At 59.8% G+C, this 55,513-nt stretch carries 56 protein-coding genes and 3 pseudogenes; 23 read left to right on the top strand and 36 right to left on the bottom strand.

The window, feature by feature from the left end; genetic code table 11:
• The 7 genes from FFS64_RS27205 to FFS64_RS27175 form a co-directional block, all read right to left on the bottom strand.
• Positions 1 to 1,679: ImcF-related family protein (locus FFS64_RS27205; protein WP_372242190.1), on the bottom strand; the 1,679-nt coding region annotated here is incomplete at its 3' end.
• A 107-nt stretch (positions 1,680 to 1,786) separates the two neighbouring features.
• A complete protein-coding gene (locus FFS64_RS27200; protein WP_256660553.1) occupies positions 1,787 to 2,944 on the bottom strand; it encodes a hypothetical protein in 1,158 nt (385 codons plus the stop codon).
• 3 nt (positions 2,945 to 2,947) lie between these two features.
• Positions 2,948 to 3,214 (bottom strand): PAAR domain-containing protein, encoded by a 267-nt coding sequence (locus tag FFS64_RS27195; RefSeq protein WP_137807879.1) that lies wholly within the window; start codon positions 3,212 to 3,214, stop codon positions 2,948 to 2,950.
• Between the two features lie 125 nt (positions 3,215 to 3,339).
• Positions 3,340 to 4,371, bottom strand: coding sequence for a hypothetical protein (locus tag FFS64_RS27190; RefSeq protein WP_256660551.1), 1,032 nt, complete (start codon positions 4,369 to 4,371; stop codon positions 3,340 to 3,342).
• A gap of 28 nt (positions 4,372 to 4,399) precedes the next feature.
• On the bottom strand, positions 4,400 to 6,442 hold the full coding sequence (locus tag FFS64_RS27185) for a lipase family protein (RefSeq protein WP_137807878.1): 2,043 nt from the start codon (positions 6,440 to 6,442) through the stop codon (positions 4,400 to 4,402).
• A 60-nt stretch (positions 6,443 to 6,502) separates the two neighbouring features.
• Entirely contained in the window at positions 6,503 to 7,042 is a 540-nt protein-coding gene (locus FFS64_RS27180; RefSeq protein WP_137807877.1) for a hypothetical protein, read from the bottom strand.
• A gap of 11 nt (positions 7,043 to 7,053) precedes the next feature.
• Positions 7,054 to 10,401 (bottom strand): type VI secretion system Vgr family protein, encoded by a 3,348-nt coding sequence (locus tag FFS64_RS27175; RefSeq protein WP_137807876.1) that lies wholly within the window; start codon positions 10,399 to 10,401, stop codon positions 7,054 to 7,056.
• A gap of 281 nt (positions 10,402 to 10,682) precedes the next feature.
• Here FFS64_RS27175 and FFS64_RS27170 point away from each other — a divergent pair, with 281 nt between their 5' ends.
• From FFS64_RS27170 to FFS64_RS27165, 3 genes are all read left to right on the top strand, one after another.
• Complete coding sequence (locus FFS64_RS27170) at positions 10,683 to 10,925, top strand: hypothetical protein (RefSeq protein ID WP_137807875.1); 243 nt, start codon at positions 10,683 to 10,685, stop codon at positions 10,923 to 10,925.
• A gap of 11 nt (positions 10,926 to 10,936) precedes the next feature.
• Positions 10,937 to 11,104, top strand: coding sequence for a hypothetical protein (locus tag FFS64_RS31355; RefSeq protein WP_171017140.1), 168 nt, complete (start codon positions 10,937 to 10,939; stop codon positions 11,102 to 11,104).
• An 86-nt stretch (positions 11,105 to 11,190) separates the two neighbouring features.
• The gene (locus tag FFS64_RS27165; protein WP_137807874.1) at positions 11,191 to 11,775 is read left to right on the top strand and encodes a hypothetical protein; all 585 of its coding nucleotides are present in this window, start codon (positions 11,191 to 11,193) and stop codon (positions 11,773 to 11,775) included.
• Between the two features lie 399 nt (positions 11,776 to 12,174).
• Here FFS64_RS27165 and FFS64_RS27160 read toward each other — a convergent pair whose 3' ends face one another.
• Positions 12,175 to 12,696, bottom strand: a complete 522-nt coding sequence (locus FFS64_RS27160) for an Hcp family type VI secretion system effector (protein ID WP_095193470.1) — start codon at positions 12,694 to 12,696, stop codon at positions 12,175 to 12,177.
• Positions 12,697 to 13,022: 326 nt separating this feature from the next.
• Here FFS64_RS27160 and FFS64_RS27155 point away from each other — a divergent pair, with 326 nt between their 5' ends.
• Entirely contained in the window at positions 13,023 to 13,700 is a 678-nt protein-coding gene (locus FFS64_RS27155; RefSeq protein ID WP_095193471.1) for a type 1 glutamine amidotransferase domain-containing protein, read from the top strand.
• 118 nt (positions 13,701 to 13,818) lie between these two features.
• Here the strand turns inward: FFS64_RS27155 and FFS64_RS27150 are convergent, their stop codons facing one another.
• From FFS64_RS27150 to FFS64_RS27115, 6 genes are all read right to left on the bottom strand, one after another.
• Positions 13,819 to 15,198 (bottom strand): VOC family protein, encoded by a 1,380-nt coding sequence (locus FFS64_RS27150; RefSeq protein ID WP_137807873.1) that lies wholly within the window; start codon positions 15,196 to 15,198, stop codon positions 13,819 to 13,821.
• A 111-nt stretch (positions 15,199 to 15,309) separates the two neighbouring features.
• Positions 15,310 to 16,266 (bottom strand): alpha/beta fold hydrolase, encoded by a 957-nt coding sequence (locus tag FFS64_RS27145; protein WP_137807872.1) that lies wholly within the window; start codon positions 16,264 to 16,266, stop codon positions 15,310 to 15,312.
• A gap of 22 nt (positions 16,267 to 16,288) precedes the next feature.
• Positions 16,289 to 17,740: an NAD(P)/FAD-dependent oxidoreductase gene (locus FFS64_RS27140; RefSeq protein WP_137807871.1), complete on the bottom strand. Its 1,452-nt coding sequence runs from the start codon at positions 17,738 to 17,740 to the stop codon at positions 16,289 to 16,291.
• 568 nt (positions 17,741 to 18,308) lie between these two features.
• Positions 18,309 to 19,178: an oxaloacetate decarboxylase gene (locus FFS64_RS27130; RefSeq protein ID WP_137807870.1), complete on the bottom strand. Its 870-nt coding sequence runs from the start codon at positions 19,176 to 19,178 to the stop codon at positions 18,309 to 18,311.
• Between the two features lie 136 nt (positions 19,179 to 19,314).
• Complete coding sequence (gene astA, locus FFS64_RS27120; RefSeq protein WP_137807868.1) at positions 19,315 to 20,349, bottom strand: arginine N-succinyltransferase; 1,035 nt, start codon at positions 20,347 to 20,349, stop codon at positions 19,315 to 19,317.
• Between the two features lie 61 nt (positions 20,350 to 20,410).
• The gene (locus tag FFS64_RS27115) at positions 20,411 to 21,427 is read right to left on the bottom strand and encodes an arginine N-succinyltransferase (RefSeq protein ID WP_137807867.1); all 1,017 of its coding nucleotides are present in this window, start codon (positions 21,425 to 21,427) and stop codon (positions 20,411 to 20,413) included.
• Positions 21,428 to 22,001: 574 nt separating this feature from the next.
• Here FFS64_RS27115 and FFS64_RS27110 point away from each other — a divergent pair.
• Positions 22,002 to 22,574, top strand: coding sequence for a histidine phosphatase family protein (locus tag FFS64_RS27110; RefSeq protein WP_137807866.1), 573 nt, complete (start codon positions 22,002 to 22,004; stop codon positions 22,572 to 22,574).
• A complete protein-coding gene (gene cobF, locus FFS64_RS27105; RefSeq protein ID WP_137807865.1) occupies positions 22,574 to 23,329 on the top strand; it encodes a precorrin-6A synthase (deacetylating) in 756 nt (251 codons plus the stop codon). Before FFS64_RS27110 ends, cobF begins: the two co-directional genes overlap by 1 nt.
• A gap of 26 nt (positions 23,330 to 23,355) precedes the next feature.
• Here the strand turns inward: cobF and ftrA are convergent, their stop codons facing one another.
• Positions 23,356 to 24,330: a transcriptional regulator FtrA gene (gene ftrA / locus FFS64_RS27100; protein ID WP_137807864.1), complete on the bottom strand. Its 975-nt coding sequence runs from the start codon at positions 24,328 to 24,330 to the stop codon at positions 23,356 to 23,358.
• 101 nt (positions 24,331 to 24,431) lie between these two features.
• On the opposite strand from ftrA, the gene FFS64_RS27095 reads away from it, so the two are divergent.
• On the top strand, positions 24,432 to 24,866 hold the full coding sequence (locus FFS64_RS27095; protein WP_137807863.1) for a rhodanese-like domain-containing protein: 435 nt from the start codon (positions 24,432 to 24,434) through the stop codon (positions 24,864 to 24,866).
• 47 nt (positions 24,867 to 24,913) lie between these two features.
• Here the strand turns inward: FFS64_RS27095 and FFS64_RS27090 are convergent, their stop codons facing one another.
• Complete coding sequence (locus FFS64_RS27090) at positions 24,914 to 25,555, bottom strand: type 1 glutamine amidotransferase (RefSeq protein ID WP_137807862.1); 642 nt, start codon at positions 25,553 to 25,555, stop codon at positions 24,914 to 24,916.
• Positions 25,556 to 25,769: 214 nt separating this feature from the next.
• Here FFS64_RS27090 and FFS64_RS27085 point away from each other — a divergent pair, with 214 nt between their 5' ends.
• The 3 genes from FFS64_RS27085 to FFS64_RS27075 all read left to right on the top strand — a co-directional run bounded on the left by FFS64_RS27085 (position 25,770) and on the right by FFS64_RS27075 (position 28,690).
• Positions 25,770 to 26,549 carry an ABC transporter substrate-binding protein gene (locus tag FFS64_RS27085; RefSeq protein WP_095193484.1) on the top strand — a complete coding sequence of 260 codons (780 nt, stop codon included), beginning with the start codon at positions 25,770 to 25,772 and terminating at the stop codon, positions 26,547 to 26,549.
• A 130-nt stretch (positions 26,550 to 26,679) separates the two neighbouring features.
• Complete coding sequence (locus tag FFS64_RS27080; protein ID WP_137807861.1) at positions 26,680 to 27,792, top strand: succinylglutamate desuccinylase/aspartoacylase family protein; 1,113 nt, start codon at positions 26,680 to 26,682, stop codon at positions 27,790 to 27,792.
• Positions 27,793 to 27,973: 181 nt separating this feature from the next.
• Positions 27,974 to 28,690: an alpha/beta hydrolase gene (locus tag FFS64_RS27075; protein ID WP_137807860.1), complete on the top strand. Its 717-nt coding sequence runs from the start codon at positions 27,974 to 27,976 to the stop codon at positions 28,688 to 28,690.
• A 3-nt stretch (positions 28,691 to 28,693) separates the two neighbouring features.
• Here FFS64_RS27075 and FFS64_RS27070 read toward each other — a convergent pair whose 3' ends face one another.
• The 5 genes from FFS64_RS27070 to FFS64_RS27050 all read right to left on the bottom strand — a co-directional run bounded on the left by FFS64_RS27070 (position 28,694) and on the right by FFS64_RS27050 (position 31,831).
• Positions 28,694 to 29,266, bottom strand: coding sequence for a hypothetical protein (locus tag FFS64_RS27070; RefSeq protein WP_137807859.1), 573 nt, complete (start codon positions 29,264 to 29,266; stop codon positions 28,694 to 28,696).
• 75 nt (positions 29,267 to 29,341) lie between these two features.
• Positions 29,342 to 29,641 carry a type II toxin-antitoxin system RelE/ParE family toxin gene (locus FFS64_RS27065; protein ID WP_137807858.1) on the bottom strand — a complete coding sequence of 100 codons (300 nt, stop codon included), beginning with the start codon at positions 29,639 to 29,641 and terminating at the stop codon, positions 29,342 to 29,344.
• Entirely contained in the window at positions 29,628 to 29,822 is a 195-nt protein-coding gene (locus FFS64_RS27060) for a stability determinant (RefSeq protein WP_137807857.1), read from the bottom strand. The genes FFS64_RS27065 and FFS64_RS27060 overlap by 14 nt, the downstream gene beginning before the upstream one ends.
• A gap of 237 nt (positions 29,823 to 30,059) precedes the next feature.
• Positions 30,060 to 30,977, bottom strand: coding sequence for a DMT family transporter (locus FFS64_RS27055; protein ID WP_137807856.1), 918 nt, complete (start codon positions 30,975 to 30,977; stop codon positions 30,060 to 30,062).
• A gap of 56 nt (positions 30,978 to 31,033) precedes the next feature.
• Complete coding sequence (locus FFS64_RS27050; RefSeq protein WP_137807880.1) at positions 31,034 to 31,831, bottom strand: hypothetical protein; 798 nt, start codon at positions 31,829 to 31,831, stop codon at positions 31,034 to 31,036.
• Positions 31,832 to 31,991: 160 nt separating this feature from the next.
• Between FFS64_RS27050 and FFS64_RS27045 the strand changes: the two are divergent.
• Together FFS64_RS27045 and FFS64_RS27040 are read left to right on the top strand one after the other, a co-directional pair.
• Positions 31,992 to 32,366: pseudogene (locus FFS64_RS27045) on the top strand (divalent metal cation transporter); the annotation flags it as partial.
• Positions 32,354 to 32,577 (top strand): annotated as a pseudogene (locus FFS64_RS27040) (transposase); the annotation flags it as partial. The pseudogenes FFS64_RS27045 and FFS64_RS27040, both read left to right, overlap by 13 nt.
• 80 nt (positions 32,578 to 32,657) lie before the next feature.
• Here the strand turns inward: FFS64_RS27040 and FFS64_RS27035 are convergent.
• Positions 32,658 to 33,560, bottom strand: a complete 903-nt coding sequence (locus FFS64_RS27035) for a LysR family transcriptional regulator (protein ID WP_137807855.1) — start codon at positions 33,558 to 33,560, stop codon at positions 32,658 to 32,660.
• Between the two features lie 112 nt (positions 33,561 to 33,672).
• On the opposite strand from FFS64_RS27035, the gene FFS64_RS27030 reads away from it, so the two are divergent.
• Complete coding sequence (locus tag FFS64_RS27030) at positions 33,673 to 34,422, top strand: SDR family NAD(P)-dependent oxidoreductase (protein WP_137807854.1); 750 nt, start codon at positions 33,673 to 33,675, stop codon at positions 34,420 to 34,422.
• A 90-nt stretch (positions 34,423 to 34,512) separates the two neighbouring features.
• Here FFS64_RS27030 and FFS64_RS27025 read toward each other — a convergent pair whose 3' ends face one another.
• The 3 genes from FFS64_RS27025 to FFS64_RS27015 are packed head-to-tail and all read right to left on the bottom strand — an operon-like array spanning position 34,513 to position 37,106.
• Positions 34,513 to 35,694 carry an acetyl-CoA C-acetyltransferase gene (locus FFS64_RS27025; RefSeq protein WP_137807853.1) on the bottom strand — a complete coding sequence of 394 codons (1,182 nt, stop codon included), beginning with the start codon at positions 35,692 to 35,694 and terminating at the stop codon, positions 34,513 to 34,515.
• 11 nt (positions 35,695 to 35,705) lie between these two features.
• A complete protein-coding gene (locus FFS64_RS27020; RefSeq protein WP_057399619.1) occupies positions 35,706 to 36,371 on the bottom strand; it encodes a CoA transferase subunit B in 666 nt (221 codons plus the stop codon).
• A gap of 36 nt (positions 36,372 to 36,407) precedes the next feature.
• Positions 36,408 to 37,106: a CoA transferase subunit A gene (locus FFS64_RS27015; RefSeq protein ID WP_095193495.1), complete on the bottom strand. Its 699-nt coding sequence runs from the start codon at positions 37,104 to 37,106 to the stop codon at positions 36,408 to 36,410.
• Positions 37,107 to 37,282: 176 nt separating this feature from the next.
• On the opposite strand from FFS64_RS27015, the gene FFS64_RS27010 reads away from it, so the two are divergent.
• Positions 37,283 to 38,185, top strand: a complete 903-nt coding sequence (locus tag FFS64_RS27010) for a LysR family transcriptional regulator (RefSeq protein WP_137807852.1) — start codon at positions 37,283 to 37,285, stop codon at positions 38,183 to 38,185.
• 27 nt (positions 38,186 to 38,212) lie between these two features.
• Here FFS64_RS27010 and FFS64_RS27005 read toward each other — a convergent pair whose 3' ends face one another.
• A complete protein-coding gene (locus FFS64_RS27005) occupies positions 38,213 to 39,055 on the bottom strand; it encodes an NAD-dependent protein deacetylase (RefSeq protein WP_137807851.1) in 843 nt (280 codons plus the stop codon).
• 171 nt (positions 39,056 to 39,226) lie between these two features.
• Positions 39,227 to 40,273, bottom strand: a complete 1,047-nt coding sequence (locus FFS64_RS27000) for a class I SAM-dependent methyltransferase (protein ID WP_137807850.1) — start codon at positions 40,271 to 40,273, stop codon at positions 39,227 to 39,229.
• 491 nt (positions 40,274 to 40,764) lie between these two features.
• Here FFS64_RS27000 and FFS64_RS26995 point away from each other — a divergent pair, with 491 nt between their 5' ends.
• From FFS64_RS26995 to FFS64_RS26985, 3 genes are all read left to right on the top strand, one after another.
• Positions 40,765 to 42,099, top strand: coding sequence for an acetamidase/formamidase family protein (locus tag FFS64_RS26995; protein WP_137807849.1), 1,335 nt, complete (start codon positions 40,765 to 40,767; stop codon positions 42,097 to 42,099).
• Positions 42,100 to 42,256: 157 nt separating this feature from the next.
• A complete protein-coding gene (locus FFS64_RS26990) occupies positions 42,257 to 43,096 on the top strand; it encodes a DUF692 domain-containing protein (RefSeq protein ID WP_137807848.1) in 840 nt (279 codons plus the stop codon).
• Positions 43,089 to 43,847, top strand: coding sequence for a DUF2063 domain-containing protein (locus FFS64_RS26985; RefSeq protein ID WP_137807847.1), 759 nt, complete (start codon positions 43,089 to 43,091; stop codon positions 43,845 to 43,847). Before FFS64_RS26990 ends, FFS64_RS26985 begins: the two co-directional genes overlap by 8 nt.
• Before the next feature lie 66 nt (positions 43,848 to 43,913).
• Here FFS64_RS26985 and FFS64_RS26980 read toward each other — a convergent pair whose 3' ends face one another.
• From FFS64_RS26980 to FFS64_RS26960, 5 genes are all read right to left on the bottom strand, one after another.
• Positions 43,914 to 44,858 carry a phosphatidate cytidylyltransferase gene (locus tag FFS64_RS26980; protein WP_137807846.1) on the bottom strand — a complete coding sequence of 315 codons (945 nt, stop codon included), beginning with the start codon at positions 44,856 to 44,858 and terminating at the stop codon, positions 43,914 to 43,916.
• Positions 44,855 to 45,454, bottom strand: coding sequence for a 1-acyl-sn-glycerol-3-phosphate acyltransferase (locus FFS64_RS26975; protein ID WP_137807845.1), 600 nt, complete (start codon positions 45,452 to 45,454; stop codon positions 44,855 to 44,857). Before FFS64_RS26975 ends, FFS64_RS26980 begins: the two co-directional genes overlap by 4 nt.
• Positions 45,441 to 46,073, bottom strand: a complete 633-nt coding sequence (locus tag FFS64_RS26970; protein WP_137807844.1) for a CDP-alcohol phosphatidyltransferase family protein — start codon at positions 46,071 to 46,073, stop codon at positions 45,441 to 45,443. Before FFS64_RS26970 ends, FFS64_RS26975 begins: the two co-directional genes overlap by 14 nt.
• A gap of 204 nt (positions 46,074 to 46,277) precedes the next feature.
• Positions 46,278 to 47,588, bottom strand: a complete 1,311-nt coding sequence (locus FFS64_RS26965) for an ATP-binding protein (RefSeq protein ID WP_137807843.1) — start codon at positions 47,586 to 47,588, stop codon at positions 46,278 to 46,280.
• A complete protein-coding gene (locus FFS64_RS26960; RefSeq protein ID WP_137807842.1) occupies positions 47,585 to 48,325 on the bottom strand; it encodes a response regulator in 741 nt (246 codons plus the stop codon). Before FFS64_RS26960 ends, FFS64_RS26965 begins: the two co-directional genes overlap by 4 nt.
• 307 nt (positions 48,326 to 48,632) lie before the next feature.
• On the opposite strand from FFS64_RS26960, the gene FFS64_RS26955 reads away from it, so the two are divergent.
• The 3 genes from FFS64_RS26955 to FFS64_RS26945 all read left to right on the top strand — a co-directional run bounded on the left by FFS64_RS26955 (position 48,633) and on the right by FFS64_RS26945 (position 50,446).
• Positions 48,633 to 48,896, top strand: coding sequence for a DUF2790 domain-containing protein (locus tag FFS64_RS26955; RefSeq protein WP_137807841.1), 264 nt, complete (start codon positions 48,633 to 48,635; stop codon positions 48,894 to 48,896).
• A gap of 48 nt (positions 48,897 to 48,944) precedes the next feature.
• Positions 48,945 to 49,157, top strand: a complete 213-nt coding sequence (locus tag FFS64_RS26950) for a hypothetical protein (protein ID WP_137807840.1) — start codon at positions 48,945 to 48,947, stop codon at positions 49,155 to 49,157.
• Between the two features lie 62 nt (positions 49,158 to 49,219).
• Positions 49,220 to 50,446 carry a cytochrome c biogenesis protein DipZ gene (locus tag FFS64_RS26945; protein ID WP_137807839.1) on the top strand — a complete coding sequence of 409 codons (1,227 nt, stop codon included), beginning with the start codon at positions 49,220 to 49,222 and terminating at the stop codon, positions 50,444 to 50,446.
• Positions 50,447 to 50,559: 113 nt separating this feature from the next.
• Here the strand turns inward: FFS64_RS26945 and FFS64_RS26940 are convergent, their stop codons facing one another.
• Complete coding sequence (locus FFS64_RS26940) at positions 50,560 to 51,525, bottom strand: AraC family transcriptional regulator (protein ID WP_137807838.1); 966 nt, start codon at positions 51,523 to 51,525, stop codon at positions 50,560 to 50,562.
• A 196-nt stretch (positions 51,526 to 51,721) separates the two neighbouring features.
• On the opposite strand from FFS64_RS26940, the gene FFS64_RS26935 reads away from it, so the two are divergent.
• Together FFS64_RS26935 and FFS64_RS26930 are read left to right on the top strand one after the other, a co-directional pair.
• Entirely contained in the window at positions 51,722 to 51,991 is a 270-nt protein-coding gene (locus FFS64_RS26935) for a DUF4242 domain-containing protein (RefSeq protein WP_095193511.1), read from the top strand.
• Between the two features lie 37 nt (positions 51,992 to 52,028).
• Complete coding sequence (locus tag FFS64_RS26930; RefSeq protein WP_137807837.1) at positions 52,029 to 52,841, top strand: class I SAM-dependent methyltransferase; 813 nt, start codon at positions 52,029 to 52,031, stop codon at positions 52,839 to 52,841.
• 75 nt (positions 52,842 to 52,916) lie between these two features.
• On the opposite strand, the gene FFS64_RS26925 is transcribed toward FFS64_RS26930, so the two are convergent.
• The 3 genes from FFS64_RS26925 to pcsA form a co-directional block, all read right to left on the bottom strand.
• Entirely contained in the window at positions 52,917 to 53,843 is a 927-nt protein-coding gene (locus FFS64_RS26925; RefSeq protein WP_137807836.1) for a universal stress protein, read from the bottom strand.
• 106 nt (positions 53,844 to 53,949) lie between these two features.
• A complete protein-coding gene (locus FFS64_RS26920; protein WP_137807835.1) occupies positions 53,950 to 54,336 on the bottom strand; it encodes a DUF488 domain-containing protein in 387 nt (128 codons plus the stop codon).
• A 4-nt stretch (positions 54,337 to 54,340) separates the two neighbouring features.
• Complete coding sequence (gene pcsA / locus FFS64_RS26915) at positions 54,341 to 55,063, bottom strand: phosphatidylcholine synthase (protein ID WP_137807834.1); 723 nt, start codon at positions 55,061 to 55,063, stop codon at positions 54,341 to 54,343.
• Positions 55,064 to 55,325: 262 nt separating this feature from the next.
• Between pcsA and FFS64_RS26910 the strand changes: the two are divergent.
• Positions 55,326 to 55,513: pseudogene (locus tag FFS64_RS26910) on the top strand (DUF533 domain-containing protein); the annotation flags it as partial.

The raw sequence follows: 55,513 nt of genomic DNA, 5'->3' as shown, positions 1-55,513 counted from the left end.
CCGACCAGCTGTTGCAGGCCCAGCGCCGGATAATGATGGGCGGTGTCATCGAGGACTTTTTGATAGAGGCTGGCCTGCGCGTTGCGCTGGCCCAACTGGCCGAGCAGCACCTGCCGGACTTGCGCCACTAGTCTTTTGTCGGACTCGATGCGCCAGTCGGGATGCGCTGCCAGTTGCTCGGCGTAGAACTGCCAGAGGTTCGGCGACAGGGCTTGCCAGAGACCGGGCGAAAGACCGGCGCGTTGCGGTTGCGCCTCGCCGAGGGTCCGCGCGAGGAAGGTGGCGTCGGTTTTTTCCGGGTGAGCCAGCATCAGGTAGGCCTTGAGCTGCGCGTAGGCCGACTGGGCGCGTTCGCTGCGCTCCGGGCTGGCCGGCGGCAGCTTGATCAACGCTTCGAGTTGCTGTTGCAGATGGGCCGCCACCGGGTCGCGCAGCAGGCGCTGGTTGGCCTCGACGTAACGCGGCCAGAGGCTGGCCAGTAGCTCGTCGTTGCGGTTCAGGCCAAAGCGCTGGTACCAGGGCGCGCCGTGTTCGGCGCGATAGTGCAGGCGGCCCAGTTCACGGGCGACCTCGTTCAGAGCGAGCAATTGTTCGTCGCCCGATTGCGCTTGTTGCATGACGGTGACGGCCGTTTGTACCTCGGCGATGTGCACGCGCTGGGTGGCGAACGATAGCAACATCCCGGCGCCCCACAGCGCCGCGACACTCAGCGCCACGGCGTAACCGACGCGCACGGCGCCCCAGCCCAGGCGCTGACGCTCAACGGCCTTGTCACCGAGCACGCCTTCCCACGGCGGGGTGACATGCCACAGACGTCCGGCATCCGGCGTCCCGCCCGGCAACGGCAGGCTGAACCACAGCCCGCGCAACGGCACGCCCCGGGCGAAAATGCGAAACATCGGCGCCAGCGCCTGACGCCAACGGGCAATGCCCTCGACCTGCAGATCGCGGGCCAGGCGCAGCAGAAAATCGTTATCCACCGAGTCGTGCATCTGCAACCAGCCGGCGTTGCGCAACGGCATCACCAGACTGTCCAGCGCGGTGTCCACATCCAGCGCCGTGGCGGCTGACGGCAACCGGCAACCGACCGGCTGGGTCGGGCGCCGGTCTTGCTTCCATTGACTGTCGCAGACCTGCCACAGGTGCAGCGGTAACTGCCAGCGCAGCTTAAGCGCCAGTTCTTGCAGGTGGCGCACGCCGACGTCCATGGCGGCGGCGTCGCTGCTTTGTTGTTTGCTGAGCGCCCAGACCACGCCGTCCAGTGGACGCAAACGGGTCAGACCGTGCCAATGCGCATGCCAGGTTTCATCCAGTGGGTTCTGCACGCTACCGCCCCAGAGCAGGAGGGTGTCATGGCCGGCGAGCCACTTTTTTGTGACCAGGCCAGGTGCGACGGCTTCAATTTGGTCGGGTTCGCCGACAACCAACAGCAGCCGGATCTTGTAACGCCAGAAGAAGCTGTGGTTTTCACGCAGGTACTCCAACATTTTGGGGAGCGAAAAACTCGATTCTTTGGGCAGTACTGGATTCGCATCCGCATGCGGATAAACCTTATTTGCCAGCCCCTGCTCACGGTGATGTTGCCGTTTGAGATACATCAACAGACTCGGGTTCAGGTAACCCAACATGACAATGGCAATGATCAGTAAAAAAGCCAGCAGCTTGTGGTGGCTCTCCACCAGACCTAACCGGCTGCCATACGCCCAAACCGCCCATCCCAAAGCCGCCCAAAACGCAACAATCCAAACCGTCGCACCAGCGCGTCGCCACCTGTTACTCCAATTTTTCATACCAACTCCCTTTTGGTCACGGTGCTGATCCAGTGCTGTGATTTCTCTTTGGTCAGCAGCAAAAGAGGCTGATGCCGATGCCGAACCATCTCCATACCCAGTGCCGTCGCGAGCCAATGGTTCAATGGCCCGGCGACCCCGCACAGGGTTTCCTGCACCCACTGTTGATCCACCTTCAACGAGGAGCCTTGGGCGTTGCCGTTAGCGAAAATCTCGCCGATCACCGGTTGCCAGTCGTCGCGATCAGCCAATAAGCCTGACGCAAGACGGGCATTTGTCTGGGTTTGGAAAAACAGCAGCAGCTCGTTATGCAGGTTGGTGATGTCCAACGACATGGGACGTAACAACGCTCCCAGCACCGGTAGATCGCAGGTGCTGGAAACATTGTCCGGACACAACAGCAACGCCGCCAGCCCTTCGGAATAAGAGGCCTTGGCGTTGACTTGCAATACCAGAAGCACCTCAAAAGCCGTACTTCCAGCCTTCAGCACTTCGTCGACCCACTGGAAGGACAATTCATGCGAGAGTGTCACCGCGGTCAGTTGCGGGCAGTTTTCGCTGGCCCATATCTGCTTCAAGGTGTCACGCAATGCGTCGTATTCGTCGGGCATGGCATCACTCAACAGCGTGACCCGCAATTCCTGTTTTGCCGGCAATGCCTGAAGGGTTGTCGCTAATGCCGTGACCAACAATCGCAATCCTGCCGCTGCACGATCCTTGCCCGACGGCAAAGCCAAAATACGTCGAGCCTGTCCTGTACGAAGTGGCAGGTTGGCAGCCCCTTGCATGAGTGCGCTGGCGGACACTTGCTCTGGCAGCAGCACACAACTGGCATGTACCGCGAGATAACGCTGCGCCCATTCTTGCCAAGCCTCCTGCGCATACTGAGCCTCATCCTCGAGGAACTGGTGATGATCCAGTGCCGAACCGTAGCCATAGGCACGGGCACTGAACGTCAATAGCCAAACAAGCAGCGGCGCGCCGGCCAACACCCAGATGTTCAGTGCCTGCAACGGGGGCACACGTTCGGCGGCGTGCAACAGGAACAACAGCACACTGACCAGTAACGCAATCACAGCGGCCAGTACCCATCGGCTCAGGACAATGGGCGCCGGTGCTTTCATCACAGGGGCTGCCTGACGATCCCAGCCCATGACTCAACCCACCACGCAATCAAGAGCGCTGGAGATCATTTGGCAACCGCATTGACTGCGACAGCCATTGACCACCATTGCACGTCCGTTCTCGGACCAGTCTTGGCAGCCTTCCGTAATGGCATTGTCCCCATGCCCTGGTATCGGACACCGGACTATATCGCCCACCAGGGCAACGGGTTTGCCGCGCACGATAGTCGTCGATGAGGCTGAAATGACTTTTCCGCCGTGGGTTGTGCTGTCGCCCAGTAATACAAATCCTTGGGACATGTGATCGAACTCCTTGTGTCATGCACCCGTACGCGTAATGCACTCAAATTGTTTATTGGAAAGTTGAATCGGAATACGTCTTCATCATCGGGCTTCCGGGTGCCGAATTTGCATGCGGTATATCATCACGGCTTCTTGGGGAATTCGGCTTTGCGCACCGGGTGCGCACCCTTCGGCAATGGCTTCGTGCGCCCGTTGCGTTCACTCAATCCCTGAAATACCTGGCCGTCTTCGCCGACCAGTCGATAGAAGTACGACGGCAATGTATTGCCCCATTCGTCCGCAACGACGTAGCGCCCGTATCCAGGTTTGCCGGGTTCGGGCAGCCAATCGGGTAATAGTTGTGGGCGGCGGTCGGGGCAGGTGGCGTAGCGCCAAACGCTGAAGCAATCGGCGGGGCGTCCGGTGCGGATGGTTTGTAGCCGTAAGAAATCAGGGTGCCATTTTCCATCTGCAACGGTGGTGCCGTCGGGATAGGTGAATGAGGTGTAGTTGCCCTTTTTCTTTACTTTCGGGCCGGCTGAATAAAGAACGAAGTCTGAATGTAAAACAGGCTCGAAATAAACTTTGCGCGCCGTTAAGGCTTGATAGCTGAGATAGATATCGCCTTCGCCAGCCAGGCTGATCCGTTTACGGTAGCCCCCTATAAAGTTCTCTTTGACCCAAGGGTAATATTCTTTTTTGAGTATCAAGTCCCCATCTACTTCTCTACCTACCCCCCCTCTTGGCGAATTGTTGTGATCGAATATCACTACAACTCCCCCGCCCCCCCCAGAAGTCACGTTCTGACCAAAATGCGCGGGATTGGCATAAGCAACACCAAAGGTCACGTTGCTCAAACGCCATTGACAGGTTCCACCTCCATCCACCGGCAGCTTGGCTTCGTAAAGATCGCTTTGGCCCTGGCGCAGTGGTTGTATGTCGAGACTCTGGTAGCCGTCACGCTGGTACGGTCGACCACCGGCGGTATGATCAGTGAACGTGCACTGGGTCGAGCGATACTTCACTTGCATGGTTTGCGCTACAAGTTCTTTAGGCACTTTCACGGTCACGGTGATCTGCTCGCTGTCCGCAGGCGGCGCCAGGCCGTAATCCTTGGCGCAACCGCTCAGGCTGAAAAGCAGGGTGAGTAACGCGATGGACATCTTTGCGATCATGGTCTCGTCCTTGGCTGTGATACCGAGTTCATTCGTAGGTTTTCGGGTAATAGGTGTCGGGATCGGCCACGGCGTCGAAGCGCCGTAGTGACTCGACGCCACCCTCAATCTGCTGTGTAACGCGCAGGGCGGTGCCCACCTGGCCATGCAACTCAAGGAAGAGTCGGTTACGGAATAACTCGTCCTCTGGAATCCTCCCGTAATGGGTTTTCATCTGCTCTTCGAATTTGCGTCTTTCCCTTTGCAACTTCAGCAGGGGCTCACGCTCGGAAGTGATCGACTCCAGCAACTGGCTGTACATGAACGGTTGGTATTTCGACATGAAGTGATGACCAAGGCCGACTACGCGCCCCTCCTTCGGATTGCCGTGGGGCGGGAAGAATCTGGCCCGACTCTCGGCATTTAACGATTTGAACAGACGTTCATGCGCCTGCTCGGCTTGCTGGTCGTGCTCCGGATCCAGATGGGGCACCAGGTACAACTTGGCCTTTTCCTGCAATCGGTAGGCGATGGTGCTGTGATAGGGCGCGCCTAGCCCCTCTTTGTTGCGATAGGCAGGGTAATCCGAGCCGCGTTGATTAACGTGCTGCTCAGCCTTGAAAAACATGGCGATTTCGCCGTGATGGCAGAATGGATCGCCGTGTTTGAATAGAGAGCTGGCCGTCAACTGAACGAGCGACCAGGTAAATCCCAAGGTAGTGCCTAACGGGCCATACAAGTCGTACAGATAGTTGTCCAGCGCCGCTTCGGGCGGAACGCTGGGGATGAGATCCGTATCATTGACATGGCGGAAATGCTGGAACCCGCTCAAGGACTTCACGGCCTTGAGGGTAAAGGTCCGTGGCATGCCGTAGGTGTAGAGCAGTGGATTAAGTTCTTTCAGTGAAGCCGCATGAACGAGACCTAGGGCGCCACCGAGGCTGTGGCCGCAAATGTATAGGTCTCTGTCGATTGCCCCCTCGGGAATCGTCTCGCCTAAATCTATCGCATATATTCTCCTGGCCACTTCGAACGCATCGCGAAAGCCCAGATGTACGCTGCCCTCCGGAACCAGATCATCACAGGGCACTTTGGGTTCACAAACCGCCGTCACCTCGGGTTTCACCGGGCGAAAGGTCGCATCGGTACTCAGGTCGGCCAGACCGTCCATTTCGGTACCACGCCACGCCACCAGCACTTGGGATACGCTGATGGCGTAAAATAACTGAGTATGTCCTTCTGGTGGCTTGGCCTTGGCGGTGTCCAACAGTTCGACACTCTCGTAGCGATCTCTGAAGGGCACATCGATAACCAAACAGAGCCAATTTTGCCCGTCGTCCCAAATACGTGGTGTACGCGACAGGTCGAGGCATTGCTGTTGGAAAAACTCCAGAACCGATCCATGTTCTTTTTCGGACCGAGTGCTGTAAGCCAGAATACTCATCAACCCCAAGTTATAGGCATTAGCCAGGCTGTACTCCGCCTGATGATGCAAGACCAACGACCAGGCGCGGAACGGGCAAACCTCGAGCACGTGACGTCGGTTCAACTGTTCATTGCTAACGGTGAAACCACCGAAATCCGGATCCGGAAAATGAAAAGCCGGGAGCTGATCCGGATTCTCCCAAGCAGGCGTGAATGTTGGTCGTCTATCGCACAACTGACCGATGCGCAGGTAGTGGTAGCCATGACCTTCCGCCAGCGCCTGTTTTTCAATCGGCGAAAACCCCGAACGCTGCGGCCCATACAACGGTGTGCGATCACCAAGACCGGGGCGGCGCGGTTCGGCTCGTTCGGCACGCAACCGACGAGTCTGCAGTTGCTCGGCCAGCGGGTCAGCTTCAATTTTCAGGGTAATAGGTATCGGATACAGGCCATCAAGGCGGATTACGCCTTGGGCATCACTCATACCCACGTATTCGTCGGAGAGGCCCTCCCGAGTGGCCTCATTTGTTGCGCGATAAGGCAAATTCGCCAGGGGATTCCCTTGTTCGTCCAGCAACTGAAACTCGATCCAGTGCCGTGTCTGTTTATCCCCGATGACAATCTTGAATGGGTTGAGCGTATCCGTGCGGTGAGAAGTGTCGTTCATATCGATCCTTGAATTTTTGTATGCTGTTAGTGATGAAGAAACAACTCGATCGATAACTTTCTACTTGCCTGTTTCAACAGGGGTCTCTATGGCTTCACTGCTTGGAGAGCCACACACAGGCATTACGTGAACTTCATTGATCACACGAGCATATTGGTGATGCTCAACCCCTTCCTTCACATAGCTGTTGGTGCAAAATACGGCCGTATAAGTATCTCGTTTTTCGTATGCCCCATTCAGGCGAAATACATAGGCTTTATTGCTTTCAAGCTTCAAAGGCTTGGTTTTTATTTTGTAATCATCCAACTCATATCCGTTTGGAATCTCGCCAAAAACGATGCACTCTCCCGGCTTCAGCATTAATGGGCTCTGACCGTCCTTGAGTGAAAGCCCCCAGGAATCTGGGTCTCGCACATAACTTTCCGTTAACGAAATCCAGCCCACCGGAAATTTTTCTTTTGCATTAATCGGCAAGCAAATCGCCGGCTTATTATCAACGTTTTTAATGTCGGCGTCCGCCATAAGCCCGAATGATGTCGCGTGGACAACGCTCTCGATGGTTCCAAAAACAAAAAAAATTACCAGAGCTAAATACGTCATGTTTTTCCCGCTCAGAATGGTAAATTATGCTTGCTGCCAGGGTTGCTCAAAAAGCTTTCGAGGGTTGATGCAAGCAGTTTCGGGCTTTTGCGATAATTATTCATATTCCAGACGGCGCGAGCGTCACCCACAATACAGATGATGTAGTAATCAGAGATTATCTCACCTTGCTGCTCCATGTTATAACTGGAAAGTTTGCTCTGTTCACTCAATGTATATTCATATGCCGCAGCGCCGCGACTGGATACTGTTAGACCAGCCTTCTTGATCGGATAGCCAAGTTGATATTGCCATACATGCGTCATCTCATGCATGAACAAAGCTTTATGTCTATTGTCTCCAGTGTTGGAAAAGTCATCTTTGTAGTAATGGGTGCTTTCCGGAAAGTACATCTCCCCATTAGGCGTAACAGCCGTATTCTGAAAGCCAAAAAACAACCACCATCCGCCGTGATGTATTTTGACCTTGCTGTAATCCACGGAATTTTTGAACACGGTTTTGGCCATGGCTATTTCGCCATATGTCAGCCTGCGTTTTTTCCCTTCAGGTAGAGGGACGTTCTGGGTTGAACTGCCCAAATCCGTATCATTGGTGGTGACGTTTTCTGATGTCAGATCAATCACCAGCGGCGCCGAAGTGTTCTGTGCCGCGCAGCAAACCGGCTTCATGTCGTCCGACGGGAATAGTGTCAGTTGAGTGATCCGTGCCGGCTTTTGCGTTACGAAGCGCTGCGTATATCCCTGCGCATCCGTCTCCCCTTCAAATTTGCTGCCATCTGCCAGCGTGGCCGAGTACCGGCAGTTACTTGCCAGCTCACCGTTTGGACCGACCATGCGAAGTTGTTCGTCATAGAGCGTCGTATCTAGAAGCTCGATCTTCAGTTCACCGGGCAACAAGGTATGCACACTCATCGTCTTCCCATCCTTATCGGTCACTCCGTTAAACACGTCCCCTTGTTGAGTGGTGATCCGGTAACGGGTGAACGGCATCGCCGCCTGTGCTTCATCGTGCAGGATATAGCCAGCGGAATAACCCGAAGGGAGCGCTGTGGCCGGATTGTCTACGCTGGTCCCGCCCAGCTTTTGTACATGGATGGCCCTGAGGAAAATGCTGTCGACAGGAGCGGCCAGCTCGGCCCTGGTATCCTTGAGGGACAGATACGTAGAGCCACATCTGAGCAGCACCTCGTCCCGGGCAGTGATTTCCACGCGACCGTCGACACTTTCGATCTTGACATCGGCCTTGGCCAAGGCATGCAAAAGACCTTTCAACGCGTGCAGTTCGACCATGCCGTAGGCCGACTTGAGCTGCAAGTCCTTCTGTTGCGCAAACAGGCTGACGCCGCCCTCGGCGGTGCCGGTGATGTCGTGCCCCGCGCTGAGGTCTACGTTGTGCGCTGCCATGACACCTACGCTCTCAGTGCCTGAAGCAACGCAGACCGTTTTCGGACTGAGCACGCCGACTCCCGCCGGGGCATGCAGCAGCACGCCGGGTTCTGCCAACCCCTTGAGCGCCTCATTCAGACGTTTCTGACTCTCGGTGTCACCTGGCGTCACTTCGCTGTTACGGGCGGCCTGCGCCAGGGAGCGAGCCAACGACAGTGCGGCTTCCAGCTGAACGATGGCAGCGCTCATATCGAGTTGTTCACCCTGCGCCTTGATCTGTTCATCCGCACTGATGAACAGACCCTTGCCCGCGCGCAGCGCGCCCCAATCATCCGTCCTCAGCTCAAAGCCTTCCCCGCGTTTCTTCTTTTCGGCATCCACCAGATGCCCCAGATTCAACTGGCTCTTGCCGCCATACTCGGTGCTGAGTTTGACGTGTTCCTGCCCGCGCCAATCTTCCATGCGCAGTTTGTTGTTGGCCGGGGTGCGCAGCACGTTGCGGGTGTAGTCGCGCTTGGCCAGGGTGACGTGGTCCGGGTGTTCGCTGTCGTGCAGGGCGTGGGCGATGTAGGGGCGGTCGGGGTCGCCGTGTTCGAAGGCGATGGCCACTTCGGTGCCGCAGATCAGCGGCAGGTGCAGACCAAAGGTGTCGCCGGCGTAGGGCCGGGCCAGGCGCAGCCACAGGCTTTCTTCGCCGAGCTTCCAGTCGTCGCGGTCGAACAGGAAGTTGACCTTGTAGCGGCCCTCCTTATCGATCTCGGCGTATTTATCGTGGGCCTGGCCGCTGGTGACCCGGGCCGGGACGGTGCCGGCCATGTTCGGCTTGGGCAGCAACGGCGGGCGAAAGCAGATGGTTTCGGCGTAGGGAATAGCCTCGAAGCTGCATTCAAAGCTGGCATCGCGGGCGGCGCGGGTGGTGATGTGGGTGATCACCGCGCGGGGGGCGAAGGCCTGGGGCGCACCGCCGGTGATGCTCAGGACCTGGCCCGGTGCGAGGGTGGCGCTGCTGCTGGTGCCGCTCAGCAGGGTCTGGGCGTTGAGGTAACGCTCGTGACGCAGGCGGGCGTAGAAATAGCCGCTTTCGCTTTGCAGGTCCTCGTCCTGCAGATAGCGATCGCCGAGCACGGTGTAGGGTTCGGCGTAGTGGTAGGCCTCGCCGTAGGTGGTTTTCGCGCCACGGGTCTGATCGACGTCGCTCTGCAACCAGGCGTTGGCGTTACGCGGGTCGTAGGCGCGCAGGTGCAGGTTTTTTTCCACGACCCGATGGCTCGATTGCAGTTGCCAGACGCCGTCTTCGCCGCTGCTCAGTCCGGCGGGCGGACGGTACGGCAGCTCGATATCGAACTGGTAGCCACGCTGGTCGTCGCAGAATTCCACGACATCGATGTTCAGCCGTTCGTGGCGGGTGAAGCGGTACCAGATGCCGACCTCGGCCAGCAGCCGGGCGATGAACGCCAGGTCGCTTTCGCCGTATTGCATCACCTGTTCGCGCTTGGGGTAGTCGCGCACCAGCCGGAACAGGAAGTCCTGGTATTCGAATTCGTGGCGGCTGCGCAGGATGTGCTCGACGATCTGCGGCACCGACTGATGCTGGTAGATGCGAAATTGCCGACCGCGCCCGAGCAAGGCCAGACGCGGTTGCAGGGTGAGTTCGTAGCGGGCTTCGTCGAGGGAGGCGGACAGGCGTTTGAAGGCGGTGATCACGCCGTTCAGGGTGCGCAGCGGTTTGACCTCCGGTGTTTCCCAAGGCATAACCGGTTTGGGGAGGGCGTACAGGCTGAAACGGGCGGACTTGCCGAGCAGGTGTTCGGCGGCGATGTCCTGTTCGGTGCTGGTGAATTCGATGTGGTAGCTGAACGGTTGGCTGAGGCGTTCCTGGCCGTGGAAGGCGAGGACGTCGAGGGGGGCTTGGAGGTCGCTGACCCAGAGTTTGTGGCGGCTGTGGTCGAAGAAGACCGGTAGTGTGGTGTTCACATTCAAACCTCCTGGAGTATTCGAGGAGGCGTCATTTCCACCCTCGTTCAAGCGCGTGTCAGCTTCCAGAAGCTGAGGCAGGTTGAAAATCGGACGCTTCTGATATGCGCGTAGGAGGCGTTCGGGGAGTTACGTATGTCGGGTCTGTAGGACTTTTTTGCGGTGCTGTTGAATACAATTTCTGACAGTCTCCAGGCAGCGCCTGCGGGAGAAATGCAATCCGCCGGAACTCCAACAGCGGCGCACCCCTCTACCGTACGAATACCCCGTTGGAGCCTGCCATGCGTGAAGACCTCACACCCCCCGACCTTGATGCGTGGCAGCGCCTGTTCGAAGACGAGGCCTACTGGCAACAGTCCCCCGACGCTCATTTCCAGCAGCTACTGAACCTGGCCGACGACCTGCTGGGGCAGGGCGCCATTGGCCTTGAACAATGGCAGGAACTGAGGACGAGGGCGGAGCAATCCCACAAACACTCGCCGGCCATTAACGTGGCCCGGGAAGTCGACGATCCCGAAGCCTGAGGAGCACAGCCATGAAACCCACGCGAGATACGCAACACCCCGACGAACCACGACCACCCGGAGAGGTTGAGCGTGACAATGACGCCTTGCGTCCTACTGACTCGACCCGCCGCAAGGAAAGCGGCAAGGGGACGGCCAGCGGCGAATCGACCGCACAAGAAACCGCGAAGCATTCCTGATCAGCGTCTATGCTCATTGGCACGCTCGGCATCGCAGCCTGCTTCGGTGCCGTTTGTCGCCATTGATCACAGGGAATGTTCTGCCTATGAAACGTCATGCACTGACCAAAGCCATCACCCTCGCCACCTTATTGTCTGCCGCCAGCCTCAGCGCCGTTGCTGCGGATATTCCGCTGTCCGCCGTCGTGGAAGCCGATCGGATCAGCACCAAAGTCGTCTCGGTCGATGTTGCCAACCGTCAAGTCGTCCTTGAAGGGCCGGAAGGTCGTCAAGTGCACGTGCAACTGACCGAGAAGGCGAAAAACCTCGACAACCTGAAAGTCGGCGATCAGGTCGACGTCGAGGTCACTCGCGCCGTGGCGGCTTATCTCGATACCGATGTCGACAAGGGCCTGCCAGGTACCATCGAGCGCACCGGCGAAGTTCGTGCAGCCCCCGGCAGCGCCAACCCTGGCGGCGAAGCGTATCGCCAGGTGCAGGTGCAGCTGAAAATCACCCATATCGATCTGAAGAAAAATCAGGTGACCCTCGAGAACCCGGCCGGGCAGAGCAAAACCCTTGATATCGAACGGCCGGAAGTTCAAGCCAAGTTGAAGGATCTGAAAGTTGGGCAAAGCGTTAACGTTGTCTACACCGACATACTGACAGTGACGAGTAAACGCGGAAGTTGAGTGTCAGCTCTATTTTTTGATTGTTCCTGTACAACTTCTTGTATAGGAATAATCACTTTTATGGACGAACTGGTGAGTTTCAAGTATCGATCTGAATAATATTTGAATCGACATTTGATAAAATCTGTATCTGTAAATTTCATGTTTGCAGGCGCGGACATATTCATCCATATCAATTAAAATACGCCCCGTTCGCCCAGTGTCACGGCTCTTTACCAGTGCATGGATTGCCGAGGCCATTGCACTGGGCGAACACCTTCTATCCCTTAGGCTTCCTGCCGCGACGCGCAAAACAAGCTATTTATTGAACTTGGTTTGGTGCAAATTCGGCGGGGTCATTCTTTAAGTTATAAAAAATCGACCAGCGAAACTGGTCGATTTTTTTGCTTTTGAAAACACTCAGTCAGTTTTCTGTTTACCCCATTCATCGGAGCCCGATGTGCCGGATATCTCGTGAGTCCAAGTGATCTTCCGGTAGGTGAAGTGCACGTCTTCCATATGTGTGAAGTGCGCGTTTGCAGGGTCCTGGCAATTATGCATGTAATCCTTGATCTGAACGATGCGCGCACCTTCCAGGGTCGTGGTGTAGTAGTGCTGATTATTACCTTCAAAGTTGCGGTACCACTTGATGACTACAGACTTCAAAGGCTCTGCCGTACACAAGGCTTGTTGCAGCAGTGGGGAAGCCTTGTCGAACCCTTTGGTGACAATGACGGCTTTATGAGCACGCAATCCGGTAGGCATTCCGGATTGTGGGTCAAAGGGTTTGGTGACTTCATGGCTGAAGGCCTGCACCAAGACATAGTTATTGAGCGTCTCTTCGTCGATAGCACCAGCGCCTGCGGATAATTGAGTACTCGCGTTTTCGGTGATCAGCTTTTGCACCTGACCTTCGACGGACATGTACGCGGGTAAAGCCATGGATGCTCTCCTTGCTAGAGTTAAGTAAGCCTCCCGAAAGACGTTATCGCCCGACGGGGGACTGACGGTTAACAAGGACCGTGCCAAGAAGCGTGAAGCCACGGAAAACGGTAGGTTGAGAGCTATCCCGGAAGGTTTTGATCCTACGCTTCTCCCAAAATTGCGCAGAACATCGCGCAATTCAGGGCGGCGTTTTGCGCACCATTCTGAAAGGTCTTTCCGACCGAACGATCCACCTCGCGCCAGGGTCTTACACCAGGATCTACGCGTAGTCTCTTGCGCATCACGCTACAAATCCCCCCGCAATCCCGAGATGGAGTGAAGACATGAAAATCCTGATGGTTTTAACGTCCCACGATCAATTGGGTAACACCGGCAAGAAAACCGGCTTCTGGCTGGAAGAATTCGCGGCACCCTATTACGCCTTCAAGGATGCAGGCGCGCAGTTGACCCTGGCCTCGCCCAAGGGCGGCCAGCCACCGCTGGACCCGAAAAGCGACGAGCCCGACGCGCAAACCGAAGCCACCGAGCGGTTTCGCAAGGACCCGGCCGCACAGTCCGCGTTGGCCTCGACTGCATTGCTCGGCTCGGTGAGGGCCGGCGACTATGATGCGATCTTTTATCCCGGCGGCCATGGCCCGCTTTGGGATCTGGCCGAGGACAAGCAGTCGATAGCCCTGATCGAAGCCTTCTACAACGCCGGAAAACCGGTTGCGACGGTATGCCATGCACCGGGGGTGTTGCGCCATGCCAAGGGCGCGGACGGTCAGCCATTGGTCAAGGGAAAGAAGGTGACGGGCTTCACCAACAGCGAAGAAGACGCCGTACAACTGACGGATGTCGTGCCGTTCCTGGTGGAAGACGAGCTCAAGGCCAAGGGCGGGATTTTTTCCAAGGGGCCTGATTGGGCAAGCTATGTACTCACCGACGGCTTGTTGCTGACCGGGCAGAACCCGGCGTCGTCGCAGGCGACGGCTGAAGCGTTGTTGGCGAAATTGAAATAAACAAACCTGTAGGAGCCAACTCGCTCGCGAAGAACCCGAGAACGCCGCGGGGCGTCAGACTCCCCGCGTTATCGTTCACGACCATCGCGAGCGAGCTCGCTTCTACAGTAATTGCGTGTTAGTTCGCGAACGAGGCAAAACACTGCTCGATCGAACGCCGTTGCGTCTCCGCATACAACCTCAACTCATCAATGGTCGGACGTCCCAGTGCTGCTTCGAACGCTTGCTGATTGGAGTGCACGCCATAGTGGGTTTGCGCCGCGTCGCCCAGGTTTGACTGAAAAATCCCCGCCGCGCTGACCGGCAGGAAATCCTCGTAGACCAAGGGTTCAACCCGCAGATAGCCGCCGCTGACCAGATCTTCGAGAGGCAAGGTTTTCAGTTCGGCCGCCGCCAGGCCTTTTTCCGTCACGAAATAGCGAAAGTACGCCAGGTCCTGTTGGCGCATGCCTTCGTAGGTGTCGGGAAATTCGCTGAAGTGCTGCGTCATCAACGCGTTGTAACGGGCCGCGTTGGCTTCATTGGGGAAGTCCTTGAGTTCGTCCCGGGCAGCATTGAGCAAACGATCGTACAGCGCCCGGCCTTTGGGGGTGAGGGCGGCGCCGCGTTGTTCGATTTCGCCGAAACGGGCGCTGTGGCTGCCACGTGGCTCGGCTTGATCAGTGAACGCGACCGGTTCGTCCAGCGCCTTGAAACTGGTCTGGCGCAGCAGGATCGGGCACTGGCGGCGGGGCGGGCCTTCGATCACCGCCTTGGGGGTGATGCCATGCACCGGCATTTGCGCCTGGACGATGTCGATGTCCAGGGTGCGCGGGGTCAGGTGATTGATGTGCGGGCCTTTGAACGCCACCACATCGGCAATCAGCCGGTGCTGGGCGCTGAGTGTCTGGTATTGCTCGGCGGTGACGGTGGCGCTGTGGTGCCAGCGGAAGGTTTCCAGCGCCTGTTTGACGAATTCCCCGGCCTCCTGTTCGGTTAGGCCTCCCTGGGTTTCGGCGCGATCGATGAGCGTCAGCGCAGCGGGGGTGAAGATCGATCGCTTGTCCAGCACCGACTGGGCGAATGCCCGCAGTTCCGGGTCTTCGATCAGTTCCAGGCGCAGCAACGAGGTGAACACCCGGAACGGGCTGACTTGCAACGACGCTTCATGCACCGCGCGAAACGCCGTGGAATGCACCGGTACGCCGGCCGGGGTCAGGTCGTAATAACCCACCGGCTGCATGCCCATCACCGCGAACAGGCGGGCGAGGGTCGCCAGTTCAGCGGCCGTGCCGACCCGGATCGCGCCATGGCGCTCCAGGTCCAGGCGCTCGATTTCGCCGGTGCTGTTCAACTGTCGGGCCACTTGCGGATCGCTGTCCAATACGTGACGGTTGGTCTGTTCCACCAGCTCCATCAGGGCGCCGTACAGCGGCACTTCTTCGCGGTACATGTCGGACATCGCTTTGGAGAAGCGTTGGCGGATCAGGTCGGGGCTGACGAAGCTCGGGTGGTTCATGAACAGGGTTCCTGGCGCGATGACGTGAAGGATGGGAGAAAAGATCGCAGCCTTCAGCGACGCCGACAAACGAAGTTTCTGACGAACTTCATTCTGCAAAGGACTGCATCCTCAATGCAGTCGTTGATCCTGAGGGCTTTCCGAGCGCAGCGATGCCAAAAACTCCCGATACAGGCGTGCCGAGCCGGCGGGCGCTTCGACCATGGGCATATGGCCGATGCCTTCCCAGATTTCCACGCGCAAATCAGCGATGCCCTTGCTCCAGATGGCGACGCTGCTGACATCGATCAAGCGATCCTTGCGCCCCCACAACAACAGTGCGGGGACCTTGATCGACGGAAGTTTCGGCTCCATCGGCGGGCTGGCGCGGAATTCGCGGAAGATTTCTTCCAGTTCGTCCCGCGTCTGTTGATAGCGATGGGCGATGGCATCCAGCACCACCCGCGGTACCCACGGCGGATCGGCCATGGTCATGGCATAAAAATATTTGAATTCTTCCCGCGAGTTGATCAGGAACGGATTGTGGCCCCGGAACAAATGGTGCTCCAGATCACTGGGTTCGGGCGAGGCGACGCCCGCCGGGTCAAACAGGGCGACCGAGGCAATGCGTTCCGGATAGGTGGCCGCCAGCCAGGCCGCGATATAGCCGCCCATGGAGTTTCCGATCACATGGACCTTCTCGACCCCGCACACATCCAGCAGCTGGATCATGCGCTTGGCCTGCAGTGGAATGTCATAGCCGCCACCGGCCTTGAAGCCGGTTTCGCCGTGGCCGGCAATGTCGGGGATGATCACCCGGTAATTGCCGACAAAGTACCGGGCAAAACGCAGCCAGATATTTTTATCGGCGCTGTAGCCGTGAAGCATCAACACATTGCTGGATGCCTCGTACGGCCCGCCTTGCCAGGTCGAGACGGTCATTTCGCTGATGGGCACCACAATCTTGTGCAACTTGTACAACCTGGCCTCTGCGGCCACGCTCAAGTCGTACAGCCAGTACCCGATGGCCGGGTAGCTCAACCAGCTCCAGGCCGCAAAAACCGCGATAGCAACAACCAGTAAAAGCATCAGGCGTCTTCCTTCTGACGGATCAGGACAATATGTGATCGGCGGGTTTCAGGGCTCGGGTCAAGCGGTGAAAGCTGAAACTGAACCCGGGAAACATGGCAATCACATGACCGCTCTTGCTTTGATACCAACTGTGGCAGCCTCCGGACTTCCACACCGTGCGTTCCATTTCTCTATGGATCATTTCAGTGTAGGTACGTTCTGCCTCGGGGCGTACTTCGATGCTGCGCAAACCTTGTGCTTTTAACGTGCGGATGCAGTCGAGGATGTAGTTCATCTGCGATTCGATGATGAACAGCGCCGACGTGTGGCCGATCCCTGTGTTCGGGCCGGTGACGATGAACAGGTTGGGAAAGTCCGGCAGGCTGGTGCCCAGGTAGGCTCGAGGGTACTCGGCCCAGAAATTTCTGAGCTGTGTGCCGTTTTTTCCGGTGACCGGGTAGGAAATCACCCCGTCGGTGGCGTCATAACCGGTGGACCAGATAATCAGGTCCAGGTCGATGTGCTGGCCGTCCTGCATGAGAATGCCGGTTTCGTCGATCTCGGCGATGCCCTGTTCGCGGCTGTGCAGTGTCACGTTGCGGCGGGCCAGCGCCGGGTACAGGGTACTCGACAGAATCACCCGTTTGCAGCCAATGGTGTAGTCCGGCGTGAGTTTTCGACGCAGTTCGGCGTCCGGTACCTGGCGTTTGATGAAGCGCAGGGCCTGATGCTGGACGATGCGCACTGCCGGTTTTGAGTATTTGAAGGCAATCACCCGGGTTTCGAATTGCCAATAGATCATCCAGCGCAGCAGCTTGTAGGCGGGCTTGAGCCCGAGCAGCCAGCGCTGGAAGCGGCCGAAAGTGCGGTCCGCGCGGGGCAGTACCCAATGCGGTGTGCGCTGGAACACGTGCAAGTGCCCGACGTCCGGGGCGATCGCCGGAATCACCTGGGCCGCGCTGGCACCGCTACCGACGATGGCCACGCGTTTTTGCCGGTAATCGTAGGAATGGTCCCAGTTATTGGTGTGAAAGGTCTTGCCTTGAAAGCGTTCCTGGCCCGTGAAGTGCGGCACCACCGGTTGACTCAGCGGCCCGGTGGCATTGATCAGGAACTGCGCATGAAACGTGCCTTTGCTGGTGTGCACCGCCCAGCGTTTGCCCTCATCGTCCCATTCCACGCACTCGACATTGGCGTGCAATTCCACCCGGTCGCGCAGGCCGAAGCGCTCCACCACATATCGCGTGTAGCGATGCAGTTCGGCCTGTTCGGCGAACATTTGCGTCCAGCGGTAAGGGGCGAAAGACAACGAGTAGAGCGGCGAGGGCACGTCGACCGCCGCGCCGGGATAGGTGTTCTGGCACCAGGTGCCACCGAAGAAGTCCCGTCGTTCCAGCAGGCGAAAGTCGGTGATACCGGCCTTGAGCAAATTGACCGCTGCACACTGCCCGCCAAAGCCGCTGCCGATGATCAATACCTGAAAGGTCTGCATGGGGCTCCTGTTTGCCGTTATGGGTCCAACCCTATCTTCATGTATAGCCGTTTCTGTGGCGCTTTTTGCTTTTGCTTTTGTAGGAGCAAAGCTTGCCCGCGAAGGCGGCCTGATAGCCGACCTGTCTCTTATTGACTGGGTACATATCCATTCCTTCGGTAACTGCGACTGGCGGTTTCGCCCTTACGGCGAGTCACTTTTAACAAACGCCCGGAGTGCCGGCCCAGTTAAAAGTAACCAAAAGCGCTCGCCCCGGCGTCCGGCCCCTCGCTGAGGCTCGGGGTTCCTTCGCTCCGGTATTCATCCGGAGGCATTGCCCTCCGGTTGGCTTCGCTGCACCTACATGCAATGGGTTCGACTGCGTCGAATGGCGCTGCGCGCCAATCCCCGGATGAACACCTCCACTCAGCCTCCCGATGGGGCGGGTGGATCAAGATCAAGAGCTGAAGGCGAGCTAACGCTCGGCCTGATGAGTGGTGAAAAGCAGCGGGTGTACGTCGACCCATTATGGGAGCGGGCTTGCCCGCCATAGCGGTGTGTCAGGCGACGATGCAATACCGGCTGCCCATCACTCCTTGACGCTCATGAACTCTTCCGCCCAACGGATGTATTCCTCGGGCTGGGTATAGGTATGCGTCAGTTCGGTCGCGCTCAAATCCGAGGCCTGGGTAAAGATCTGGCGCTGTTCGCGCAGGCTGTCGTACGTCGCTTTGATCGCGGCGAAGTAGGCACCGTGGCCATCGATGGTGACGCGCACGCCCAGTTCGGCCAGGCGTTTGTCGTCGCGCAGGGCCGGGTTGCCGTAGGTCACCAGCATCAGCGGTACGCTCAGGTGTTCGGCGATCTGTTCCAGATGGTCGAAATCCTTCACACCCACCATGCAAATGCCGTCTGCGCCGGCGGCCTGGTATTGCTTGGTCCGGCTGATGATTTCCTGGACCGGCAGGATCCCTGCGTGGGTGCGGGCGATGATGGCCATTTCCGAATCGCACCGGGCTTCCAGTGCCGCGCGAATCTTGCCGACACCTTCGGCGACGGTGATCAGGTCGGTGGATTTGCGGCCGAATTGCGCCGGCAGCAAGGTGTCTTCGATGGTCAGGGCCGCCACGCCGGCCCGTTCGAGTTCGACGATGGTGCGCATGACGTTGAGTGCGTTGCCGTAGCCATGGTCGGCGTCGGCAATCACCGGCAATTGGGCGACACGGCCGATGCGGGTGGCCTGCTCGGCGAATTCGCTGAGGGTGATCAAGGCAAAGTCAGGGGCGCCCAGTACCTGCAACGACGCGACCGAACCACCCAGGATGCCCACTTCAAAGCCCAGATCGGCGGCAATGCGTGCCGACATCGGATCGAAGACCGATGCGGTGTGGTAGCAGGTGTTGGAAGCGAACAGTTGACGAAAATTGCGGCGCAAATCTTGATGAGACAGCCTGGACATATGAGTTCCACCAATGGAAATGGAAGGGCTTGAGCAAAAGTGTCAACGCCGAATGTGTTAGAGGCTATCACGGGTGCATGTTAGGAATGATGACGAATTTAACGTGATTACTGCCTTTTGTTCGGGTGCCTGCCGATCAAGCCGCCACTGCCCGTGCCTGTTGCTTGAGCATTGGCACACCGCGCACCCCATCACCGGGTTGCAGTTGCAGCCGTTTGGCGGTGAGACGGTCGACCATCAGGCAATTGCCGACCTGCCGCGCCGGGGCGGTAGTGATACGGCAGTTTTCCAGGCGCCGATTGTGGATCAGCCACATCGGCGCCTGGTCGTCCGGGGTGCCGATGGCCAACTCCAGCAATTGACTGTCGCGCACGGTACGGATATTCGGCACCGGGGCCTCGATGACCGGGCCCGCGTCGAAGATGTCGATGTAACCCTGGTTGGCAAAACCCTCGCCAGTGAGGATTTTCAGCGCCGGTTCGCTGTTCGGATGAGGTTTACCGATGACAGCCTGGGCTTGTTCGGTGAGCAGGCAGGTGTAAAGCGGTTGTCGTGGCATCAGTTCGGCAATGAACGACTTGTTGCCCAGCCATGACAGGTGATCGGCATGGCTGAAATCCATCTTGAAGAAGTGACGGCCCACGCTGTCCCAAAAGGGCGAGCAACCTTGTTCGTCAGCGCGGCCGCGCAGTTCGGCAATAAGCTTGTCGCCGAACAGGTGCGGAAACTCCGCGACAAACAACAAGCGCCCCAGGGAAAGCAATCGACCGTGACCGCCCAGGCGCTGATCGGGGCGCAGGAACAACGAGCAGAGTTCCGATTGGCCGGTCATTTCGTTGTTGAGGAACAAGGTCGGAATGTGCCGTCGGATGCCCAGGTCCGCTGATGAGCTGACTGTCAGCCCGACCCGGTAGTTGTACCAGGGTTCGCGCAGACCGACGGCCCCGGTCAGGGCGCTGACGCCGATCACTTGCTGATCGTCGTCCTCAAGTACGAACAGGTAATCGGCATCGGCGCGCTCGACCTGTTCGGCGAAGGTTCGTTTTGCCCAGCGCAGACGATGGGTCAGGCGCTCCTCGTTGGCCGGCAGGTTGGTCAATCCGCGGCCCGCTTGCCGGACCAGCGCAAGCAAGGCGGGCAGGTCGGTGACCTGGACCGGACGGACAATCATGCTGCAACTCCTTGTTCGCGCCGGATCGGGCGTCGTCGTTGGGCACCGTGCCGGTTGATGCTCACAGGGCGATCAGCCGGATCGGGCTGCCTTCGCCTACCTTCAACGCTGTGCACATGCCGGCGTCCAGAATCACAGGTTGCCCGGCGATGTAATCCAGTTCGGCGACAATGGCCCGAAAGTTTTCCAGTGAATCGTTGCTCACCAGATAGCTACCACGGGCGTCGATGGCTGAACCAGGTTTGGCCGAAGCGGTATGGCTGCGGGCGATGGAACGGATGCCGCCGGTGCGCGCAAACAGGGTAGGGCCGCCATCGAACAGATCGACATAGCTGTTGGTTTCGAACCCCTCACGCTCCAGGATATCGAAGGCTTCCTGGCCGTCGGGATGAATTTTGCCGATGCAGTCTTGCGCGGCTTTTGGCAGCATCGGCACGTAGATCGGGTACTGCGGCATCAATTCGGCGAGAAAGGTGCGGCTCTCCAGGCCACACAGTCGTTCAGCCTCGACGTAGGGCAGATCGAAGAAGTGTTTGCCCACGGCATCCCAGAATGGCGAGTGGCCCTCGTCGCTGCTGTAACCGACGATCTCGGTAATCACCGCATCGGAAAAACGCCGGGCATGGGCGGCAATGAACAGCAGTCTCGCCCGTGACAACAGTTCCGACAATGCCGTGCGTTCCAACGCTGCATCGATATGGAACCCTCGCAGCAAGGTGTGGCCACTGAGGTCATGGCACACCGACAGCGCCGGCACGTCGTGTTCGATGTTCAGCTCCCGCGAGACGCTGTTGAAATGGCGATTGCGCAAGCTGTAGAACGGCTCGCTGAAACCAGCAGTCGCGAGAATTTCCGAACACCCCGCCAGGCGCTGGGTCGCCAGGTCTTCCAGCACGAAGAGGTAGTTCTCGGGGCCGGGGCTGTACACGTCTTGCTCGAACGACGTGCAGGAGTCGAGAATTTTATCGCGCAGGCGTTCGTTGTCGTCTGGCAAGGACGTGACGCCCACCAGGCTTTCGCGGGCAAGTCGCTGTAACTGGGGCAGGTCGGTTAACTGCACTGGACGCAAGACCAGCATGGATTCAATCCTGTATCAAAGGGCCCGGCGACTGGCACCGGACCTGACTATCACTGTCGGTTTCCACGCGTTGAAGCGGCGGTCACCTTGCCAGGCGCCGCTCTTTTTTGTCAGTCGTTACTCGTACATCGCTGCCCGGCTCACCTCATGCAATGGGTGCAGGGGCTGTGAGTTACCTATGGCTTTGCCTTCGGACGGCGCAAGGTCCACACCAGAATCGACGATCGGGTCATTGAATGAGGGCATCCGGGCTCCTGCTGGATGGGAACGATAATCCGTTGAAACCAGTATTTATTTAAGGCGCGTTACATGTCTAGTTAATTTTCGCGTTGTTCAGAACGCCTGGTCACGGGCTGAATGCTCATGGGCCGGAGGCTACGCGGATGTCGATCGATCTTGTAGGGCATGGCCCATAAGAATGTCGGAGAAGGCTGCTATTGAGCGATGAAATGCCAGCGAGAGCCTATATCATTGGTTCAAACGAAACACCCCCGATCAATCTTGTTACGGCACAATTGCGCGATATTCCGCGGTAAGACGCCGTTTTTCCTTTCTATCGACCGAGAGATTTTTCGTGCAGGCGACCCGTTTGACCTTGATATGCCATGCGCGAACCATCGCACAGAAATTGGCGCGTTTTCCTACGAATGAGCCATTGGAGATGGATTGGCAATCGGCAACCGGTTCGCTCAGTGCCCGATTCAAGGGTTCGCCAAGGCTGATGTGCGCTCCGGAGCTGCGGACCCGGCAAACCGCCAAGCTGTTCGGCAATACCGTGGAAACCGTCGAAGCACTCAGGGATTGCGATTTCGGTCGCTGGAGCGGGGTACGTATAAACGATCTGCAAAAAGACGAGCCCGAACAGCTGGAGCGCTGGCTCGCCGACCCGGCTTCGGCGCCCCACGGTGGTGAATCCGTGACGCAAGTTGTCGAGCGGGTGGCCGCGTGGCTGGCGACGCTGGAGGCGACACCCGCTCATGTCGTAGCAATAACCCATCCGTTTATCATCCGCGCCGCGCTGACAACCGTGTTGCAAGGTTCGGCGTTCAACCTGATTGATGTCGAGCCGTTATCGGCCATTGAATTGAGGTTCAATGGTTGCTGGCGGCTACGCTTGCCGGGCAGCGAGCCCGAAGGAACGCGTTGATGAAAAAACTTCTGGTCATCGGCATCGGCGCCGGCAACCCCGACTACATCACGATGCAGGCGGTGAAGGCGTTGAATCGGGTCGACGTGTTTTTCCTTATGGACAAGGGCCAGAGCAAGGACAAGCTGATCGATCTGCGCCGGGAAATCTGCGAACGCTACATTACTGAGAGGGACTATCGCTTTGTCGAAGCCCAAAGTCCGGAGCGCGAGCGTGGCGATGTGGACTATACGGCCAGTGTCGATGATCTGAACCTGGCCAAGCAGCGCACCTTTGAGCGGCTGATCAACGAAGAAATATCCGACGGTCAGTGTGGCGGTTTCCTGGTGTGGGGCGATCCGGCGTTGTACGACAGCACGCTTCGCATCCTGCAGGCGATTCTGGCGTCAGGCGCCTGTGTGTTCGAGTTTGAGGTCATCCCCGGCATCACCAGCGTTCAGGCACTGGCGGCGCAACACAAGGTGCCCCTCAATCAGATCGGCCGCTCGGTCGAGATCACCACCGGCCGGCGCCTGGCGGCGGGGCAGGTAAGCGATGCCGACAGCCTGGTGGTAATGCTCGATGCGCAGGATGCCTACCATCAGGTGGCGGATCAGGATACCGAGATTTTCTGGGGGGCTTATCTGGGGACGCCGGATGAGATCCTGATCAGCGGCAAGCTCAAGGATGTGGCGGATGAGATCGAGCGGGTGCGCAAGGCGGCGCGGTTGGCCAATGGCTGGATCATGGATACCTATCTGCTGCGCAAGCCTTGAGATAGGGGTTGTCTAGGCTGGCCCCCTCAATAAATGGCCTTGCCCCCACGCCCAAACCGCTCCCGATACACCGACGGCGGCACTCCGACCACACTGCGAAACGCCACCCGAAAGCTTTCCACTGATCGATAACCACAGCGCTGGGCAATCTGCTCGGTGTTATGGTTCGTGCTTTCCAGCAGTTCGCGGGCGCGACCCAGGCGTTCGTGTTGCAGCCACGTCTTGGGCGACTGGCCGCTGGCTTCACTGAAACGCCGCAGAAATGTGCGCTCGCTCATGGCCGCTTCGCTGGCCAGGTCGCGCACTTCCAGCGGTTCGTGCAGGCGCTCACGTGCCCATTGCATGACGCGGGAAAGATCGCTGCGCGGTGTAGGACTGACTGGTGTTGGAATGAACTGCGCCTGGCCACCGGTGCGTTGCGGCGACATCACCAGTCGCCGCGCCACGGTGTTGGCCACCTGGGTGCCGAAATCCCGTGCCACCAGATGCAGGCAGGCGTCGATGCCGGCCGCGCTGCCCGCCGAGGTGATCAACTGGCCCGAGTCGACATACAACACGTCCGGGTCCACCAGAATGTCGGGAAAACGTTCGGCCAGTTCCGTGGTGTAGCGCCAGTGCGTCGTGGCGCCGTGACCATTAAGCAAGCCGGTGGCAGCCAGCACGAATACCCCTGAGCAGATCGACAATAACCGCGCGCCCTGGGCATGAGCCTGGCGCAGGGCTGCAAGCAGCGCTTCGGGCACGGCCGCGTTGCGGTCGCGCCAGCCGGGAATAATGATGGTCCGGGCCTGTCCGAGCAGTTCCAGGCCGCCATCGGCCAATACCTGGATGCCGCCCATGGCGCGCATCGGCCCCTGATCGACGGCGACGATTTGATGTTCGTACCAAGGGAAATCGAATTCCGGCCGCGCCAGGCCGAAGATCTCCACGGCGATGCCGAATTCGAAGGTACAGAGGCCGTCGTAGGCCAGAATCGCGACCAATCCAGGGGCAGGCTGCATTTGGCGGAAAATTCCCGATGAGTGTCTTGTGCGCCACTGTAGCGTCAAGTGGCATGCGGATAAAGTCAGTTCACACCTACTGACACTCCGGAGTACTGCCCATGACCAGCCTGGTCCGCGAAATTCCCGCTGCCCCGTCGGCCATCGCCCTGATGCATTTCAGCAACCGTCTGACCTTTGAAACCGACTGTTCCGACGTCCACGGCAGCCAACAGGCCGGCGAAATCGATTTTGTCCTGGTGGACGTGCGTGGCCCGTTGGCATTCGAGCGCGGCCATGTGCCAGGTGCGATCAATATTCCGGGACGTTTGCTCACGGCCGAAAGTCTGGCGGCCTATCCGAAAAGCAGTTTGTTCGTGGTCTATTGCGCTGGGCCGCACTGCAATGGCGCGAACAAGGCAGCCGTGAAACTGGCGGCGCTGGGTTATCCGGTCAAGGAGATGATTGGCGGTGTGACCGGGTGGCTGGATGAAGGGTTTGAATTGAGTGTCGGGGTGCAGCGGCTGGTGGACACGGTAATCGGTTGCGAATGCTGATCTTTAAACAACCCCTGATCAGATGTGGCGAGGGGAATGCCATGAGTTCAGCGAACCGCTGATGCCGCCCACCACTCATCCAGCGTCACCTGCAACCAGTCAGCGACTGCGGCATGGGCGGCGCTGTCCTGCGGGTTACGAGGCAATGGCGACTCTTCGGCAAAATGCCGGTTCAGCACAGCCACTGACTCGGCATTCCACTCCGGATGAAACTGCAAACCCACCCGCGTCGGGCCTACGCGGTACATCTGCTGTGCACACTGTTCGCTGCTGGCCAACAACTGAGCGGCCGGCGGCAGGTCGATGGCGTCTTCGTGCCATTCCAGCACCTTCAGACGCTGACCATCGATAAAGGTAACGCGTGTCCAACCCGTTTCAGTTCGCTCCATGCGCCGCACATTACCCCCCAGGCCAAGGGCCAGTAATTGTGCCCCCAGGCAAATGGCGAATACGGCCGCACCTTGCTCCAGACTCTGTGCCAGCCACTGGCGTTCGGCCTCCAGCCATGCAGGCCCGGCATTGGATTCATAGGGCCCGCCCAACAGAATCACTGGCGCCGCGCTCGCTGCGGGCAGTTGACCGAGGTCGGCGCGAAAGACGTTCAGCTTCACGCCACGGGAGTCGGCCCACGCCGCGATGGCGCCAGGACCCTCGGCGGGGTGGTGCTGGATCAGGTTCAACTCGGACATCACGCTATTCTCAAGGCAGATTGGCACTCAATGTGCCGCAAAAAAGGGCTCGTCGCCAGCACGGCTCTTCAGTCGCAACGCCGCCGAAATCTTGTGCCACCGCCCAAGCCACTCTAGACTGCCGGCCTCTTCGGTCCCTGTCCGCCACAAGCGAACGACCGAAAGCTGCCTATCCAAAGCTGCCAATAAAAGCCTCCGCACATAGGAGTTATAAATGAAGAAGCTAGTGATGTTCGGTGCCCTGGCACTGTCGATGTTGTCCCTGACCGCCGTGGCCGAAGACGCCAAACCGATCCGCATCGGTATCGAAGCCGGTTACCCGCCATTCTCGATGAAAACCCCTGACGGCAAACTCACCGGTTTCGACGTCGATATCGGCGACGCGCTGTGCGAGCAGATGAAAGTGAAGTGCACCTGGGTCGAGCAAGAGTTCGACGGCCTGATCCCGGCGCTGAAGGTCAAGAAAATCGATGCCATCCTGTCGTCCATGACCATCACCGACGACCGTAAGAAGAACGTCGATTTCACCATCAAGTACTACCACACCCCGGCGCGCTTCGTGATGAAGGCAGGTACCGACATCAAGGACCCGCTGACCGAACTCAAAGGCAAGAAGGTCGGTGTGCTGCGCGCCAGTACCCACGACCGCTTCGCCACTGAAGTGCTGGTGCCGGCCGGTATCGAGCTGGTCCGTTACGGCTCCCAGCAGGAAGCCAACCTGGACATGGTCTCCGGTCGCGTCGACGCGCTGCTGGCCGACTCGGTCAACCTCGACGACGGTTTCCTGAAAACCGACGCCGGTAAAGGCTTCGCTTTCGTGGGCCCGACCTATGAAGATGCCAAATACTTCGGCGGCGGAGCCGGTATTGCTGTGCGCAAAGGCGATAAGGAGCTGGCGGACAAATTCAACACCGCCATCACCGAAATCCGCGCCAACGGCAAGTACAAGCAAGTGCAGGACAAGTACTTCGATTTTGACGTTTACGGCCATTAATACGCCGTAGAAAAAAGTGGCCCCGTTGACGCGGTGGCCACTTTTTTTATGCTCATGATTTATTCTGGCCACCACATTCCCATGTAGGAGCTGCCACAGGCAGCTCCTACAGAGATACCGGAGTTTTCCAATGCAACGCATCGACCACCCACTGCCCTGGAGCCACCTCGGAACCGAGCGCACCCTCAGCGTCTTTCGTTATGGCACCGGCACGCGCAAGGTCTACATCCAGGCCAGTCTGCACGCCGATGAGTTGCCGGGCATGCGCACGGCCTGGGAATTGAAGAAACGCCTGACCGAGCTGGAAAGTCAGGGGCAGTTGCAAGGGGTGATCGAACTGGTGCCGGTGGCCAACCCCATCGGTCTCGATCAGCACTTGCAAGGCAGCCACATGGGCCGTTTCGAACTCGGCAGCGGCAAGAACTTCAATCGCGCATTCGTCGAACTCAGTGCCCCGGTGGCGCAGTTGATCGGTGATCGTCTGGGCAGTGATGCCGAGGCCAATATCGCACTGATCCGCCAGACCATGGGCCAAGTACTCGACGGCTTGCCGGCCCCGGCTTCACAACTGGAGGCGATGCATCGTTTGTTGCTGCGTCATGCCTGCGACGCCGACATCACCCTCGATCTGCATTGCGACTTCGACGCGGCGATTCATATTTACGCCTTGCCGCAACACTGGCCGCAGTGGCGATCCCTGGCGGCGCGCTTGAAGGCCGGCGTGGCGCTGCTGTGTGAAGATTCCGGCGGCAGCTCTTTCGATGAGTCCTGTTCCTCGCCGTGGTTGCGCCTGGCCAGGGCCTTCCCCGACGCGGTGATTCCCCCGGCCAACCTGGCGACCACCCTGGAATTGGGAAGCATGGGCGACACCCGGGTCGATCAGGCGCAAGCCAATTGCGAGGCGATTCTGGGCTTTCTCTCTGAACAGGGCTTTATCAAGGGTAACTGGCCGGCGGCGCCGGATGAATGCTGCGAGGGCATGCCGTTCGAAGGCACCCAATACCTGTTCGCACCCCACCACGGTGTGGTCAGTTTTCTGCGGGAGGCCGGTGAATGGGTGGAGAAGGGCGATGCACTGTTTGAAGTGGTCGACCCGTTGAACGACAAGGTCACTACCGTACGGGCGGGCACCAGTGGCGTGCTGTTTGCCATCGATCGCGGGCGCTATACGCAACCGGGGACCTGGCAGGCGAAAGTGGCGGGGCGCGAGCCGATTCGGGTGGGCAAACTGATTAACGACTGATCCGGAGATTTACTCCGTTTGATTCGACCTCATCGCGGGCAAGCCCGCTCCCACAGAGGCGTGCAAAACCTGTGGGAGCAGGCTTGCCCGCGAAGAGGCACTCGGCTTCACCTGAAATGTCCCTGCCTGTCTCACAGTGTTAGGCTCTGCCCCGAATCCTGCGCACTGTGAAGGAAGGCTTATGTTGAAGATTCTCGCTCTGCTCACGCTGCTGGCATCTGCCGCTGTCCACGCTCAAACCCCACTGCAAACCGACCTGCCGCTCAAATACCTGGAACGGGCCAACCCCGATTCCGGCGATCAGCCCCTGGTGATTTTCCTCCACGGGTACGGCAGTAACGAGCAGGATCTGTTCGGCATCAAGGATGAGCTGCCCACGCAATACAATTACCTGTCAGTGCGGGCGCCGATGGTGATGGAAGAGGGCAGCTACCAGTGGTTTCGCAAGAAGGGCGAAGGTGCCTACAACGGTGAGACCGACGATCTGAAGTCCAGCGGCCAGTTATTGCTGGATTTCGTCGTAGAGGCGGCGCGCAAGTATCACACTGAACCGGACAAGGTGTTTCTGGTGGGGTTCAGCCAGGGCGCGATCATGTCCTACGAACTCGCCCTGCGGCATCCCGAGGCTGTGGGCGGGATCGCTGCGTTGAGCGGGCGGATTCTGCCGGTACTCAGGTCCGAATTGAAACCGGATGAAAAACGCCGGTCACTGGCGATTTTCATCGGTCATGGCACGGCGGACAAACGTCTGCCGTACAGCGACGGCACCGAGGCCAACAGCCTGTTGCAGAGCATCTCACTCGAGCCTGAGTTTCACGCGTACCAGGGTGTCGGCCATAGCATCAGCGCCGAAGAAATGCAGGATTTGAGCGCCTGGTTGCAGCGCCTCAACCCTTGACGCTTATTTGCCGCTGACGATCTGCTTGATCAGCGTCTCGTGGGCTGCCATGTCGCCAGGGCGGGAAATGACCTGAATTACGGTCATGCGATTACCGGACGCCGCCATCAGTGTGGTGTTGAGGGTCATGCCGCCACCTTGGCTGGCGGTGCTGTCGATTTGACGCACACCCAGCCCGGTACTTTTCAGGGTCAGGCTTTTTTCACTGAGCTTGTTGTAGTCCGGCAGGGCCTTGCGTTGCGCCGCGTCGAAGTCGGCCACAGTGCCGTCGAGAAACGCACCGTCGTTGTCCTTGACCTTGGCACCATCCGGCAAGCTGTTTTCAGCCGCGATCACCACGGTCTTGGTCGTTTCGTTGGCATACATGGTGCCGCTTGCACCGGTAGGGCTGCTTGGCAGCGCGTTGGCAACGAAGCCCTTTGGCAGGGTGAACGTGAACTTGCCGCCGAGCATCGAGACTTTCTGTGTCGATGTCGCTTCTTTGGCCGGGGCCTTGGCCGCCTGCGCATTCAAAGCCCCCAATGTGGCGACCGCCGCCAGCATCAGGACAACGGCTTTTTTACTCAACAGTGACATGGGTGAATCTCCAGGTATGGTCGCGCAGTGGGGCGGCGATCATCCCATGGAGGTTGGCGGGCATTCCAGTGTGGGCTAACGGACGGTCATTGATGTTGGGTGCTGAGTGTATTCCTGCCTGGCGTGTAAAACGGTCAGTATTTCAACGTGCTCTTTCACTTGGTAGACCACCACATAGTTTGGATGGACAAACATTTCCCTGGTATCGGGCAATCGGCCGGACTTGAAGCTGTAAGGCATGAAGGATAGACCTTCAGTAGCAGTCACAATCGTGCGGTGCAATGAAGCAGCGGCAGCGGGGCTGTATTGCTCGATGTAGTCGATGATCTCGGTCAGGGCGTCAAGAGCTTGGAGTTTCCACTTAACGAGCCGCAAGACGAGCTTTACGCTTGTCTTCTAACATTTTTTCAACCATGGCCATGGCTTCGGCATGTGGAATGCTCGGGCGTGGATCATCCAGCGAAGCCTGGACCTTGGCGCGAAACCAGCGGTCATAGCTGGCGGCCTGCTCTTCGGTTTCAAACTCTGAAACGATGGGGGAAAGTTCGGTGCTCATGGTGATCTCCAGGATCAATGGAAAGCAGTCTATTCGGAATGTGAGGTGTTGTCGTCGCTGTCTCGATGAAGTACTCCCTGCCCAAGCGCGTGGGCGCTTACTCCACCCGATTCAAATCCTAAGCTCCACATTTCCGACCGCCAACCTTCAAAAGACGTTGGATATTTCCTCGATCCTTTTACGAAGTATCCGTTGTAGGAAGACTGCCAGAGTTGCTGGGTGTGCGGAGTTGTTGGGTTACTCGTGCGAAACGATCGAGGGTGTTGTAGGCGTTTTGATCGTCGGTTGTGAAGTGGCGATGACCGCACCGGCAATAATCAGTAATGCGGGGATCATCAGGAGCGGGCTGGCGTGGCTGCGCCCGACGACGATCAGCAGCAGGGTGGAAACCAGCGGAGCCAGGTAGGACAGCGCGCCCAAAGTGGCCAGGTTGCCGTGTTTGGTGGCGTGGTCCCAGGCAAAAAACGCCAGTCCCGCCGGGCCCAGCCCGAGAACGACAAGCGCTGCCCACTGACGCGCGTCGGGCCACACCGTGGTCTCGAAAGCCAGGTGACAGATCAGGCCGCCCACCGCAGACATGCCGCAGATGCCCCCGATGATGCTGCTCGGCACTTCCTTGAAACGGCGGTTGAACACCGAATAACCGGCCCAGATCAAGGCGCAGCCAAACGCCGCGAGGTATCCGGGTATCGGCATCGCGGCGGCGGAGTCCGAGCCGCGTTGCTGCATGATGAACGCCGTGCCCGCCAGGCCCAACAGGGCGCCGAGTACCTGGCGCTTGTGCAGCTTCTCCGCGGCGGCGAAGGCCGACAGCAGCACCAGTAGCAGCGGCCACAGGTAATTGATCAGGCTGGCTTCGGCCGCCGGCGCAGCCTTGAGGGCGAAAAAGTACAGCGCGTGATAAACGAAGATGCCGACAAAGCCCGTCGCCCATACCGCCCAGGGTTGACGCCAACTGTTGAACCCGTTGATTCCGTGGCGACCCAGGATGAGCAGGCTGGCGACGAACGCCACGCCGAAGCTCAGGGTCAGCACTTCGAACGGCGGCAGGCCTTCGGTGAGGGTGGTCAGTAACGCCAGACAGGACCAGAGAAAGATCGCGATCACGCCGACCGCGGTGGCGGAGTGGGCACTACGGACGCGAGACGTGGCCATGTCTGTTCCTTCAGTCGTAGAACGGGCGACTTCCTTGCCCGATGACCTGATGCAGCTTAGCGCTTGATCGCGGTTCGTCCAGCGTCCGCCGTCACCGGGCCGACAGGACGCGCCAGCAGGCGCTTGGTCACGCCCAGCATCGCCACCGACACGGCCACGCCGAGGGCAAACGCGCTCATCCCCATGCCGGGTAACGCCAGCGCCAATACCAGGCAGAACGCCGAGAATGAATACATACCGGTCGCCGTTGCGCGCAGCAGGGCAGCGGTAAACGCCGGGCCACGGGTTTGCTGGGAGAACACCGCCATCACACTGCCCAGCACCGGGAACACCGCAAGCAGCCCGCTCCAGCGGTCACCGACGGTGCTGGCGAGCAGGGTAACGGCCAAAGTCAGCAGGGCGCCAGCGACCATGCGCAGCAGCAGTTTGTCGGACTTTGGCGCCGGGCCGGAAACGATCGGTTGCACCGAGGGGAACAGGTAGGGCGCGGCCAAAAGGGCAGAGGCGGCGGCAAGCACGGATACCAGCAGTGACGGCGGGATCAACGACAGCACCACGGCGACTGCCGCCCAGACTGACAGCGAAATCGTCAGCGCCAGCGGCCATTGCGCTCTCTGGGCGACCTGCGCATAGGTGACGCAGAAGGCAATCATCGCGAACATGGCTGACAGCGCTGCCAGGGCCGATTGTGCGGCGAACAGTTCGCCCTGTTCGATGGCCAGGAAGAACAGAATCGGCCCGACCACCACCGGCAACCCCGACAACCAACCCGCCACACTCGGCCCCCAGCGCTTGCCGGCCAGGGAAATCAGCAGCAGGAAACCTGGAATTACCAGCAGTTTGAGCATCAGCACGCGTACGTCTCCAACCTGTGTCAGGGGCAACATTAGCAGGATTACTCGATGTGTACACAATTTATGTATACAAAGTATCCCCTGTAGAGCGAGCGCGCTCGCGAAAAACGCTCAGGCACTGCGGTCATCCAGACAGCACGCGTAATCGTTGGAGTCCATGTTCGACACCTTGCTGGTGCTGGCCCTGCAGAACCGTGGCTTCCGTCGTCTGGAAGCGATCATGCTGGTGCTGGTGGGCACCATTGGCGCGTGTTTCTTTGTCGAGCTGCTGTTGATCAAGCCTTTCTGGCCGGATGTCGCCCAAGGCTTCACGCCATCACTGTCCGCTCTCGCCGATGCTGCGCCGCTGTACCTGGCCATCGGCATTCTCGGGGCCACGGTGATGCCGCATAACCTCTACCTGCACACCTCGATCGTGCAAACGCGGCTGATCGGCAAGGACCAGGCCAGCAAGCAGGACGCGGTTAAACTGGCGCGCATCGATACCATCGGCTCCCTGGCCTTGGCGCTCATGGTCAACGCGGCGATCACAGTGGAAAACGTCAAATCTATGGAGGGAGAGCCCGTGTTAGACGAGCGCTGTACATGTCCTGCTGGGTGGTAATCCGTCATCAGCCTGACTTCAAGGCACGTTATGACGGTCTTCGGGAGCGAGGCAAGAGCGCGAAAGTCGCGCTCTTGCCTGCATGCGGGTACTGCTGATCAGGCTGAATGCCATGCTGAGAGACGGCACCGAATGGCGGTGACGAATGGCAGGGTGAAGACAGTTGCTCCCACAGAGTGAATGCATTCCAAATGTGGGAGCGGGCCTGCCCGCGAAGAACGATTACGCGGTCTGAGCCTGAAACGCCTCAACCACAAAATCAATAAACACCCGGGTCTTGGCCGGCATCAGTGTCCGGCTCGGGTAGTACAGCGAAATCCCCCCCGCATCGCCATGCCAGTCCGGCAACAGCCGCACCAGTTCACCGCGCTGGATGTTCGGCAACACATCGGACAATACCAGCAACGTCACGCCCAGACCGAGGATCGCGGCTTCACGCATGGCGGCAGGATCGTTGAGTACGATGTTTTCGTTCAGACTGGCCAGTTCCTCATTTCCCGCTGCATCGCGCATGACCCACTGGCGAATGCGCCCGGTGCGGGTGCCGCGCATCACGATGCCCTGATGTCGGGACAGAGCAGCCGGGCTGGCGGGTGCAGTGCATGCAGCCAGATAAGCCGGTGATGCAACGGCCACCACCTGCGCCGGCGCCAGGGTTCGCGAGACGACCCCCGGCGTCAATTCGAAGCCACCGCCGATGGCCGCGTCATAACCTTCGGCAATCAGGTCCACGGCGCGGTTTTCGAAATGCCATTCCGGGCGGATCAGTGGGTAGCGCGCCAGAAAGGCCGGCAACAGCGGCAGGATATGGCCGATGCCGAAGGTCGGCGCCAAGCTGACCTTGAGCACCCCCGCAGGCGTGCCCCGATCGGTCGTGACTGCGTCGATCGCCGCTTGCAACGCTTCCAGGTTCCCGCCGATGTTGGCCAGAAAACGCTCACCAGCCTCGGTCAGCGACAGCTTGCGGGTCGAGCGCTGGAACAGGCGCACGCCGATGTTGCGCTCGAGTATCGCCACATTGCGGCTGACGGCGGCCGGGGTCAGTGCGAGCAAACGGGCGGCCGCGGAAAAGCTGCCGGTTTCGGCGCTGCGCACAAAGGATTCGAGGTTGGCGAGGGTTTCCACGGTGGGCACCTGTTAGCAAGGCTTGAAAATCATTCAAGTCATTACCCGCTAATCAGTTACCAATGGCAAGCGCAGTATTCACTCCATCCCCAACCCACGGAGTGAAAAAACCATGACGTCTCAACTTCCTCTTGCCGGCAAAACCGCACTGGTCACTGGCGGTTCCCGCTCCATCGGCGCGGCCATCGCCAAGCGCCTGGCGGCTGACGGTGCCAACGTCGTGCTGACCTTCAGCGCATCCCCGACCAAAGCTTTTGAGGTGGTGCAGGCCATCGAAGCCGCTGGTGGCCGTGCCCTGGCGATTGCCGCCGATGCCGGTGATCCGGTGGCGGTGCGTGGGGCGGTGACGCGCACCCTCGAAGCGTTTGGCAGCCTGGACATTCTGGTCAATAACGCCGGCATCGCCTTGGGCGGACCGATTGAGGACATCAGCTTCGACGACTATCAACGCATGATCGCGGTCAACGTCACCGGAGTGTTTGTTGCCACCCAGGAAGCGGCGCGCAACATGAAGACGGGCGGTCGGATTATCCACATCGGTTCGTCGATGACCCATTACGCCGCGTTCCCCACCGCCTCGCTGTACACCCTGACCAAAGGCGCCATCGCCGGTTTCAACCGCAGCCTGGCCCGTGATCTCGGGCCCAAGGGTATTACCGTCAACACCGTCCATCCAGGCCCGACCGACACCGACATGAACCCGGACGGCGGCCCGGTCAGCCAGATTGTCGGCCCCGGCATCGCCATCGGCCGTTACGGCAAACCCGAAGATATCGCCAGCGTCGTGGCTTTCCTGGCCAGCCCCGGAGCGGCGTTCGTCACCGCCGCCGACATTATTGCCGACGGTGGCTTCACCGCCTGATGGCCCTGCGACGAAAGAGCTTTAGAAACACTGGCGGTGTAGCCAGACTGCGCGGCTCTTCGTGGGTCCCCGCGCAGTCTGTTGAACGCTTTACGCCCGCTCGATCGCCAATGCCACGCCTTGACCACCACCGATGCACAGGGTGGCGAGGCCTTTCTTGGCGTCGCGCTTGATCATTTCATGCAGCAGGGTCACCAGCACGCGGCAACCCGAGGCACCGATCGGGTGGCCGAGGGCGATGGCGCCGCCGTTGACGTTGACCTTGCTCAAGTCCCATTCCAGGTCCTTGGCCACGGCCAGCGATTGTGCGGCGAACGCTTCGTTGGCTTCGATCAGGTCCAATTGGTCAATCGACCAACCGGCCTTGTCCAGACAGCGGCGCGTAGCCGATACCGGGCCGATGCCCATGATCGCCGGGTCCACGCCGGCGTTGGCGTAGGCAGCGATTTTCGCCAGTACCGGCAGGCCCAGGGCTTTGGCTTTTTCCGCGCTCATCAGGATTACGGCAGCGGCACCGTCGTTCAGCGACGAAGCGTTACCGGCGGTCACCGAACCGTCCTTTTTAAAGGCCGCTTTCAGCTTGCCCAGGGATTCGGCGGTAGTGCCGGCCCGTGGCTGTTCGTCGGTGGCGAAGGACAGCGGATCGCCCTTGCGCTGCGGGATCAGGATCGGCGTGATCTCATCGGCAAAACGCCCGGCTTCGATGGCGGCCGTGGCTTTCTGCTGCGAGGCGGCGGCGAAGGCATCCTGCTGCTCACGGCTCAGGCTGTACTTCTCGGCCAGGTTCTCGGCGGTGATGCCCATGTGGTAATCGTTGAACGCATCCCACAGGCCGTCGCTGATCATGGTGTCGACGATTTGCGCGTGGCCCATGCGCAGGCCGGTGCGAGCACCAGGCATGACGTAGTTGGCCAGGCTCATGCTTTCCTGGCCGCCGGCGATGATCACATCGGCGTCGCCGCAGCGAATGGCCTGGGTAGCCAGGTGCAGGGCTTTCAAGCCCGAGCCGCAGACCTTGTTCAAGGTCATGGCGGGTACGGCGAAGGGCAGGCCGGCCTTGATCGAGGCCTGGCGCGCAGGGTTTTGCCCGGCGCCGGCGGTCAACACCTGGCCCATGATCACTTCATCGACTTGCGCAGGATCCAGGCCGGTTTGCGCCAGCAGTTGACGGATCACCGCAGCGCCCAGGTCAACCGCGGAAACATTGGCCAGGGCACCCTGGAAACTGCCGATCGCGGTGCGCGTGGCGGCAACAATGACGACTTCTTGCATGGAATGATTCCTCACTGGGCGGCGAACTGCATTTCCGGAACGTGGTCCGGCACGATCAGTTTACCGGCGGTTTTGGCGACGATCTCTTCGACGCTGACACCCGGTGCACGCTCTTTGAGAATGAACGCGCCGTTTTCGATTTCCAGGTAGGCCAGGTCGGTCAGCACACGCTTGATGCACCCGGCGCCGGTCAGGGGCAGGCTGCATTGGGACAGGAGCTTGGACTCACCGTCCTTGGACGCGTGGGTCATGATCACGATGATGTTGTCTGCACCCGCCACCAGGTCCATGGCGCCGCCCATGCCCTTGACCAGCTTGCCGGGGATCATCCACGAGGCGATGTTGCCTTGCACGTCGACTTCAAAGGCACCGAGCACGGTCAGGTCGACATGACCGCCGCGAATCATCGCGAAGGACTCGGCCGAGGAAAAGATCGAAGCGCCGATGCGCGCGGTCACGGTTTGTTTGCCGGCGTTGATCATGTCGGCATCGATGGTTTCTTCAGTAGGAAAAGGACCCATGCCCAGCAGGCCGTTTTCCGACTGCAGCATGACTTCCATGCCTTCGGGGATGTAGTTGGCGACCAGGGTCGGAATGCCGATGCCCAGGTTCACGTAGAAGCCGTCCTGCATTTCGCGGGCGACGCGTTGAGCCATTTGTTCGCGGGAAAGTGCCATTGTTGTTTTTCCTTCATTCGGTCCGGGGGCAGGGGATCACTTACGCACGGTGCGCTGTTCGATGCGCTTCTCGAACGTGCCGCAAATGACCCGATCGACGTAGATGCCAGGGGTGTGGATCTGCGACGGGTCCAGCTCGCCGGGTTCGACGATTTCCTCGACTTCTACCACGGTGATCTTGCCGGCGGTGGCGGCCAGCGGGTTGAAGTTCTGGGCGGTGTGGCGATAGATCACGTTACCGAAATGGTCGGCTTTCCAGCCTTTGACGATGGCGAAGTCACCGGTGATGGATTCTTCCATCAGGTACTTGCGGCCATGGAATTCGCGCACTTCCTTGCCCTCGGCGACCGGGGTGCCGACGCCGGTGGCGGTGAAGAAGGCCGGGATGCCGGCACCGCCCGCGCGCATTTTTTCGGCGAGGGTGCCTTGGGGAGTCAGGATGACTTCGATTTCGCCTTTGAGCAGTTGCTCTTCGAACAGCTTGTTCTCGCCGACGTAGGAGGCCACCACTTTGCTGATCTGCCGGTCTACCAGCAGCACGCCGAGACCGAAACCGTCGACGCCGCAGTTGTTGGACACGACGGTGAGGTCGCGGGTGCCTTTGCGCTTGATCTCGGCGATCAGGTTTTCCGGGATGCCGCACAGGCCGAAGCCGCCAGCGATCACGGTCATGCCGTCTTCAAGACCTGCCAGGGCTTCCTCGTAGGAACTCACGCGCTTGTCGAAACCTGCCATATGCACCTCTTTTATTCTTTGTGGGCGGCTGGCTAGCCGTATGGGGTTGAGTGTCGCGCCGGAGAATTCATTTGTTAAGTTGATTTTTAATGTCGATTAATTCATAAAACTCAACAAATCGCTGCTTTTCAACTTGCAGCTTGAAGCTTGTAGCTTACAACTGGAGCGAAGCGACCATGACCATCAAGCAGATCCGCGCCTTTCTGGCCGTGGCCCAGAGCCTGAGTTTTGCCGTGGCTTGCGAACGCCTGCACCTGTCGCAATCGGCCTTGAGCCTGACCATCAAGGCGCTGGAAGAGGGCCTTGGCGGACGGCTATTCACCCGCAACACCCGTAACGTGGCACTGACCGCCGAGGGCGAGTCCCTGGTGCCTTTGGCGCGTCGCCTGATCGCCGACTGGGACAATGCCGAGGATGAACTGCGCCAGCGTTTCACTCTGCAGCGCGGCCGCGTAACCCTGGCGGCCATGCCTTCTTTCGCAGGTAACCTGCTGCCACCGATCCTCAAGACATTCCGCGCCCGGTACCCGAATGTCAACGTCACGGTCAACGATGTGATCAACGAGCAGGTATTGGAAATGGTCCGTGACCGCCAGGTGGAACTGGGGGTGGCGTTCGAGCCGACCATGAGTTCCTCGCTGCAATTCACCCCGCTGTACATCGACCGGTTCGTGGCGGTGGTGCCCCATGACTCGCCACTGGTCGAGCTGGATCAAATTGACTGGCAGACCTTGCTCAAGGAACCGTTCATCACCTTGCAACGGCCGTCGACGGTGCGGGTGATGCTGGAAGAGCATTTGCAGGTTCGGGGCATGAAGCTGCCGGTGGAGTTTGAAAGCCATCAACTGGCGACCGTCGGGCGCATGGTCGCCAGCGGGTTGGGCGTCAGCGCCGTACCGGCCTTGTGCGCCGGGCAAATGCGCGAACTGGGCGCGTGTTGCATTACCCTGCGCGAACCGGTGGTGGAGCGGGCGATCGGCGTGCTGACCTTGCCGGGGGGAGAGCTGTCGGCGGCAGCGCAGGCGTTGTTCGATGTGTTTAAAGAAGAGAACCTTGGTGAGCGAGTTTCCAATCAGTGATCACTCTCCCACAGGGTTCTAGGTTGATCAGAGAGAAAGGCGTTGTGCCAATAGCGGCAATAGTTGCTCGCACGACCCTTCGATCTTCAAATCCAGAATCTCATCCGCCCGCGTCTTGCCCAGGTTGATCGCCAGCAATGGCTTGCCCTGATCCACCACCGCCCGGCACAGGCGAAACGCCGAGTAGGCCATCAGCGACGAGCCCACCACCAGTAACCCCGCCGCCTTTTCCACCGCGGCCATGGCTTTTGCCGCCGTTTCCTGTGCGACATTCTCGCCAAAAAACACCACGTCCGGCTTCATCCGTTCACCCGCGCAATGGGGGCATTGCGGGACCTGGAAACGCAATTCGAAAGCAGGGTCCAGCAGGGTGTCGCCATCCGGGGCCTGCACAGCGTCGACGCCGGCCAGATACGGGTTTTGCGCTTCCATCAGGTGCTGGATCGAGTCGCGCTCGCTGCGTTTTCCGCAATCCAGGCACAACACCCGGTGCAGGCTGCCGTGGAGTTCGATCACGTCATGGCTGCCGGCCTGGTCGTGCAGGGTGTCGACGTTCTGGGTGATCAGCCCGCTGATTTGCCGATTGCTTTGCAAGCGGGCCAGGGTGTCGTGGGCCACGTTCGGCTGAGCCTGGCGCACGCGCGGCCAGCCGAGCATCGCCCTGGCCCAATAACGTCGTCGGGATTCGGGCGCCGAGAGGAATTCCTGATACATCATTGGCTGCCGGCCGCGCCGCACACCCTGGTTGTCGCGATAGTCCGGAATGCCAGACGGGGTGCTGATGCCGGCACCGGTCAGGACCACGAATGGCTCGTCGGTCATGAGTTGCTGGAGTCGGTCGAGCTGTTCATGAATGAGGGGGTCGAACACGTTCAGCACTCCGCGGTTGAGTGCCTGCAGATTAGCATTTGCCGATCATTGGCTACGATCGCAATGCATCCTTTGTAGGAGCAAAGCTTGTCTCCGGGCGGCGTTCCGACGATAGCGATCTTGAGGACGCCATCGCCGGCAAGCCGTGCTCCTACAGTATTTGCGCGGTGTTTATTTACGCGCCTCCAGAATCAGGTTGAACGGCGTCTCCGTGGCCCGCCGGAATGTGCTGAATCCCGCCTCGGTGAAGACTTTGCGCAACCGCGCCTCGCCTGCCTGGGCACCGAGCCCTAGGCCGACTTCCTGGGACAGCGAGTTCGGCGTGCAGATGAAGGTCGAAGCGGCGTAGAACAACCGGCCGACCGGGGTGATGTTGTCGTCCAGCGAATCGTTGGCGAACGGCTCCACCAGCAACACCGTGCCGTCCGGCTTCAACGACTCGTAGGCATGCTTGGCCGCGCCCACCGGATCGCCCATGTCGTGCAGGCAGTCGAAATAGCAGACCAGATCATAGTCGTCGCCGGGGTAGCTTTTCGCCGTACCCTGGAAGAACCGTGCCCGGCCGGATACACCGCCTTCCTCGGCACGCTGGGTCGCGACGGTGACGGAGGGCGCGTGGTAGTCGAAACCGACGAACCGCGAATTGGGGAAGGCCTGGGCCATGATCACCGTCGATGCGCCATGGCCGCAGCCGATGTCTGCCACTTTGGCACCGGCCTCCAGTTTGGCCATCACGCCGTCGAGGGCCGGCAGCCATTCGGCGATCAGGTGAGCCTTGTAGCCGGGCCGGAAGAACCGTTCCGTGCCGCTGAACATGCACGGATGGTGATCGCCCCAGGGCAGGGCGCCGTTGCCGCGCATGGCGTTGACCAGTTTGTCCTTGTCATGGAAGAACGACGCGACCACCCCGACACCGCCCGCGATGTAGACCGGCGAGTCTTCGATGGCCAGGGCCAATGCTTGTTCTTCAGGGAGGCGGAATTTTCCGTCGGTGTGTTCCATATACCCCGAGGCGGCATGGGCGCTGAGCCATTCGCGCACCAGGCGGGGGTTGCAACCGGTCTTGGCGGCAAGTGCTTCGGGGCTGATCGGCTGGCTGTCGGCCATGGCCCGGTACAGACCAAGTTCTTCGCCGAGGATGACATTGGCGAGCATCGCTGCGCCGCCCATGTCGTTAACCAGTTTGCCCATGAAATCGTTGAGTCTGGCCTCGTCCATCACGTGTGCTCCTTCGGGAGGATCACGGTCCAGAGGCGTTGGTGGTCGACACGTTCGCCCTGGGCGGTGGTCGTGAGAATGAACAGGACAAAGGCACGTCCTGCGTGGGTTAAGTTTAGTTCGGGGAGAGAAGGGCGCTATCTCAGGCGACGAGGGTCCTTTGTGGGAGCGAGCCTGCTCGCGAAGGCGGTGGGTCAGGCAACTCCCTTTCGACTCAAAGGCAGCTTTCGCGAGCAGGCTCGCTTCCACAGGGCTCAGCAGTGATATCGAAGATCGCATGTATCCAAATGTATCTAACCGACCTCCCGATACAGTCCGCCTGAACTCAAAGCCACCACCGAACACAGACCAGATACAAACCTGCGATGAACTGTTCAGGTTGTTTTGGCGCCGTTGAACCGTGGCGGCCAAGACCCTTTCCCTGGCCGCCTGCGTCGGCGGCCGTTCGCTTTCGACTCTGTGCCGCGCCTGATGCGGCCAAGGGGACCACAATGACAACGCTTGCGCCTGAACCCAATCTCGACACCCCGCCAGTCGATCGCCTGCGGGTCGATCGTTACACCAACGGCATCATCGGCCCGAGTCAGCCGATGCTCGGTCCGCTGGCCGACGGCGGCACCCTGATCACCGGGACGCCGCCAGGCTGTTGGGGACCGATGATCACGCCAGCGTTTGAAGGCGGCCATGAAGTGACGCAACCGGTGGCCATTGCCGGTGCGCAAATCGGCGACGCCGTGGCCATCAAGATCAAAAGCATGCGTGTCACCTCGCTGGCCACTTCCTCCGGGGTCATGTCCTTCGTCGAGGGGCGCTACAACGGCGATCCGTTCGTCTCGAAGTTCTGCTCCAAGTGCGGCACCGAGCATCCGGCCAGCCATGTCGAAGGCATTGGCGAAGACGCGATTCGCTGCAACAATTGTGGCGCGGAGGTCAGCGCGTTTCGCTTCAGCCACGGTTATGTGATCGTGTTCGATGCGCAGAACCAGGTCAGCCTGACGGTCAACCAGGACATCGCCAACCGGCTGGCCGGCGATGCCTCCGAAATGTCGGCGCTGCCGGAATTTGCCGCGCAACATTCGATCCTGTCCCTGGCCCGTGCCGACATCCCCGGTGTCGCCGCGCACATGCGCCCGTTCCTCGGTAACATCGGCACCATGCCGTCCCGCGATTTGCCCGACTCGCACAACTGCGCCGATTTCGGCCAGTACCTGATCAACGCACCGCACCGTTTCGGCATGACCCGCGAAGAGCTGCACGCGGCCAAGACCGACGGCCACATGGACACCAACTCGATCCGCGAAGGTTGCGTGTTGATCTGCCCGGTGAAAGTACCGGGGGCCGGGGTGTACATGGGCGACATGCATGCCCAGCAGGGCAATGGCGAGATCGCCGGGCATGCCACCGATTGCTCCGGGGAAACCGAAGTGGTGGTGCAGGTGGTGAAAAACCTGACGCTGGAAGGCCCGATCCTCCTGCAAAACCTCGATGACTTGCCGCCGATGGCGCGGCCCATGAACGCCGAACAACGGGCCAATGTCCGCGCGCTGGGTGAGCGTTGGGGTCAGCACGAGATCGAGCAGAGCGGCCCGATCACCTTCATCGGCAGCGGCGAAAACCTCAACCTGGCGGTGGAAAACGGCTTGCAGCGCGCCGCCAATGTCACCGGCCTGCCGTATGACGAAGTGCTCAACCGCGCCACCATCACCGGCTCCATCGACATCAGTCGCCTGCCGGGTACCGTGCGCGTGACCTTCCTGTGCCCCATGAATGTGTTGGACCGCATGGGCATCGGCCATCTGGTGCGTGAGAAGTACGACCTGGCGTAAATCCAAGCGGAGGGGGGCTCTTGGGAAAGTGTATCGCAGTGTGTACAGGCCCCCCGAAGATACAAGTCCTGCCGTTTTCCGTCGGTGCGCAACACAGAGCCGATACACCGTTTCGGTTAACTGTGATTACGTTCTGACAACCCTTGAGATCGACACCATGCAGACCCCCATCACATCAGCCAAGGCCAGCGCCGGGCTCGGCTTGCGTCGCGGTTTAATGAAAGACCTCCAGGCTGCTCCGGCCGGCCATTTCGATTTTCTGGAAGTCGCGCCGGAGAACTGGATCGGCATCGGCGGCGCCCATGGCGCGGCGCTGCGGGCCCTGGCCGAGCGTTATCCGTTGTCGTGCCACGGTTTGTCGCTGTCCCTGGGCGGGCCATCGCCGCTGGACGTCGGGTTTTTGCAAGAGGTGCGGGTGTTTCTCGATCACTACAATGTGCCGCTGTACAGCGAGCACCTGAGTTACTGCAGCGATGACGGTCACCTTTACGACCTGTTGCCGCTGCCCTTTACCGAAGAAGCGGTGCATCACGTCGCCGCGCGCATCCGTCAGGCCCAGGACATTCTCGGTCGGCGCCTGGCGGTGGAAAACGTCTCCTACTACGCCGCGCCACAGCAGGATATGGACGAGGTGACCTTCACCAACGCCGTGCTGCGCGAAGCTGATTGCGACCTGTTGCTGGACGTCAACAACGTCTACGTCAATTCGATCAACCACGGCTTCGATCCACGTTCCTTCCTGGCCGGCATCGATGCGGACCGTGTGGTGGCCATGCACATCGCCGGACACTTCGATGAGTCCGACACCTTGAAAATCGACACCCATGGCGCATCGGTCAAACCGGCGGTGTGGTCGTTATTGTCCGAGGCCTATGCCCGGTTCGGCGCGCAACCGACCTTGCTGGAGCGGGATTTCAACTTTCCGGCGTTTTCCGAGCTGGTCGCTGAATTACAGACCATTCGCCGGTTGCAGACCCGGGAGGTGAACCGTGGCTAAGCGCTCGTTGTTTGATCAGCAAAGCAGCATGGGCCAGTACCTGCGCGATCCCGACCACTGCGCGCCACCCCCGGAAATGGACCCGGCGCGGGCGCGTGTCTACCGTGAGCTGGTGTTCAACAATTTGTCGTCGCTGATCAGCGGCACCTTTCCGGTGCTGGTGAAGATTCTCGGCGATAAGCGCTGGCGGGAACTGGTGCGGATGTTCCTGCGTGATTACCGCGCCCATACACCGAAATTCGGTGAAATCGCCGAGGAGTTCGTCGAGTTTCTCGCCGCTGAACCTGCGGCGCTGAACGCCGGTTCGTGGCCGCCATACATGGTGGAGCTGGCGCACTACGAATGGGTGGAAATGGCTCTGCAACAATCCGAGGCGGAGCCGTTGCCCTCCGGCGATGCTGACGCGTTGCTGGATCGCCCGTTGCAGGTTTCGCCACTGGCCTGGCCGCTGGCGTATGCCTGGCCGGTGCAGTTGGTGGGACCCGGTTACCAGCCGGATACCGCACCGGAGCAACCGACGCTACTGCTGGTACGCCGGTCCGAAGACTGGAGTGTGAAGTTCTCCGCGTTGACCCCGTTGGCGTGGCGGTTGTTGCAGCGCATCGGCGAGTTTCCCGAGTTGAATGGGCGTGCGCAGCTGCAAGAGTTGTCGGTAGAGGCGGGGATGACCGGCTCGCAAGCATTCTTTGATAACGGCTTGGCGTTGTTGCGGCAGATGCAGGGGGAAGGGGTGGTTGGCGTAGCTGCCTGACCCAACACAATCCCCCAAACACCATAACCCCCTGTGGGAGCGGGCTTGCTCGCTCCCACATAGGGGTCAAGCGGAGAAGAAATACCGCGTCAGATGAAAGAAGATCGGCGCTGCAAAGCAGATCGAGTCCATCCGGTCGAGCATACCGCCATGTCCCTTGATCATGGTGCCCCAGTCCTTGGCACTCAGGCTGCGTTTGATCGCCGACATGACCAGTCCCCCGAGGAACCCCATCACCACGATCACCAGGGACATCAACAACGACTGCCAGAAACTGAAGGGTGTCATCCAGTACATGCAACCGCCGATCAGCGTGGCGGACAGCCCGCCACCTACCAGGCCTTCCACGGTTTTTGACGGGCTCACCAGTGGCGCGACCTTGCGTTTGCCGAAAAGCTTGCCGAAGACGTACTGCAACACATCGCTCAGTTGAACGACGAACACCAGGTAGAACAGCAGCAGTGCGTTTTGCCCGCTGAAGCCTCGCAGATCCAGAAGCAAAAGCGCCGGCGCGTGGCTGATGCAATAAATGCAGATCATCACCCCCCACTGGATCTTCGCCGTTCTTTCCAGAAAGGCCTCCGTGTCCTGGCTCAGCACCGCAATCGCCGGCAGCAGCAGGAAGGCATACACCGGAATCAACAAGGTGAACATCGAGTACCAGTGGGTGCCGATCAGCAGATACTGCAGCGGGATCAGGATGAAAAACGCCGAAAACAGCGCGTTATGGTCACCCAGTGTCGTCGGGGTCAGGGTGATGAATTCCCTGAGCGCAAACAGTGATATGAAACCAAACAGGACCACCGTTGCATTCGGCCCCAGCAACCAGGACACGAAGAAGATGATCACCATCCCCCACCAGGCATTCACCCGCTGATTCAGGTTTTCGATGGTGGAGATCGCGGCTTCGGTCGTGGCCCGTTTGGCCAGGACTCGACCAATGACGGACGCGACCGCCAATAGACAGGCGATGGCGGCAAAGAACCACAGGAATTTTTCTTCAAGACTCATGTCGACAGCCTCACGATGGCGTCACGCGCCCGCTCCAGGAACACCTGTTTTTCTTCGCCCGCGATTCGTGGCAACGGGTTGCCGATGCGGATCGTGCAGATGATCGGCAACGGTACGTGTTTGCCTTTGGGCATGGAGCGATGGAGGTTTTCCAGGTAGATGGGCACCAGGTCGACATCGGGAAAGGACTCGCTCAACCGGTACAACCCGGATTTGAACTCCCCCGGCAAGGCCTGGGTCGAGCGAGTGCCTTCCGGGAAAATGATGATCGAATGGCCGGCCCGCACCACATCGAAGATCGGCTCCAGCACATTGGTGCCCGGTGCCGGATTGCGTTCGATCAGGACCGCATTGAGCCCTCGCTGGGAGATGTACGAGAGAAACCGGTTCTTGCCCCAGTAATCGGCAGCGGCGACCGGTTTGACATTGACCCTGGCTTCAGGGGGCAGGGCCGCGATGATCGCCAGGGTGTCCATGTGGCTGGTGTGGTTGGCGAAGTAGATGCGCTGGCGCGCAAGATCCGGCGGGCTTTCCCAACGGGCGGTGACGCCGATCAGCAATCGAAGCACCGCGATCAGGGCATTACTGATCCACATGGCCGGCCTCCTTCAGTTGCCTGGAGATCGCTAGGGTTCGGGTAACGCAGGTTGCGGCGGCACCGATGGCGATGATGACCAGCGTCAACAACAGCACATAGTGCGTGTCATACACGTTGGCCTCAATGGCATTGAGCAGCAGGCCGACGGTCATTACGGCCATCCGGTGCTGTTTGGCCATTGGGCCAATGAAGTTCTGCTTCAGGCCGATGGAACCACCGAACACCCGGACATAGGCCGTCAGCGCGGCGGCCAGGGCGGCAAACCAGCCGAGCTCCGGCTGCGCAATGGCGTAGCCGAGCCCGACAATCAGCAGGCTGTCGGCGATACGGTCGGGGAATTCGTTGTAGAGGCTGCCGATGTCGGATTGTTTTCCGCCTTCGATGGCCACCATGCCGTCGAAGAGATTGCACAGCAGGCGTAGCTGAATGGCGGCGGCGCAGCAGATCGAGCCGATGACACCGTTATCGATATTCAGTGCAACCGCGCCAGCGAGGGCAAAGAACACGCTGGCGACGGAGATCTGATTGGGCGAAATGTCGCGTTTGACCAGCAGGTCGGTGATGCGCTTGGCCCACCCCGTAGAGCGCGCCTTGATCGGCCTTCTGTTGTCGTCCATCGCTTAGTATCCCGGTCGCTGGATTTTTACTAAGCGTATATGCAATCAGCAGTGGCACAGGTTTTTCCTGCGAACCTGCATCTGTAGGAGCGAGCTTGCTCGCGATGGTCGTGAACGATAACGCGAAAAATCAGATGCCCAGCGGTGCCCTCGGGTTTTTCGCGAGCAAGCTCGCTCCTACAGTGTGCGTCGTGATTGATGCCATTACCCTTTCAGTTTGAGCTCGGCGCACAACCCCCCACCTTCACGATTGCTCAAGGTCAGCGATCCCCCGATCGCCAACGCCAGTTGTTGCGCAATCGCAAGGCCCAGGCCGGTGCCACCGGTGCTGCGGTTACGTGAGTTCTCCACGCGATAGAACGGCTCCATGACCTGGGCCAGTTCCTCTTCGGCAATGCCAGGACCCCGGTCCATGACTTTGACCGACACGCTGCCGTCAGCCTTTTTTTCTACCAGCAATTCGGCGGCACCGGCGAATTTCAGGGCGTTGTCCGTCAGGTTCACCAATACCCGACGCAAGGCGTGGGGGCGGGTATCGATGACGGCGGCGCTTTTGCCGCTCAGATGAACGTCCTTGCCCACGTCCTGATAGTCGAACACCAGGCTGTCGAGGAACGAGTCCAGATCGGTGCGGCGACTTTCTTCGGTGGCGCCATGGACGCTGCGGGCATAGGCCACGCCTTCACGCACCAGGTGTTCCATTTCGCCCAGGTCGTTCCATAGCTTGTCTTTTTCCACGCAATCGTCCATGAACTCGGCGCGCAATTTCATCCGGGTGATCGGCGTTTGCAGGTCGTGGGAGATCGCCGCCAGCAGTTGCATGCGTTCCTTGAGGTAGGCGGCGATGCGTGCCTGCATGGCGTTAAAAGCCTTGGCCGCGTGGGCCACTTCGGTCGGGCCTTTTTCGTCCAGCAGCACCGGGTGGGTGTTGGGGTCGAGGGTGTCCACGGCCTCGGCGAGGCGGGTGAGGGGGCGAATGGCAATCCGCACGGCCAGCCAGGTGCAGGCGATCATCAGCGCCAATTGCCCGAGCAATACGAAGGGCAGCCAGGGCGACAGCGGCAGCATCGAAGGGCGCACGTCGATGGTCACCGGGCTGCCGTCCGCCAGTTTCAGATGGACCTGAAAGCGTTTCTGCGGGCCCGGAATGTCGGTCACGGTCATGGGGTACTCCATGCCGATAGCGTCCTTGATCGAAGTCACGGCGATGGGTGCCTCGGGCATGTCCATGTCCATTGAGGTGCCCGGCAAGCCGTCATCGAGCAAATAGCGGTAATTGCGCCGGTCCAGCTGTTTCAGCCAGCCTGCGCGCTCTTCGGCCGGCAAGCGGTCAAGGATGGCGATGGACGTCGAGACGTCGGTCTCGAGGTTGCCGAGCATGGTGTTTTTCGCGCTTTCGTAGCGCTCGTAGTACTGCGCGCCGAAGGACAGCGCCTGGGCGAGGATCAGGCCGATCAGGAAAATCAGCGACAACCGTGAGGCCAGGGTGCGAGGCCAGCGCATCGAGAGATTCATGTGGGTGCTCCCACGATTTCCACCGGCAGGGAAAACACATAGCCCTCGCTGCGAACCGTCTTGATGTAGGCCGGTTCGCGGGCGTCGTCCAGCAGACGCTGACGCAGGCGGCTCACCAGCAGGTCGATGGAGCGATCGAACAGATCGGCGTCGCGGCCTTGGGTCAGATTGAGCAACTGGTCGCGGTTGAGTACCCGCTGCGGGTGGTCGAGGAACACTCGCAGCAAGCGGTATTCGGCGCCGCTGAGGGCGACCATGGTGCCATCGCCGTCGAGCAGGTGGCGGGCCGAGGTGTCCAGACGCCAGCGCCCGAAGGCCAGCAGGCGACTGGTTTCGGTCACCACCAGGTTCGGTGGCAGCATCCGCGTGCGGCGCAGTACGGCATTGATGCGGGCCAGCAGTTCGCGGGCGGCGAACGGCTTGACCAGGTAATCGTCGGCGCCCATTTCCAGGCCGATGATGCGGTCGGTTTCATCGTTGCGGGCGGTGAGCATCAGTATCGGGATGGCTTTGTGTTTACCGGCGCGCAGCTCGCGGCAGAGCATCAGGCCGTCGTCCCCCGGCATCATGATGTCCATCACGATCAGGTCGACCGGGGTGGATTCGAGGAAGGTACGCATCTGGCGACCATCCGCCACGACCGTGGTGCGCAAGCCGTTCTTCTTCAGATAGTTGCCCACCAGTTCCCGGATCTCGCGGTCATCGTCAACGATGAGAATGTGATCGACGTGTTCCATGGGGACGTGCCTCTATCAAATGGGGGATGTCGCTCAGTCTATCGAGCGTTGGCCCGCTCGCCTTCAGGCGTTTGTATTGGAGTGTATCTGTCTTGTCGATGGATACACACGGACAAAAAAACGCGAATTTCCCCCTGGTTTGTATCGCTCTGTATCCCGGCCCGGCCCAGATACGTACCGATTTACAGACGCCTTTTCCCGACACATACGGGATACCTCGCACGCTTTTAATAGGTTCCATCGAGGCAACCCCAAACCGCCTCGGCCCAACTTACGAACTACCTATTGAAACCTTGAGGAATCCGCCATGAACAACAAAGCCATCTACGCCGCTTGCCTGTTTGCCGCCCTGAACATCTGCACCTTCTCGGCCCGTGCCGAAGCCGATATGGGCACTCAAACCTACACCTACGGCACGCAACTGGACATCAAGAAAGTGGTGTCGCTGAAACAGGACTCTTCGGCTTCCTGCGGGGTGGTCGATGCGCAATTGACCTACCTGGATTCGCACAACAAAACCCAGGTCCTGGACTACCGCAAGATTTCCGACAGCTGCAATGCGGACAACTGAGCCCTGCGATCACCCGTTACTGATGCCATTTCAAGCGAGGAAAAAATCATGAACAACGTCAGCCGATTCCTGACCGCCATTGCCTTCTCCGTCGCGGGTGCCGCGGCACACGCCAATGCCGCTGCAGAACAAAGCGCTTGCGGCAGCAGCACCTGCTTCCAACTGACGCCGGTGGCGAAGCAGGGGGCCGATGCGCTCCTCGCGGAAAACGGTTCCAGCCGCACGCCTCAAGGCAAGTGGCTGGATGAACAAACCGCGTGAGTTCAGAACACCACCGCTCCCACAAGGGTTGAATGCCTCCTGACAATTTCAAAGGTGATCCCATGTTCCTAATCGCTTTCCTGGGCGGCATATTGACCGTCCTCAGTCCTTGTATCCTGCCGGTCGTGCCGTTCCTGTTCGCCGGCGTCGACCGCAAGCGCTCGTCGATCCTGCTGACCCTCGTCGGCATGGCCCTGACCTTTGCTCTGGTCTCCAGCCTGGCCGTGGTCAGCAGCGAATGGGTGATACAGGCCAGCAACGCCGGCCGCCATGTGGCCCTGATCGTGATGGTGCTGTTTGCCCTGTCGCTGATCTCCGCCCGGGTCGGTGACTGGCTGGCACGTCCGTTCGTACTGCTGGGCAATCGCCTTGACCCGAACAGTCGCAAAGTCTCAGGTCCCCTGGGGTCGCTGATGATCGGCGTCGCCACCGGCCTGCTCTGGGCGCCATGTGCCGGACCGATCCTCGGAGTGATCCTCACCAGTGCCATGTTGCAAGGCGCCAATGCCAACACCAGTCTGTTGCTGGTGGCCTACGGTCTGGGTAGCGCTTTGTCCCTGGGTGTCCTGATCTTCGCCGGTCGCGGCCTGGTCAATCGCTTGAAACCGTCGATCCCGGTGACGGGCTGGCTGCGTCGTGGTGCCGGCGTCGCGGTGCTGGCCGGTGCAGCGGTGATCTCCACCGGTGCCGACAACGTGCTGCTGGCCAACACGTCCTCGGAAGGCATCGGCAAGGTCGAGAAAGGCGTGCTGGAAACCGTGCCGAAAGTCGTCGATTACTTCGTCAGCAAGGTCAAGGCCGATTCCATGGACAACGCCCAGGGCGCGATGCCGTCGCTGTCCGGCGCCGTGGAGTGGATCAACTCACCGGCACTGACCAACGAATCGCTCAAGGGCAAAGTGGTGCTGGTGGACTTCTGGACCTTCGACTGCATCAACTGCAAACGCACCCTGCCTTACGTGAAGGACTGGGTTAAGAAATACGAGAAGGACGGCCTGGTGGTGGTTGGCGTGCACACCCCTGAGTACGGGTTTGAACGCATCATCGACAACGTCAAGGACAAGGTGAAGGAATACGGCATCACCTACCCGGTGGCGATCGATAACAACTACACCATCTGGCGCAACTTCGACAACCAGTACTGGCCCGCGCACTACCTGATCGACGCCAAGGGACAAGTACGTTTCACCCACTTCGGTGAAGGTCGCTACGATGATCAGGAGAAGATGATCCAGCAGTTGCTGGAAGAGGCCAAGGCTGACGCCAAGACCCCTGTTCCGGCTGCGTAAAACCGCAACGCGACACTCAATGTAGGAGCTGCCGAAGGCTGCGATCTTTTGATCTTGTTTTTTAAAGATCAAAAGATCGCAGCCTTCGGCGGCTCCTACACAGACCATGAAGTTCAATGAACGGCCGCCGCCTGCGTCCGCCGCCACGCCGCCGGCGGCGCGCCATACTCTCGCCGAAAGGCCCGACTGAACGCCGTGTCGGTCTGATAGCCCACTTCTTCGGCGATGCGGATCAAGGAACTGTTGCTGCTGCGTAACAGATTGGCCGCCAGCAACATGCGCCATTGCGTCAGGTACTGCATCGGCGAAACCCCGACCAATTGCTGAAAGCGTTCGGCCAATACCGACCTTGAGGTGCCGGCGGTGCGTGCCAGCTCATCCAGGGTCCAGGTGTGGCAGGGTTTTTTGTGCATGGCGTTGAGGGCGGCGCCGACGATCCGGTCGCTGACTCCGGCCAGCCAACCGGTGCGGCCTTCGCCGTGTTCGTGCATGTACAGGCGCAGCACTTCGATGAACAGCACCTCGGCCAGCTTCGCCAGCACGCCTTCGCCGCCAGGTCTTGGCGAGCGGGCTTCGGTCAGGGCGTAACGCACGGACGATTCCAGCCAGATACCGGCATTCGAGCCGCGCACATTGACTCGCACCACTGCCGGCAGTCCCGTCAGCAACATCCCCGCCAGCCGCGTATCGCAGGCCAGATAACCGCACACCAGTCGCGTCACCGCGCCGCCACCGCCATAGCTCAGTTGCCGTGGTCGCCGTGCCAGAACCTTATCCAGACGCCCGCCACTGGCCGGAATCAATCCGGGGCTGGAGCTCATGCGGTGGGCATCGCCCTGAGGGAAAACCACGACGTCGCCGGCGGTCAGCAGCAGGGGCGGATCGTCCCCCAGTTCGACGTAACACTCGCCCTCGGTGATTAGGTGGAAGATCACCACCCGTTCGGCATTCGGCTCCAGAAACGGTGCGGCGGTGTCGGCAGTCGGCGATTGGTAGCACCAGGGCGCGGTGAACCTGGCGTTGATGAAAATGGCGCCGACCAGGCGGACGACGCGCAGAGTCTGTGACAGGGCATCCATGGGGGTATTCCCGTGTGGGCAGACGGTTGTGAGTGATGAGCTTGATTGTGAGCCTGTCGTTGCCAGGCATGGAATCTCCGGACGATCGGACAAGGTTGGCCGACGATCGGGCAGGACGCCGGCGCGCGCCGGAGCGATAGTTCGCCTACAGGGTCACTGCCGACCCTGTCATCAATAACAAGAATGAGAGGTTGCCATGCCGAAGTTCGTCATAGAACGCGAGATACCAGGCGCTGGAACACTGTCAGAAAGGGATTTGAAGGCCGCTTCGCAAAAGTCCTGCAGGACCTTGCGCGATATGCCGCAGGTGCAGTGGCTGCAAAGTTATGTCACCGGTGACAAGCTGTACTGCGTGTACATCGCGCCGAGCGAAGAGCAGATCATGGAGCACGCCAGGCAGAGCGGTTTCCCGGCCAATCGCATTTCCCAAGTCACGTCCATCATCGATCCGACCACGGCAGAATAGGCCGGGCTGCGTTCCAACCCGCAACGGAGCGGAATTCATGAGTACACCCATTGATCTTACTGCCTTGAAGAACCGTCAAATGGCCGCTTGGGCCAGTGGCGACTATGCCGTGATCGGCACCACCTTACAGATTGTCGGCGAGCAACTGGCCGAAGCCTGCGACCTGCTGTGCGATGAACAAGTGCTGGATGTCGCCGCCGGCAATGGCAACGCCACGTTGGCCGCCGCGCGCCGGGGTTGCCATGTCATTTCTACCGACTATGTGGCCGCGCTGCTCGAACGCGGTGAGGACCGGGCGAGGGCTGAACGCCTCAACGTCACGTTTCAAGTGGCCGATGCCGAAGCGCTGCCTTTTGAAGATGCCAGTTTCGATGCCGTGCTTTCCACCTTCGGCGTAATGTTTACGCCGGACCAGCCCAAGGCGGCTGCGGAACTGGCGCGGGTCTGTCGGCCCGGAGGGCGGATCGGCCTGGCCAACTGGACCCCGGAAGGCTTCGTCGGCCAGATGTTCAAGATCCTGGGCAAGCACATGCCGCCACCCGCCGGTGCGCAACCGCCCTCGCGGTGGGGCACCGAAGCCTGGTTGCACGAGCACTTCGACGAGCGCAACTTCCTGGTCCAGGTAACGCGCAAGACCTTCAACTTCCGCTATCGCAACGCCGGGCATTTCATCGACACCTTCCGCAGCTGGTACGGCCCGGTGCACAAGGCGTTCGCGGCGCTGCCCCCGGACGGCGCCAAGGCCCTGGAAAACGACATGACCGAACTGCTGAACCGCCTGAACCGGGCGGGGGAGAAGTCGCTGGTGGTGCCGAGTGAGTACCTGGAGGTGGTGATCACAAGGCGCTGACCTGACGACACAGGGTTCTCTTGTGGGAGCGAGCAGGCTCACTCCCACAAGGGGCGGTGACCAGCCTGATCTTCGTCACTCATCCAGCCGCTCCGTGTACACCACCCACACACTGCACGGCATTTTGTACAGCAGGTGTTCCACCGTGCTGCCGATCAATCGCCCCATGCCGCGATGGCCGAGGCGGCCCATGACGATCACGTCGACGTCATAGGCATCGGCGTAACGGGTCAAGACCTTGGCCGGGCTGCCCATGATCATGTGTCGCTGGGGGCCTGCGATGCCGTTGCGTTCGGCCAGTTCGTTGAAGGCTTCCAGCTGGGCGTCATACAGGGTCTTGTTCTTGGTCGAGGAGAAGTACGCCGAGCCGTTGTCGAAGCCGAACTCGTCGGAGCTGATGGACGAAAGATCGTAGGCGTAGACCACGTCAAGCTCGGCATTACAGGCACTGGCCAGTTTCGAGGCTTCGTGCAGGATCCGGTCGTTGAAGCTTCTGTAGTGGTCATCGCGATGGAAGGGGTCGACCGCGGCCACCACCTTGCGGGGCAGGGCGTTAACCGCGTGGCTGACGAAGTGTAAAGGCACCGGACACTCGCGCAACAGGTGGATATCCAGCGGGGTGAAGATCAGCCGCGACAGCAGCGACTGGTGCTCCAGCGCCTTGATCAGCACGTCCATCGGCTGTTCCTTGAGGTGGATCAGAATCTCTTCCAGCGGTTTTTCCACCCATGCCACCTCGGTGGTGACGTGCACGCCGATTTTGCGCAAAGGCCGGGCCTGGTCTTCGAGCCACTGGCGGTGGCGATCGACATAGCCCAAACGCATCTGTTCCAGCGCCTTTTCGTTGACCAGACTGGCCGTGGCCAGGCCTTCCAGATAGTCGAATGCCACAATGTGCAGCGCCGCGTCTTCAGCCTTGGCCAATGCCGCAGCCCGATCGAAGGCGGGGCTGTGTTCCATCAGCGGTGAAGTCACCAGCATGAAACGTGATTGCTCGGACATGACAAACCTCCCGGGGGCGTTCGGCATGTTAAGTATTGACCATGATTGGCCGCAGTTGGGGCCGGTTATCGGAGGTGTCTGCCATCACACCAATCAAATGTAGGAGTTAATTAACTTCCGCGCCCCGCGCCTCCAGCAACTCGCGCAACACAGAACGATGACAGTGCGCCTCTTCCTCGCAATAACAACCCACGGCCAGGGCGGTGTGATGGGACAGGGCGGCCAGCAGATCCAGCATCTGACTGGCGGCCGGCTGCTTCATTTCAGCTTTGAACTTGCGCACGAACGCGGCCCAGGCCTTGGCATCTTGTGCCGCCAATGCTTCGGCAACCAGCTCCGCACTGGGCGACAGCAGCGGCTGCCATACATCGTAGAAATCCCGCGTGGCGAACTCGGCTTTCGGTACGCCACGGGGTGGGCGGCGTACGGTGCCCAGGCGTAGACCTTCGTCGGGTTTTCGCGGCGAACCGAGTCGCACGATATGGATAGGCATGGCGTTACTTGAGCCGCGATCCGTCGAACCACTCCAGCGCCGTGCGCCAGAAGCAGATCCCCAGGAAATAGGCCGACATCAATAGCCAGAGCCCCATCACCAGCGGGTTGATCAGCGGATGGTTGATCACCAGTGACAGGCTGCACAACAGCCAGATGGCTGTCACGGCAATGTTGATCGGCATGAAGCGGCGAACACGGAACGGGTGCAGGAATTTCATGCGGGTCAGGGTCAACAGGGCCAGGCCAATGACGGTCAAGAAGGTGATCCACGGCGACGGCGCGATGATGTACAGGCACAGGGCGACCACGTTCCACGCGGCGGGGAAGCCCTGGAAGTAGTTGTCCTTGCTTTTCATATTGACGTTGCAGAAGCAGAACAGCGACGACACCAGAATCAGCGACACGGTCAGCAGCAGCGTGTAGTCCGGCAGCGGGATGTAGCGATAGATGAACAGCGCCGGGATGAACACATACGTCAGGTAATCGATGACCAGATCGAGGATCGAACCGTCGAAACTCGGCAGCACCGACTGCACATTGACCTTGCGCGCCAGTGCGCCGTCCAGGCCATCGACGATCAGCGCCACGCCTAGCCATAGCAGGCAATTGGTCGGCTGATTATCGAGCAGGGCAAGGGTCGCGAGGAAGGCGGTGACCACGCCGGTGGCGGTAAAACCATGGGCTCCCCACGCTTTGAGCCTGGCGATGTGTAGAGTCGATATCACGGGGGCGTTCTCCAGAAAGTGAAGCAAGCCAGTCATCGCCTTCAGTATCGAGGGCAGCGGCAAACCGGGTCGGGTTGCAGGTATCGACCGGGTATCCGGGAATAAGGTTCACCACCTATGAATCTTAGCTGCGCCGTAAAAAAAGACCCTGGAATATCCCCAGCACCATGCGGGGGCCACGTCAGCCAAACGGTGGTAGCACAATTACCGGCGAGGACTATTGTTGTCTGACTGGATCACTCCCTTCGATGAGGACGTCGTCATGAACACCAGCGATCTGCTCGAACAATTACTGCGCGGCGGCCAGGGCGCGATGCCGCGACAGGGTGGCGGGGCATCTGCTCAAGGCGGTTTGGGTGACCAGGGCGGATTGCTCGGCGGCCTGCTGGGTGGCGGCGGTGGTGGTGCCGGCGCTGGCTCGGGTGGAATGGGCGGGCTGGGCGGACTGCT

The sequence above is a fragment of the Pseudomonas sp. G(2018) genome (assembly GCF_005502415.1).
GTDB lineage: Bacteria > Pseudomonadota > Gammaproteobacteria > Pseudomonadales > Pseudomonadaceae > Aquipseudomonas.
Note: the sequence above shows the minus strand (reverse complement) of the source record. Positions and strands in the feature narration are given on the sequence as shown.

Coding starts and splice junctions, on each gene's coding strand:
- FFS64_RS26990 (WP_137807848.1), top strand. CDS start 42,257: ATGCAGACCCCCATCACATCAGCCAAGGCCAGCGCCGGGCTCGGCTTG.
- FFS64_RS26950 (WP_137807840.1), top strand. CDS start 48,945: ATGAACAACGTCAGCCGATTCCTGACCGCCATTGCCTTCTCCGTCGCG.
- FFS64_RS27085 (WP_095193484.1), top strand. CDS start 25,770: ATGAAGAAGCTAGTGATGTTCGGTGCCCTGGCACTGTCGATGTTGTCC.
- FFS64_RS27195 (WP_137807879.1), bottom strand. CDS start 3,214: ATGTCCCAAGGATTTGTATTACTGGGCGACAGCACAACCCACGGCGGA.
- astA (WP_137807868.1), bottom strand. CDS start 20,349: ATGATTGTCCGTCCGGTCCAGGTCACCGACCTGCCCGCCTTGCTTGCG.
- FFS64_RS26975 (WP_137807845.1), bottom strand. CDS start 45,454: ATGTGGATCAGTAATGCCCTGATCGCGGTGCTTCGATTGCTGATCGGC.
- FFS64_RS27115 (WP_137807867.1), bottom strand. CDS start 21,427: ATGCTGGTCTTGCGTCCAGTGCAGTTAACCGACCTGCCCCAGTTACAG.
- FFS64_RS26945 (WP_137807839.1), top strand. CDS start 49,220: ATGTTCCTAATCGCTTTCCTGGGCGGCATATTGACCGTCCTCAGTCCT.
- FFS64_RS26940 (WP_137807838.1), bottom strand. CDS start 51,525: ATGGATGCCCTGTCACAGACTCTGCGCGTCGTCCGCCTGGTCGGCGCC.
- FFS64_RS26995 (WP_137807849.1), top strand. CDS start 40,765: ATGACAACGCTTGCGCCTGAACCCAATCTCGACACCCCGCCAGTCGAT.
- FFS64_RS27020 (WP_057399619.1), bottom strand. CDS start 36,371: ATGGCACTTTCCCGCGAACAAATGGCTCAACGCGTCGCCCGCGAAATG.
- FFS64_RS27160 (WP_095193470.1), bottom strand. CDS start 12,696: ATGGCTTTACCCGCGTACATGTCCGTCGAAGGTCAGGTGCAAAAGCTG.
- FFS64_RS27075 (WP_137807860.1), top strand. CDS start 27,974: ATGTTGAAGATTCTCGCTCTGCTCACGCTGCTGGCATCTGCCGCTGTC.
- ftrA (WP_137807864.1), bottom strand. CDS start 24,330: ATGCAGCCTGCCCCTGGATTGGTCGCGATTCTGGCCTACGACGGCCTC.
- FFS64_RS26935 (WP_095193511.1), top strand. CDS start 51,722: ATGCCGAAGTTCGTCATAGAACGCGAGATACCAGGCGCTGGAACACTG.
- FFS64_RS27055 (WP_137807856.1), bottom strand. CDS start 30,977: ATGGCCACGTCTCGCGTCCGTAGTGCCCACTCCGCCACCGCGGTCGGC.
- FFS64_RS26980 (WP_137807846.1), bottom strand. CDS start 44,858: ATGAGTCTTGAAGAAAAATTCCTGTGGTTCTTTGCCGCCATCGCCTGT.
- FFS64_RS27000 (WP_137807850.1), bottom strand. CDS start 40,273: ATGGACGAGGCCAGACTCAACGATTTCATGGGCAAACTGGTTAACGAC.
- FFS64_RS27150 (WP_137807873.1), bottom strand. CDS start 15,198: ATGAACCACCCGAGCTTCGTCAGCCCCGACCTGATCCGCCAACGCTTC.
- FFS64_RS26925 (WP_137807836.1), bottom strand. CDS start 53,843: ATGTCCGAGCAATCACGTTTCATGCTGGTGACTTCACCGCTGATGGAA.
- cobF (WP_137807865.1), top strand. CDS start 22,574: ATGAAAAAACTTCTGGTCATCGGCATCGGCGCCGGCAACCCCGACTAC.
- FFS64_RS27070 (WP_137807859.1), bottom strand. CDS start 29,266: ATGTCACTGTTGAGTAAAAAAGCCGTTGTCCTGATGCTGGCGGCGGTC.
- FFS64_RS27190 (WP_256660551.1), bottom strand. CDS start 4,371: ATGATCGCAAAGATGTCCATCGCGTTACTCACCCTGCTTTTCAGCCTG.
- FFS64_RS31355 (WP_171017140.1), top strand. CDS start 10,937: ATGAAACCCACGCGAGATACGCAACACCCCGACGAACCACGACCACCC.
- FFS64_RS27080 (WP_137807861.1), top strand. CDS start 26,680: ATGCAACGCATCGACCACCCACTGCCCTGGAGCCACCTCGGAACCGAG.
- FFS64_RS26960 (WP_137807842.1), bottom strand. CDS start 48,325: ATGGAACACGTCGATCACATTCTCATCGTTGACGATGACCGCGAGATC.
- FFS64_RS27060 (WP_137807857.1), bottom strand. CDS start 29,822: ATGAGCACCGAACTTTCCCCCATCGTTTCAGAGTTTGAAACCGAAGAG.
- FFS64_RS27025 (WP_137807853.1), bottom strand. CDS start 35,694: ATGCAAGAAGTCGTCATTGTTGCCGCCACGCGCACCGCGATCGGCAGT.
- FFS64_RS27200 (WP_256660553.1), bottom strand. CDS start 2,944: ATGGGCTGGGATCGTCAGGCAGCCCCTGTGATGAAAGCACCGGCGCCC.
- FFS64_RS27180 (WP_137807877.1), bottom strand. CDS start 7,042: ATGACGTATTTAGCTCTGGTAATTTTTTTTGTTTTTGGAACCATCGAG.
- FFS64_RS26965 (WP_137807843.1), bottom strand. CDS start 47,588: ATGAATCTCTCGATGCGCTGGCCTCGCACCCTGGCCTCACGGTTGTCG.
- FFS64_RS27155 (WP_095193471.1), top strand. CDS start 13,023: ATGAAAATCCTGATGGTTTTAACGTCCCACGATCAATTGGGTAACACC.
- FFS64_RS27185 (WP_137807878.1), bottom strand. CDS start 6,442: ATGAACGACACTTCTCACCGCACGGATACGCTCAACCCATTCAAGATT.
- FFS64_RS26920 (WP_137807835.1), bottom strand. CDS start 54,336: ATGCCTATCCATATCGTGCGACTCGGTTCGCCGCGAAAACCCGACGAA.
- FFS64_RS27130 (WP_137807870.1), bottom strand. CDS start 19,178: ATGTCCAGGCTGTCTCATCAAGATTTGCGCCGCAATTTTCGTCAACTG.
- FFS64_RS27010 (WP_137807852.1), top strand. CDS start 37,283: ATGACCATCAAGCAGATCCGCGCCTTTCTGGCCGTGGCCCAGAGCCTG.
- FFS64_RS27165 (WP_137807874.1), top strand. CDS start 11,191: ATGAAACGTCATGCACTGACCAAAGCCATCACCCTCGCCACCTTATTG.
- FFS64_RS27095 (WP_137807863.1), top strand. CDS start 24,432: ATGACCAGCCTGGTCCGCGAAATTCCCGCTGCCCCGTCGGCCATCGCC.
- FFS64_RS27170 (WP_137807875.1), top strand. CDS start 10,683: ATGCGTGAAGACCTCACACCCCCCGACCTTGATGCGTGGCAGCGCCTG.
- FFS64_RS27090 (WP_137807862.1), bottom strand. CDS start 25,555: ATGTCCGAGTTGAACCTGATCCAGCACCACCCCGCCGAGGGTCCTGGC.
- FFS64_RS27030 (WP_137807854.1), top strand. CDS start 33,673: ATGACGTCTCAACTTCCTCTTGCCGGCAAAACCGCACTGGTCACTGGC.
- FFS64_RS26955 (WP_137807841.1), top strand. CDS start 48,633: ATGAACAACAAAGCCATCTACGCCGCTTGCCTGTTTGCCGCCCTGAAC.
- FFS64_RS26970 (WP_137807844.1), bottom strand. CDS start 46,073: ATGGACGACAACAGAAGGCCGATCAAGGCGCGCTCTACGGGGTGGGCC.
- FFS64_RS26930 (WP_137807837.1), top strand. CDS start 52,029: ATGAGTACACCCATTGATCTTACTGCCTTGAAGAACCGTCAAATGGCC.
- FFS64_RS27145 (WP_137807872.1), bottom strand. CDS start 16,266: ATGCTTTTACTGGTTGTTGCTATCGCGGTTTTTGCGGCCTGGAGCTGG.
- FFS64_RS27015 (WP_095193495.1), bottom strand. CDS start 37,106: ATGGCAGGTTTCGACAAGCGCGTGAGTTCCTACGAGGAAGCCCTGGCA.
- FFS64_RS27140 (WP_137807871.1), bottom strand. CDS start 17,740: ATGCAGACCTTTCAGGTATTGATCATCGGCAGCGGCTTTGGCGGGCAG.